This window comes from Natribaculum luteum, from assembly GCF_023008545.1.
In the GTDB taxonomy this organism is placed as follows: Archaea; Halobacteriota; Halobacteria; order Halobacteriales; family Natrialbaceae; genus Natribaculum; species Natribaculum luteum.
This window is the reverse complement of sequence record NZ_CP095398.1, coordinates 56158-113828: the sequence shown is the minus strand read 5'-3', so window position 1 is coordinate 113828 and position 57671 is coordinate 56158. Positions and strand designations below refer to the sequence as shown.

Genomic DNA, 57671 nt, shown 5'->3' with positions numbered 1-57671 from the left:
CCCCGAGGAAGGACTGATACAGACGATACGCTCCAGTATCGGCTACGGAGTTTGACTGGTGATCATAAAAAGCGCAACGAGCGTTTCCGTGTCTCGCTGTAGTTCGCCGTGAACCAGGCCAAGATGCAGGGCGGACGAGAATACTCGAGTGGAAAACTGTGCGGGTCATCGGCCATCACGAATCCTCGAGACGTACAATATTGTAAATACTTCACAAAACAATAGGTCGGTGAAACTGATTGTGGCCCCGAGACGTGTGGTTTTAGATTGGGACGAATGGCGAGTAGAGACGACGAACGCACGTCTCACACACGCGAAATTATCGGCCATACAGCGATCAGGATGCGATTCAAAAGAATCGGGCCACTGGAATACCGGCGATAATGTACACAACTGGCCTCGAAACGGTGAATCGACAGTCTTAAACACATATTGCGCATTTACTACAATACAGCCCAATACTATGGCAGTCACTTGGGCAGGATAACTCACTATGAATCGCAGAACGCTGCTCTCGAAACTCGGTACCGCCGCCGTCGCTGGTGGAGCCGCCGTCGCCGCCACGAACACCGCCAGCGCCGAGACCACGGACGACTCCTACGAACTCGAACTCGAACCGGGAACGACGTTCTCGTACGCCGAGACGTACTTGGGCGAATCGTTCATCTACGCACCGCTCCCGGACGGGAGTACCTTCTACCTGTTCCAGGAGCCGAACGGCTGCTGTCAGATCGACGAGGTCGTCATGGTGCTCGCCGAGACCGGCGAAGTGCTGTACCTCGAAAGCCTCGACGGTGTTCTCTACACCGAAGACCAGATCGGCGAGATGGCAGATCGCATCGGCGAGATGGCTGACCGGATCCTCTATACCGAGGAACTCATCGTCGAGACCGAGTACCTCATCGTCGACGTCATCAAGTACACGCAAGATAGCGTCCTCGAGTTCGTCGACATGCTGAACCCGCTCAATCTCCTGTAGGTAGTGTAGTTCACTCGTCGATCGACGTATTGAGAAGATTCAGCTCCGAACTGAACATCGATGCATCGGCGGAAGTCGATGCAGTATCACCGCTGTCTAAGGTCTGATTCTGCAAGAATAGGAAGGTAGTGATGCCCGCTGCATCCGATCCGCCATCCACGTCGTATCGGATGACGTGACCGTTCCACTCGTCGGGCTGGGAGATTTCGTCGACCATTTCTCCGTCGACCTCGAGCAAGTCGACAGTGAGACTCTTCCTGAGCCGACCGACGACGGTAAAGTCCGCTTCTGGAAGGTAGTTGTACGAGAATACCAGCGCACGCTCGTTTTGCTGTGCAGTCGCGGTACCTGTGGCCGTGACCCCGAGTGCGAGTGCACTCGCTGTGAGGCCCCCTTTCTGTATGAATTCGCGGCGTGAGTTGCTATCGTCGTATTTTCTCATCGTCTCTCAGTCCCCCTGGGGACGGCTAGTCCCTCGAGTGTGTCATCCGTAAAAGGGATATATTGTTACGTGTATTAATATCAATAGTATAAATTATATTAGAAGTAAATTGCAGGTTCTCAGAGGATACGAGTACGAAACGTCGATATCAACATGATTTTGACGGCGGTCTCTGTGGCCCAGACGTGGAAGTGCACTCGACGAAAGACGTGATTATCAGTCAGGACACGTCGTATTCCATTCGGTCGATAACGGTCGTCAGGAACCAACCGACGCCCAAGCGCGTTTTGGAGGGAGCCACCGGACGGAACAACTCTGGTCACGTCCTGCTCGCGCTGCTGGCGAGAGCCGTGGAGGGCATCGATGGACGACGCTAGGTGTCGACCGACGTCGGTATCGAGGAGTGCAACGGCTTCGAACGACGTGAGGACAGTTCGAACGAACGGTCGGGTGATCACCTTGCCGACGACTAGCATCGCCGCTACGACCTCGTCGAACTGCCGTTGTGGACTGAATCGACTGTCAGTGCGCATTCGTCGATTTCCGCGCCACTACAGGCGAATCACGTCGAAACTGTGCTCGCGCTCGAGTGGAAACGCGTCTGGATCTGCTCGCCCCTATCCCCCCATGCATACGTGATATATGACCCTGTTTCCCTATAACTGAATTGAGGTCGTGCATGACGGACACACGAACGTTTTGCAAACTACGTTGCGAAGGTCACTGACAAGCCCCGCGCCACCGTGCGCGGGGCAGTTGACTTGCCCTGATGGCAGGGACTGTGACGCTGAGTCGAGGATTGGTCTCGGACTCCGAGCAGGTGTCTGAAGTGAACCGCCTCGGGAGAACGTAGCTCGATAGAGCGAGTTCTCTCGTCAGTACCGTCCAGGACGCAGGATACGAGGTCACGACCTGACACGTCCTCGAGTACTGTGACTGTGACCGCAGTCACACGTGCTACGCCAGACACGCGGTACGTGACGAGTCGCGACCACCGTGCTCGAGTGACTACTCCCACGACTTCATAACGATAGCTGTGAGTCTGTACCGCCGCAACCGCGAACCGTCGTGCGGTTGCGTCGGTACCCAGTCACAGCCATCATTATCAGTCTGGATGGATGTCAACACAGGTCGGGTGATCCGTGGAACTCTACTCGACACTGTTAAACTAGTAATTAGTTTTCTAGTTAGGATAGTGAATAACTTTGCTTGTTGAGAAATCGTCTAACAATCCAGTTCGAATATATTTATAATAGGTTGGAATTGCTGCCGTTGACGAGCGTCGTTCGGCGACTCGTCGACGAGCAATACGCGTTCGCAAGATATGAACGATCTCCGAGAGCTACGTGTCGTTCGGGCAGCGTCGTTCCGTATCAATCCGAGTGGAGCATCCTGAGCTAGCTCGTCTCTAGCGGGTTCGTATGACGCAAATCGTCCAGTCGCAATCGATAGCGGCTTACACGAACTACAGGAGAACGCCCACGGCTTCAGTCGTGTGGAGGATGTCAAGCCTCCAGTCAACCGATTCACACACACACCTCACATCGAAGTGATCAGAATCGACGATGTATCGCCGATCGCGGCCGCTGTATCGCGAGGAAGTGTACAATGACGTTCAGTGGTTGCTATAACACTCAGTAAATTTAGTAGTGTCTAAAAGAGATAGATATTGGGAGTTGAATCGGATACAGAGATAATAAACTCACAGATGGTTATTATATTTTCACGATGGAGAACGTATACTGCTGGACAAAACGGTTCAGCCATCGATCGCACTCGAGACGCTGTCGTCAGCGACGACAGCCGTCGAGACGCGATCGAGTATTCACTGACTGTTGTCCAGTAGTATTACACGGGGTCAAGGAGAACGCCCACGACTTCAGTCGTGAGTGGATGTCAATCCGCGTGGCGGACGATGTGAACGTCGTATCGAGGATCTTCCGACACCGGCGCGCCGACGCTCGTGACCGGCGTCGAGACGCGGCCGGCGTTCTCGCTTCCGACGAACACGACGTCGGCATCGATGTCGCCAGCGACTTCACGGATCGCACGTACGACGTTTATCGTCGCGTCGGCGTAGGGCTCGTCTTCGGGATCGGTCGGCCGTTCTACCCGAAAGGTCGCCTCTGGAACGAGTTCGTGGGCACGACTTCGAAGTCGCTCGACGACTAGCTCCGGATCGGTTTCACCCCACCGATCTTCGAGATATCGTTCGTCTTCTGGAACGACCGCCAGGACGACGACGTTCCGATCGAGACACTCGCCGAACTCGACTGCACGCTCGAGTGCCGCTTGCGATAGCGTCGATCCATCGAATGGTACCAGTAACGGCATACCGAAACAAACGAAACGACGGTATATCAGTTTTCGGCCGGTAGGGGAGTAGTTGGATAGCGTGACCAGGATTCACCGGCCAGTGATGCCTCTCATCCTAATCTGAGTTCTTGCCCACCGAGGATGGACTGGAGCTGTTCAGGCGGATCAAGTCCTCGTCGTTTCCACGTGGCTAACATGGTCGTAATCGTCTCGTGAATCTGGACCCCTTCGGCTGAGCGGAGGGTCCGGAACATCTTCCGCAGCACAACTTGCTCGCGCAGAGCGCGCTCTGCGCGATTATTCGTCGAATCGACGTCTGGCTCTGTAACGAACGTCAGCCAGTGCCCTAACCCGTTCCTGATCTTCTCGATCAGCTTCTTGACCTCCTGTGCCTCGTAGTCTTCCCTGATCAGGCCTTCCAGATGTAACGACGCCTCCGCCCGCTTTTGCTCGCGGGCGGAGGCGGACGGATCCTCCTCGTCGAACGCCGTTAAATCGTCATGGAGAGCGTGTAACTCCTCAGACAACCTCTCTGCTTCCTCGTACCGTTCAGCAACGTACTCCGCCTCCCGCAACAGATGTGCCCAGCACCGCTGGAGCTTCGTGTGATAGCTCGGATACGCTGACCAACCGTCACAGCTGAGCGTTGAGTCCTCGGCGAAGTCCTCGCCGAGGACGTCCTCTAACACCTGACTTCCACGACTCTCATCAACCCAGAACAGCACTTCTTCGTCAGTAACGAACGTCCACGCCCAGTGTTGCTCTCCGTCAACAGGAAATCCCGTTTCATCGCAGTAGACGACGTCACTTTCCTGAATACGGGCTTTGACATCGTCATACGCGGGTCGCAGCCGGTCTGCGACCCGCTTGGTCAGGTTGTAGATCGTCCGATGAGAGATGGGTGTATCGAGTTCCCAGTCAAACAGCTCCGCCTGTTTACGGTTTGGAAGTCGCTGATGGAACCTACCGAGGGCGGTTTGGGCCATGATATTTGGCCCAAACCGCCCGGTTTCCGGGCAGTCTGGATGTTCAGCAACGACTTCGTTTCCACAGGAACAGCGGTGTTTGCCGAGTTCGTACTCGACGACAGTGGTTGGAATAGGGAGAGGTATGTCGATAATCGTCCGTGAGATGTAGCTGTCCGGGTTAGAGAGGATTTGCTCACAGTCTGGGCAATATCCCTGATCGACTCGAATAGTCTCCTCTGGTTCCGGAGGCGGTCGAGTTGTTCCTTCGTGACCTTCGTCACGTCCTGGAGAGGAGCCGCTGGCGGCGTCAGCGTCGCCGCCAGCGTCGTCCCCTTGGTCTTCGTTCTCTTCCTCGTCGCTGTCATCGTTGCCAGGTGATCCAGCCACGCCACCCTGCTTACTGGGAGGTGTGTTTGGGTTTTCGTACCGCTTGAGGCGAGCCTCAAGTTGTTCGATCTGCTGTTGTTTTGCAGTGATCTGACGACGAAGAAGTCGGTTCTCAAGCTCTTTGACGACGAGTTGCTGGCGGAGATGCGTACTGTTCTCGGTGCGGATCGTGGAATCTATCGATTCCAGCGATCCGCTAACCCCCAGCGACACACTTGATTCACCATTGAGAGACCATTCATGAGACTGCTACGAAATCGGTCTGACGGCAAATCGCTATCCAACTACGTAGGGGACAGTACGGAAACGGGGGCGGCGTTTGCCAAACGAGTTCTCGAGCGGACTCCATCGACGCGAAATGCTGAACACAAGTATTTAATAGTTCAACGACGGGTATGGTACCATATGACATGAAAGGACGCCTCGAGTTTACCCACGACGATCGAAGACGAATCTACGACTGTGTCAAACGGCGGGGAGAGACGAACAGAGAAGAGGTCCGAACGCAACTGGGGATCGATCCGCGCGGATTTCGCCACCACGTCGCGATCCTTCGAGGCGATGGCCACATCGAAACCGACGGCGAGAAGTTACGCGTGTCGATCGACGACGGCGTCCGAGATGAGTTTGGCAGCGATCGGCTCGAGTTCGACATCCGACTGGCCGGACGAGAAGACCGGTCCGGTATCCTCGGTGCGATTCGGCGCGTGACCGATGAGGCCGATTGCGTCGTTGCGGAGAGCGTCACAGCCGAGATTGTCTTTCGCGACGCCTTGCTCTGGACCAACGAACTCGAGTTGCGAGTGTTCTTCGTCGCGACGGTTCAGGGCGAGGTGGTGGGTTGGGCCCACATCGACGCATCCAACGTGGACAAACGGGATCACGTCGCCGAACTCACCGTCGGCGTCCTCGAGGAGTATCGCGACCACGGAATCGGCTCGCGGCTTCTCTCGTGTAGCCTCGAGTGGGCAGCCGACAACGGCTACGAGAAAGTCTACAGCAGCGTTCCATCGAGCAACGAGGACGCGAGATCGTTCCTCGAACAGCGCGGCTGGAGAGTCGAAGCCGTCCGCGAAGATCACTACAAACTGGCCGACGAGTACCTCGACGAGGTGATGATGGCATACGAGCTTTGACGGCCGTGGACGGTTCCGTCGGATCGCGACGTACAAATCGACGTCGGATTTGTCGCTCTCGTGCGTGATCGATTCGACCGCTCCGTGAAGCTCCCGCAACGGTTCGCCGGCGTTTCTGGCGGCTTCGTTTGCAACTTTGAGGGCTCGGTCGTGGAGGTCACCGTGTTTGCCCGCCACAGTGTGGGACAAGCACAGGTTGGCCGGACCACCGTCGGCGTCGCGGATTCCCCAGCCGAGCTTGTCGGCAATCGCAGGGAAGTACTCGTCGTCGTAGCTCGTGCGCACGACGGGGGCGGGCTGGTCCGCACCGGTGACACGGATCTCCTCGTCGTCGGAGAGGATCGTGTGTGCGCCCGCCGTCGACCTGGTGACTCGACGACCCCCTGGTAACGATTCGAAGGGTCGACGATGGCGGGCGAGGACGTCATTCCGCTCCGGTGTACTCCGGGTCTCGGTTCTCGACGAACGCAGATGCGCCTTCGTGTGCGTCCGGACCCGCATAGAGGTAGCCGAACCCGCTTCGCATGGCGTCGTCTTCACCGGGGAACCGCAGACTCGCGTTCAGCCACGATTTCGTGACGTCGATCGCGCCGGGAGATCCGTCGTGGACGCCGTCGAGCAACTCGTCGACCGTGTCGCTCACCTCGTCTTCGGGAACCGCACGGGCGAACACTCCCCAGTCGGCGGCCATCGTTCCGGAGATCTCCCGGCCGGCGATAGACAGCTCCATCGCGCGTTGCTTTCCGATGAGACGTGCGAGACGCTTGGTCGCGTAGAACGGATACGCACCGATCTGCACCTCCGGGAGCGCGAACGTAGCGTCCTCCGGAACGACCGTCATGTCACAGGAGAGCAGGAGCTCGAATCCGCCACCGTACGCCGATCCGTTCGCCATGCCGATCACCGGGATCGGTGCCCGTTCGATCGTTCGGAAGCATTCGAAGGCCGTCTCGGTCAACTCGCGGACGTCCCACTCGGATTCGATCTCGTCGAGCGTACCGATGTCGTCGCCAGCACAGAAGGCTCGTCCCGTTCCGGTGAGGACGACCGCACGTGCACCGTCTCGGCGCGCCCGCCGAATGTACGCGGGAATCGCGTCCCACATCTCGAGTGAGAGTGAATTCAGTTTGTCGGGTCGGTTCAGTTGAACGGTACTCACATCGCCCTCCTGTTCGTAGATGACGTGCTCCGTCATGAGCGGGTAAGAGTCGGACGTCTGTCAGTATAAACCCCCCCGTCAGTTTGACTGCCGTCGCCGTCGATACATCGGCCGCGGCAGAATTATAACGTGGCGGCCCATATCGTATTCCGTGGTGAATGAGATGTCCGACTCCGGTGACGGTAGTGATCAATCTGGCGACAAAAGTGAGCACGATACCTCAAGAACGGACGGGACGGTCGAGTCGTACACGACGGACAAACGTGTCGTGATCTACGACTCGGAAAATCCGCTCGCGTGGATCGAAACGACACAGTCGGTGCAGCTCGCCGAATTCGCTTGATCATCTGTCGTCGTTTCGGTCGGGGGTGTGGACGGTCTCCCTTTCGGTCGCCAGCGTTGCGCGTTCCGAAAAACTAACGTGGGATCCGATCGAGAGATTTAACAGGAACAATCAGAAAGGTTTCGGTGGAAACCGCGAACCGAGCACGAGTCAACCGAGACGAGTGCGACGAGAAACACGATACTACCCCATACCAATGGCTTCCAAAGAACTCTCCACACCCGGTGACGACAAGCTACCAGCACCCGAACTCGACGATGACACCCTTTCTGCGGACGTGACACTCGACGTGCCCGACACCGCGACGGACGAGGAGGTCGCTGCCATCGTCGCAGCCATCGGGGCTCACCTGCACGACTGCGAGCGGGCGGCTGCCGCCACGGCGACGGACGAAGAGACCTGGAACGACAAGCGGTGGCCGTTCGCCGGGCGCGTGCGCGGGGACCGTGCCTGGACCGGCCGGATACCGGCGAATGCGCCACCCGATCCGTGGGCTGCAGCGAGTCGAGCCAGTCACTTTTAATCGATTTCGAATTTTCGGCGTATCGGGCATCTCGAGGTCGAGGTCCAGATCATCGCCGACAGGCATGGCAACGTCCGCCACCTCGGCGAGCGCGACTGCTCGCTCCAGCGCCGCCATCAGAAGATCATCGAGGACGGGGCCTCGTCCGCCCCGAACGACGATCCCCAAGAGAAGATCGGTGTGGCCACATGGTTGGGTGTCGCCGCTGCTGACTATGCGAACGCTGACATCGTCGAGTCTGGCGTTGGAGCGGACCCGCGTCGTTCCGTCGGAACGCTAATCCGACCCGTGTGGCGGTGCGTACCCGCACTCCGGGCACACGTACGGTTCGTCCGCTTTCGCGATGGTCGTCGCACACTGGGGGCAATCGAATCTGAACATCTACACCACTAGTGGCTTTTCTGTCACTTAAAAGTATGCACAGATACTCTAGCTTGGATGGCGAGGAAACAGCCGGCAAGTGGCCGCGGCAGTATCGAACACCCACGCCAACAATTATGTGTGATCTTCACATGGTTCTGGACGAGCCATGTCGACAGACACTGCTGGCGATTACGAGACGGGATTCGAGGACTTCGAGTGGGACGTGCCGACGGACTACTCGTTGACCGATACGATCGAATCACATGCGAGGTCGTTCGGCGGTAGAGCCGCAGTTCGGTTCCGCGACGAGGACGGTTCACGGGCTGAACGAACGTACGACGACCTCCGGACAGACATGAACCGGTTCGCGAACGCACTCGCCGAGTTAGGCGTCGGGAAGGGGGATCGCGTGATGCACCTGTTGCCACGTCATCCGGACGCCTTTGCCGTTCAGCTCGGTACACTGAAACGAGGCGGGCTGGTCGTCCCGTGCTCGTCGATGCTCGCGCCCAAGGACATCCGCTTCCGGGCGAACGACTGCGATGCGACGACGATCGTCGCTCACGAATCGTTGACCGACATGGTCGAGCCGGTCCTCGAGGAGACGCCGCTCGAGCGGACGATCGTCCTCGACGGCGCTCGGGACGGCTGGAAGTCGTTCGCCGACCTCCTCGAGGGACAGGACTCGAGTCACGACGGGCCGGAGCTGGGTGCTGCGGACCCGATGTCGATCAACTACACCAGCGGGACGACGGGACGGCCAAAGCCCGTGATGCACCGACACCGGTGGATGCGATGTTTCGAATCGATCAACGCCCCCTACTGGTGGGGTATACGGCGTGACGGCGACCTCGAGGACGAACTGCTGTGGGCGACGACCGGCACCGGATGGGCCAAGTGGTTCTGGAGTCCGGTCGGTGTCGGCCTGACGACGGGGGCGACGCAGTTCATCTACGACGGCGAGTTCGAACCAGTTCGGTTCCTCGAGTTGATGGAACAGGAGGGAGTGACCAAACTCTGTGCAGTCCCGACGCAGTACCGGATGTGGGCCCAGGAAGACCTCTCCGAGTACGATCTCGCGCTTACAGACGCGCTGTCGGCGGGCGAGCCGCTCAATCGTGAACCGATAGAGACGTTCGAGGAGGCCCTCGGCGTGACACCGCGCGGAGCGTACGGACAGACGGAGACCACCGCGATCGTCGGAAACTATCCCGGTATCGACGTCAAGCCCGGCAGTATGGGAAAACCGCTTCCCGGTTGTGAGACGACGATCATCGACACCGAGACGGAGGAGGAGGTCGACGTCGGTGAGATCGGCGAGATCGCCGCGCCCGTCGACTGCCCGGCGATCTTCGACGGCTACTACGAGAAACCCCACCTGGACGAGCGGACGTTCAGTGGCGAGTACTACCGCACTGGCGACCTCGCCCGGCGGGACGAGGACGGCTACTTCTTCTTCGAAGGGCGGGCCGACGACGTCATCATCTCGTCGGGCTACCGCATCGGTCCGTTCGAAGTCGAAGACGCCCTCGTGTCTCACTCGGCTGTCTCCGAAGCAGCAGCCGTCGGCAGCCCCCACGAGGAACGCGGCAACGTCGTCAAGGCCTACCTCGTGCTCGCCGAGGGATACGAGAAAAGCGACAACCTCGTCGAAGCAATTCAGGAGCACGTGAAGTCGGAGACGGCACCGTACAAGTATCCTCGTCGGGTCGAGTTCGTCGACGACCTCCCGAAAACCTCGAGCGGGAAGATTCGTCGAGTCGAACTCAGGGAGCGAGAGCAGGCGACGTACGGAGAGCAGTGACCGTCACGGGTCAGTTCGATCGCCGATCGAGACGTACCTGGAGTCGCTGACCATCGCGAGATTCGCAGCGATCTCGGCGTTTCGGAGCGAATACTCGGCGATCTGCCGCAATCGAACGAGTACATCTCGAGCGTAAGCGACCGCCTCTGCGTTCGTTCCCTCGAGGTCCTCGAGGATCGCGTTTTTGTGGTCCATGATCGTTTCGAAGCGTTCGCGCGGCGTCATCGCGAGGTCGTAATCACGCTCGATGGCCGCTGTAACGCTTTCCGTTGCGATCTCGTCGATTCGGTCGACCAGGCGATGGATCTCTCGCATCGTAGCCTGGTCGATGTCGACCCCACGCTGGTCTATCTCGACGGCGATTTCGGCGAGACCCTGGGAACTGTCCGCAGTGAGCTCGAGGTTTTTGGCGAGCGAGCGATAGGCGATCAGTGAAAGGTCGTCCTCGAGGCAGATTTTCTGAGCAACGAGCGGGTTCTGGTATCCGGTGTAGATAAGTCGCAACAGGAGCACGAAGATGCGGTTCGCCTGGCGCTCCCGGCTGGCTACGTTCTGGACCAGGTCCGCGTTGCTGTACGCGAGCGCCTTCATCGCGTCGTCGCGCATCGCCCGCCCGATGGATTCGAGATGCTCGAGTAACTCACCGAGGGTGAAGTCGGCAGGGTCGACCGAGCAGCGGACGACGATGTTGTCGGTCGCCTCTTCGACGATCCCGAGCCCCATGAGCTGTGATTCGGCATTGTAGACGCCGTTGATGTGGCCGTCCGTGAGCGTACCGTCTGTGTGGGTGATCTGGATCGTCCGCTGGCCGAGGACGTACTGTGCGATGATCGCACGCTCGACGGCGTCCTCGCCGAGGTCCTTCGCGTGAATCGTTGCCGTCGTCTGATCCTGTAGTCCTGACTTGGCGACCACGCGCAGGCTACCGCGGTTGACCGGGATGTACACCTCGTCGCCTTTTTCGACGCCGTTCTCCTCGACCCACTCCCGCGGCAGACTTACTGCCAGCGTCGATCCTCCGAGTTGCTGCACTTTACGCCGCTCCATAGCATGACGTCACCCTGCTCGTCCTTAGTCTCTCCGCCGCCTATCGGACGACGCGATCGTCTTTACACGCTCGTTCAGTGTTACCCTCGAGACGAAAGCCGTAGGCTTTCGCCGTGGGACGATGTCAGGACGGCGTCTCGTCACGTCGTGTGACGTCGACGCTGCCTTCCGTTCGTGTGTTGCCTCGATGGTCACGAAAGCGGCCGTACAGGATCAACGAATCGGTGGCGACGGTTTCGGGGCCGACTCGCGCGTCGAAGTCGTACACCCGGCCGTTCCATCGGACCGTGTCGCCGACGGCCTCCAACCGCCGACGAAGCCGTTCTTCCATACCCCAGTGATCGTAAATCGTCTTGACCTCGAGCAGGAGTTCGCCGTTCTCGAGGTACTGGTGGCCGGACTCGTCTTCGACGACGATACCGATTCGTTCGGCGCCGGCGGTCCGGAGTCCGTCGATGATAGCGGCCAGCGCTCGTGGCTGGTCGTCTCCGGCAATCTCCGAGGAGTCGATCACGTCCGCGTGTTCGCTGTGTGGAATCGCTGGTATGCTTCGGGACTCGTGCCCGAAGTCTACCTCTGAGTTTCGTTTCATACGTGTCGTGTGGTGGTTTCGTCGTGCTGTTTTCGCGCGTCCGTGCCGTTACTCGCGTTCGATTACGATCTCGGTCTCGGTCACGTCCGTTACCGTCCCGTCTATCGACGCGTGCTGTGCGATGCTGATACCGTTGGCGGTCGGATCCGCGATCCGCTCGCCGACCGAGACGGACTCGCCTTCCCGAACGATCGGCGTGCTCGGCCGGACGAGCCCCTCGTACGCCGGATTGGTGATCAGCGGGATTCGGACGCGATCGGGGCGGACCGTCGACGGTTCTGTCTCGTGTCGCCGCTCGTCCCAGTCGTCGACGCCGAGGAGGTCGACGCGATCCTCGCCGCGTTTGTTCGCTTCGACGGTCTCGGGGTTTGCCAGCAACAGGCCGTTCGTCGCTTTGGTCACGGAGAATTCGTCGAGATCGTCATCGTTCTCGAAACACCACCCCGGTCCACCCTCGAGCGCTACCTTGTCGGCGCTGGCCTCCTCGAGCGACGTCCCCGCCGCCTCGAGTAACGTCGACGCTGGAGTCCCGATGGGGGCCAGAAGGAACCGGTGTTGGGGCACGTCGATCCCGACGTGAACGAGTTTGTGAGTGACCGGATCGTCGTCCACGAGGGCTCGAGACACGTTGTACAGAGACTCGGTATTGTGGACGATCCAGCCGTGGTCGGTTGGCACGTTATCGCCGCCGACCGTCGTCCCCGTCGTCGTGGGAAGCAGTACCTGCTCCATCCCGTACTGGAATTTGTCGTCCGTGTACGCGATTACGATGCCGGATTCCTGCTCGACGTCGATCGGAAGTTCGTCCGGGCCGTACGTCGTCGCGTTCGTCGTCGCCTCGAACTCGGTCATCCACGCGTCTCGATCCTTCGCTTTCGCCCCGACGACGACGGCATCGACGAATTGCTCCTGGAGTGCCTCGAGGAACGTTGCCAGCTTCTCGGCTCGGTTCTGAAGCAACCACTTGTCTCCGTAGAAGTTGGGCTCGCTCTCCTGATGGTTCACCATCAGGTACTGGACGTCGTCCAGCGCTTCCCACTTCACGTACGATGGGAACCCGGCTCCGCCAGCGCCGCTGATACCTGCGTTCCGGACCGACTCCGCGATCTCGTCCGATTCGGGCGAGTCGGCTGATTCGGTCAGTGTTGTCTGTTCGACGTTCTGCATACCTGTTCTCCACAATTGCCGACAGCCAGCGTTAAAAAGCTAATTGGGGTATCGTCGGTAATCCTTAATGATGATTGTATCATCAATACAGGCAAGTACAGTTAATGGAGATGCAACCACGAGGTATAACACGGAGGTTGTCCAGAGTCCGACTATGAGCGAGGTACGAGTAGCTGGTGTTGGACTCACGCCGTTCGGCGAGTATGCCGAGCGAACGACCCGAGAGCTCTTTGCAGAGGCGAGCGCTAGCGCGATCGACGACGCCGACGTTGCCCGGACGGACGTCGAAGAAGTGCTTTACGGCAACTTCCTGGGAGAGTTGTCGGAACGACAGGGACATCAAGGACCGCTGATGGCGGAGGCTGCGGGCGTACAGGCACCGGCAGCGAGATACGAGGCGGCGTGCGCCTCGGGAAGCGCTCCCGTTCGAGAGGCTGTCAAACGGATCCGAAGCGGTGAATCCGACGTGTTGCTGGTCGGCGGTGCCGAACGAATGACGAACCTGACGACGGGCGACGCGACGGAGGCACTCGCAACGGCGGCGGACGATCTCTGGGAAGTGCGCGCTGGCGTAACGTTCCCCGGTGCGTACGCCCTGATGGCTCGAGCGTACTTCGATACCTACGGCGGCAGTCGGGAAGCACTCGCCCACGTCGCGGTGAAAAATCACGAACACGCGCTCTCGAACGAGCGCGCTCACCACCAGCAGGCGATCGCCGTTTCGGACGTCCTCGAGGCGCCACAGATCTCCTCGCCGCTGGGTCTGTACGACTCCTGTCCGATCTCGGACGGTGCGGCCGCGCTCGTACTCACGAGCGAGTCCTACGCCGAGGAACACGACCTCGATGCGTCGGTCGCGATCACCGGCACCGGACAGGGCGGCGATCGACTCGCGTTACACGATCGGGAGTTTCTCGCGCGCTCTCCTGCCACACGACGGGCGGGCGAACGGGCCTACGACGATGCCGGCATCTCGGCGGACGAGGTCGACGTCGCGGAAGTCCACGACTGCTTTACGATCGCAGAGGTCCTCGCGATCGAAGCGCTCGACCTCGAGCCGATCGGTGAGGGGATCTCGGCTGCACGCGACGGCCGGACGACGATAGACGGTGACCGGCCGGTCAACCTCTCGGGTGGGCTCAAAGCGAAGGGTCATCCCGTGGGTGCGACGGGAACGGCACAGATCGCAGAAATCGCTGCCCTCCTGCGGGGAGACCACCCAAACAGCGAGTACGTCGAGGACGCCACGACGGCGCTGACGCACAACGCGGGTGGAACCGTCGCTACCGCGATCGTTCACGTGCTGGAGGTGGTCGCATGAGCGAGCGTTGCGAGCGAATGCGGGTACGCCGGAGCCCTGCTCCGGAGGTGGTCGCATGAGCGAACAGCGCGATCACGTCAGAGACGACGGGTTCGACGACTGGCTCGACGCTATCGAGAACGGCGAACCGTACTATCTCACGTGTTCCGAAGAACACGGCTTCCTGCCGCCACGGCACGTTTGTCCAGCGTGTGGGTCGGCAGACGTAGAACCGGCTCCGCTGCCGGCGACTGGCACCCTCGAGACGTTTACCGTTACTAGCGTGTCGACACCGACGTTCGAAGACGATGCACCGTACGTGGTAGCGATCGCGGACTTCGGTCCGGTCCGGTTCACCGGGCTTGTCGTCGAACGCGACGCCGACGACGTCGAGATCGGGATGACGGTCGAACCCGACGTGGTCTCCTCGGAGACGACCGGCGAGCGCGTGCTCGCATTCCGGTGGTGTAGTACGAGCTGGTGTTGCTGACGCACGGGCCGGTCCGAGCGCGACGCCACCGTTCAGGTGAATTCTACCATTAACATTCATTATGGATGGGGTGCCACTAACGGACGTGATCGAACCGAAACTCGTCGGCCGTTCACTCCGAAGTGCGTGCCGAATCAGCCGAACCGACCACTAACGACTACTGCGCCTGCCGAGACCTCAGATAGCAATCCATGACCGACGATACGACCGAAACGGCCGTTACTGTGGAACCGACAGCCTCGCTACGCCCTCCGCGGCGTGGCGGCGATCGAACGAGCGACGACGGCGATCGCCGTCGACGGGGACCTCGAGGTGAGCGACGATGACCGAGGACGATCCGATCGAGGAACTGCGGGAGCGCCGCGAGGAGGCCCACAGGGGCGGCGGCGAGGACCGCATCGACGCCCAACACGAGAAGGGGAAGATGACTGCTCGCGAGCGGATCGAGCACTTCCTCGACGACGACACGTTCAACGAGCTAGATACGTTCGTCGAACACCGCTCGACGAACTTCGGCATCGACGAGAAGCGCTTCCCCGGAGACGCGGTCGTCGCCGGATACGGCGAGGTCGACGGACGGAAACTGTTCGTCTTCGCCCACGATTTCACCGTGCTCGGCGGCTCCGTTAGCGAGGTCGTCGCCGACAAGATCACGAAAGCGATGGATCAGGCCGTAAACGCTGGCGTTCCGATCGTGGGGTTGAACGACTCGGGCGGTGCCCGCATCCAGGAGGGCGTCACCTCGCTCGTCGGTTTCGCACGCATCTTCAAACGAAACACCGACGCCTCCGGGCTGGTACCCCAGATCTCGGCGATCATGGGACCGTGTGCCGGCGGTGCAACCTACTCGCCGGCGCTCACCGACTTTACGTTCATGGTGACGGACACGTCACACGCGTTCATCACCGGCCCGGACGTGATCGAGACGGTCACCGGCGAACAGGTGACGATGAACGAACTCGGCGGGGCACGGACGCACGCTGACACGTCCGGCGTCGCACACGTGGCTTGCGACACCGAAGAGGAGACGCTCGACTCCATCCGGGCACTGCTTTCGTATCTTCCACAGAACAATCTGGAAGATCCACCGCGGGTCGAGCCGTGGGACGACCCGACTCGAGACTCACACGTCGGCGACATCGTTCCCCGGGAGCCCAAAAAGCCGTACGACGTCACCAACGTCGTCGACGAACTGGTCGACGAGGGCTCGTTCTACGAGGTCCACGAGGGCTACGCGCGCAACGTCGTCGTTGGCTTTGCCCGCATGGACGGCCGCTCGGTCGGTATCGTCGCCAACCAGCCACGCGTCAACGCCGGAACGCTCGACATCGACGCCTCACAGAAGGCCGCACGGTTCGTCCGGACGTGTGATTCGTTCAACGTTCCGATCGTGACGCTCGTCGACGTGCCCGGATTCATGCCCGGCACCGATCAGGAGCACAACGGTATCATTCGACACGGCGCGAAACTCATCTACGCCTACGCCGAAGCGACGGTACCGCTTTTGACGGTGATCACGCGGAAAGCCTACGGCGGCGCCTACATCGTCATGGCCTCGAAGGAACTCGAGGCCGACGTCAACTACGCCTGGCCGAACGCCGAGATGGCGGTGATGGGTCCCCGAGGTGCCGTGAACATCCTCTATCGCAAGGAACTCACAGAGGCTGACGATACCGAGGCACGTCGGGAGCAGTTGATCGACGAGTATCGAGAGGAGTTTACGAACCCCTACAAGCCGGCGAAACGCGGCTACATCGACGACGTCATCGAACCCAGGGACACGAGACGACGGCTGATCGACGACCTCGAGTTACTCGAGCGAAAGCGCGTCGAGGGGCCGCCGAAAGATCACGGAAACGTCCCGCTGTAGGATGGACACGCGACGAATCGGCCAGCGAAACACTCGAGGAAACACGCACTCGTCCGCTCCGTATCGGCCACACGACTGCCGACGAAGCCGCGTTCGCTTCTGATCCAGTGTACCTCGACTAGCTGCAGGACCGGATCGTCGGAGACAGGAGACGAGCCGCCCGCCCACCGTGTTGGCACCGAGAACCCGCCATTCCGAAACGACGTACTGAGCGCAGCAAAAACGTTATACTCCGGGCGGTATAGTTGAGAAAGCGTATGTACGACGAGGACGACCTCGAGCAGATTCACCAGCAGCGAACGCAGTGGGAGAGCGAACGGCTCGAGCCCGCGCTGGACCGCCACGGCGAACGGAAAGACGAGTTCGTTACTGTCTCGAACCACGAGGTAGACCGGCTCTACACGCCCGAAGACGTCGCGGACATCGATTACCTCGAGGACCTCGGCTTCCCCGGCGAGGAGCCGTACACTCGCGGACCGTATCCGACGATGCACCGCGGTCGAACCTGGACGATGCGCCAGTTCGCCGGATTCGGGACGGCAGAGGAGACGAACGACCGCTTTCACTACCTGATCGAGAACGGACAGACGGGGCTGTCGACGGCGTTCGACATGCCGTCGCTGATGGGGATCGATTCGGACCACCGGATGAGCGAGGGCGAGGTCGGCAAGGAGGGCGTCGCCGTCGACACCCTGCGGGACATGGAGATCCTCTTCGAGGGTATCGACGTCGGCGAGGTCTCGACCTCGTTTACGATCAACCCCTCCGCACCGGTCATCTACGCGATGTACGTCGCGCTCGCCGACCAGCAGGGCGTCCCGCGCGAGGAGATCCGGGCGACGTTCCAAAACGACATGCTCAAGGAGTTCATCGCACAGAAGGAGTGGGTCGTTCCGCCCGAACCATCTCTGGACGCCGTCACCGATACGATCGAGTTCGCCGTCGAAGAGACGCCGAACGTGTACCCGGTCTCGATCTCGGGCTATCACATCCGTGAGGCGGGATCGACGGCGATCCAGGAACTTGCCTTCACGCTCGCGGACGGCTTCGCGTACGTCGACGATGCGCTCGAGCGCGGACTGGACGTCGACGCGTTTGCCCCGCGACTCTCCTTTTTCTTCAACGCCCACAACTCGATCTTCGAGGAGGTCGCCAAGTTCCGTGCCGGACGGCGGATCTACGCCCGCGTGATGGACGAGTGGTACGGCGCGGACGAGTCCGAGTCCAGGCGGCTGAAGTTCCACACGCAGACGGCTGGCCAGTCGCTGACCGCCCAGCAGCCGCTCAACAACGTCGCCCGGGTGACGATCCAGGCGCTCGCGGGCATCCTCGGCGGGACCCAGAGCCTGCATACCAACAGCTTCGACGAGGCACTCGCCCTGCCGAGCGAGAAGGCAGTACGGGTCGCCCTGCGCACCCAGCAGATTATCGCCGAGGAGTCCGGCGTGGCCGACATCGTCGACCCGCTGGGCGGCTCGTTCGCAGTGGAAGCGCTCACAGACGAGGTCGAGCGCGAGACGATGGACTACCTCGAGGAGATTCGCGAGATGGGCGGCGGTTCGATGCGCGACGGCGTTCTCACGGGTCTCGGCGAGGGGTACTTCCACCGGGAGATCCAGGAAGCCTCCTACGAGTACCAGAACCGGGTCGACGCCGGCGAGGAAGTCGTCGTCGGCGTCAACGAGTACACGATCGAGGAGGACACGAACCCGGAGATTCTCGAGGTCGACGACAGCGTCCGAGACCAGCAACTCGAGCGCCTGGCGCGGGTCAAAGACGATCGCGACGACGAGGCGGTCGAGGCGTCCCTCGAGGGAATCTCGGAGGCCATCGCGAACGACGAGAACGTCATGCCCCCGATCATCGACGCGGTGAAGGCGTACGCGACGATGGGCGAGATTATGGACGTGTTCAAGAAACACCACGGGGCCTACGACGAACGGATCGGGCTGGCCTGATAATGATGGCTGTGACTGGGCACCGACGCAACAGCAAGACGGTTCGCGGTTGCGGCGGTAACGACTCACAGCTATCGTGATGACGCGATCGAACTCGATTGCGTACGGAATGGGCTCGAACTCGAGAGGCTCCCGCTTCCGACCGAACGAGCGCTGGAACGAGACACCCTGACCAGCGCGGGCTTTCTCACGGCCCGACGAACCAGTTCAGGATCAAAGATTTCGGACGCCACAGCGTCGGCAATCACCGACTCGACGACGGTGGGGACGCGAGGTGTCGCGCGGGAGAAACTGGTGGGAAAGACTACGCCATTCGTAACCAATTTAACTCGTGGAATTGAACCGGTTCGAACATCGGTACCATGTCAGACTCAGACGTACTAGCAGACAGACCGAGCATAGAAACGGACGTCCGATCGAATCCGATACGCACTGCCGAGGATTGGAAGGCGATGCGCGAGCGGGCACGCGAGGATCCGGGTGCGTTCCACGGGTCGATCGCGAAACGGGAACTGCACTGGTATCACGAATCGGACGACGAGTGGTTGTCCTGGAGCGACGACTCGGAGTCCTGGACCGGCTTCCAGTTCGACGACGGGAGCCCGATCGAACGAGACTACGCGGCGTCTCACGAACCCTGGGACGTGGCGTTCGACGATTCGGAGGCACCCCTGTACGAGTGGTTCTCCGGAGGGCAGACGAACGCCTGTTTCAACGAGATCGATCGAAACGTCCTCGCGGGCCACGGCGCGGAGACGGCGTTTCACTTCGAGGGCGACCGGTGGGACCAGTCGAAAAACGGCGGGCGCGGCGGTCCGGTCGTCTCGGAGGACATCTCGCGACGCGAACTGCTCGTCCGCGTCGTGTCCGCGGCGCAGGTGCTACAAAACCTCGGCCTCGAGAAAGGCGACCGGATCGCACTGAACATGCCGAACGTCATGGAACAGATCTACTACACCGAGGCGGCAAAGCGTCTCGGGATCGTGTACACCCCGGTGTTCGGCGGATTCAGCGACAAGACGCTCTCCGACCGCATCGCACGGCTCGGTGCCGACGTGCTCGTCACGAGTGACGGCGGCTACCGCAACGCGGAGGTCGTCCCGTACAAAGAGCAGTACGGCGATCCGGCACTCGACGACTACCTGCCCGTCGACATCGTGACCGAGATCGTCGACGGCACGCTCGCCGACCTCGAGGTCGACGATCACCACACAGACGCGATGATGTCGGCAGTCGAACGGGCGATCGAAGGCGAGATAACCGTCGAACGGGCCCAGGCCATGCGCGGCGTGGGGAACGCGCTCGCCGAGTTCGACGACCTCTCGGGCGAAGAGAAATCCGAGATCAGGACGGAGATCGCCCAGGCGCTGGTCGACTCCGACGAACGAGTCGAGCAGGTGATCGTCGTCGAGCATACGGGCCAGGAGATCCAGATGCACGATCGGGACGCCTGGTCCGCGGACCTGCTCGCCGAGGCCCGCGAGGACGTCCTCGAGAACGCCAGGGCGGCCGGATTCGACCTCGAGAGCTTCGAGGACCTGTACGACCTCTCCGACCGGGACCTGGTCCGGGCGCTGTGGGCGAGTTCGCAGCCCGAACCGGTCGACGCGGAGTATCCGCTCTTCGTCATCTTCACGAGCGGTTCGACGGGCAAACCCAAAGGCGTCGTCCACGTCCACGGCGGCTACACTGCGGGCATCGCACACACGATGAAGACGTCGTTCGACGTCGTCCCCGGGGAGGACACGATGTTCGTCATCGCCGATCCCGGCTGGATTACGGGACAGTCGTATCTCATCAGCGCGTCGCTGTCGACCCGGACGACGAGCATCCTGCTCGAGGGCGCGCCCGTCTACCCCGACGCCGGCCGGTTCAGTTCGGTCATCGAGCGCTACGGTGCGACGGTGTTCAAGGCGGGCGTGACCTTCCTCAAGGGGATCATGGAGGACGACGAGAGCGTAAGCGACATGCGCGAGTGGAGCACCGACTCGCTTCGCGTCGCGACGTTCTGTGCCGAGCCCGTAAGTCCCGCGGTTCAGCAGTTCGGCATGGAGGAAGTCTGCGAGTGGTATATCAACTCCTACTGGGCGACCGAACACGGCGGGATCGTCTGGACGCACTTCTTCGGGAACGAGGACTTCGAGTTGCGCCCGGACGCCCACACCTACCCGCTCCCGTGGGTGTTCGGCGACGTCTGGGTCAAAGCGGAAGAACGCGAGGACGGGTCGGTCGCGTGGCGCGAGGCCGACGACGAGGAACGAGGTGAGATCATCATCCGCGAGCCCTACCCGTACCTGATGCGGTACGTCTGGGGGGACCTCGAGAACTGGGGGCCCGAACGGTGGAAAGACGGCTGGAAGGGCAACGCCGAGCGCTTCGAGGACGTCTACTGGGTCGAGAAGGACGGCGAGTACGCGTACCTGCAGGGTGACTTCGCCAAGAAGTACGAGGACCGCTCTTTTAGCCTCCACGGGCGTTCCGACGAGGTCATCAACGTCTCCGGCCACCGGATGGGAACCGAGGAGATCGAGGGTGCGATCCTCCAGGACAAACAGATCAACCCCGACTCGCCGGTGGCAAACGCGGTCGTCGTCGGTGCCGACCACCACGAGAAGGGTCTGACGCCGGTCGCGTTCGTCCAGACGAAGCCCAACGAGCGACTGACGACCGAGGTCGAAGATCGGCTGTCCCGACTGGTCCGAGAGGAGAAAGGCGTCACCGCGATCCCGGAGGAGTTCGTCGAGGTCGACGAATTCCCCGAGACGCGCTCCGGGAAGTACATGCGTCGCATGCTCACTGCGATGTTAAACGGCGAGGAGATCGGCGATACGACGACGCTGAAAAATCCCGAGACGATCGACGACATCCGCCCGAAGTGCGAACGGTGGCGACGGCGACAGCAACTCGCCGCCGAACAGGAGATCCTCGAGGAGTATCGAAACGTCACGGTCCAGTACAATGCAGTCCGCGGGGCCGACACGGACGAGCAAGTCGCGACGGTGACGATCGACAGCCCGCCAGTGAACGCGCTCAACGAACGCGCGCTCGACGAACTGAACACCGTCCTCGAGCACCTCGGCCGCCGCGAGGACGTCGGCGCGGTCGTGATCACCGGCGGCGGTCCGAGCAACTTCGTCGCCGGTGCCGACATCGAGCAGTTTCTCGAGGAGGTCCACGAGTTCGAGGAGGCGATCTCGTTCCCGAACAAGGCTCACGAGGCGTTCCGCCGGATCGAGGAGCTATCCGTGCCGGTCGTCGCCGCAGTCAACGGCGCGGCCCTCGGCGGCGGCAACGAGTTACAGCTCGCGGCCCACTACTCGGTCGCCGACCGGGGAGCCGAGTTCGGCCAGCCCGAACTCAACCTGAACCTCATCCCGGGGTACGGCGGCACCCAGCGGCTCCCGCGGCTTCTCGCCGAGAAACGCGGTCTCGAGGGGATCCGGGACGCCGTGAAGATCGTCACGAACGGCCGAAACGTCGACGCCGACGAGGCTCTCGAGATGGGGCTGATCGACGAACTCGAGACCGACCGGACGGCTCGAGCGCGGGCGTCAGAACTCGCCCGCGAACACATCGCAGGCGGTTCGGACGTGCTGGCCGAGGCTCGCGAGCAACGCCTCGAGAACCGCGAGACGTGGAGCGAGCCCGGCGAGTTCCCCGAGGACGTCCTCGAAGACCCGATCGTCGAGCGCAACAGAAACCAGTGTGAATACACGAGCGAGGGCCGGACGAAGGCCTTCGACCGCGCGATCGACGCGATCCGGACCGGCTTCGAGGACGGTATCGACGTCGGTCTCGAAGCTGAGGCGACGCACTTCGCGGAGGCGGTCGTCGACCCAGTCGGCGGGAAAGCGGGAATCGAGAAGTTCCTCGATCGTGCGAGCGAGCCCCTCCCGACGCGAGAGCGGTTCGATCCCTCGCCCGAACAGGAGCAGGAACTCATCGACGAGGGTCGGCTCCTCGAGCCCGGCACGCCGTTCTACCCGGGCGTCGACGAGGTGCCGGAGTACCAGTACGCCCAGGCGGTCGTCAAAGACGACGACACTGGCGAGGCTGCCCACGGCGATCCGGAAGAGGCGGAGGTCGAGGAGATCGTCCCGGTCGAGGATCCCGGGCCGAACGAGGTGTTGCTGTACGTCCTCGCGAGCGAGGTCAACTTCAACGACATCTGGGCGATCACCGGGATCCCGGTGAGCCAGTTCGACTCCCACGATCAGGACTACCACACCACTGGCAGCGGCGGAGTCGCGGTCGTCGTCGACGCAGGCGAGGCCGTCACGCGCGAAGGCCGCGTCGCGGTCGGGGACCTGGTGACGATCTACTCCGGACAGAGCGACTTGCTCTCGCCGACGATGGGACTGGATCCGATGTACGCCGACTTCTCGATCCAGGGGTACGAGGGACCGAACGGGAGCCACCAGCAGTTCATGCTCGCCCAGGGGCCCCAGGTCCTGCCGATCCCCCAGGAAGCGACGCTCGAGCAGGCGGGCGCGTACGTCCTCGCGACCGGCACCGTCTGGCGGGCGCTGTTCACGACGCTCGACGTCGATCCCCGGACGACGATGTTCGTCGAGGGGGCCTCGACGGGGACCGGCTGGGAGACGACCAAGCTAGCGACCCGCAACGACGTCGAGGTCACGGGACTGTGTTCCAGCGAGGAACGAGCCGAACGCATCGAGACGCTCGGTGCCGACGCGATCGACCGAACCGACGATCCCTACGACGACATCTGGGGACGCATCCCGCGAGAGCCCGAGAAGTGGGACGAGTGGAAAGAGGCGGGCCGCGAGTTCGTCGAAGCCTTCGAGGACCACCACGACGGCCGCCGCGCCGACTACGCCGTGAGCCACGCCGGCGAACTCTCGTTCCCGCGGACGTTCCAGATGCTCGAGGAGGGCGGCAAACTCACGTTCTACGGTGCCTCGACCGGCTACTACCTGACCTTCCTCGGCAAGCCCGGCACGTCGACGCCGGCGGTGATGTACGAGCGAGCCGACGTCCGCGCCGGTGACGGCGTGCTCGTCTACTACGGAACCGACACCGGCCCCGACGGCGTCGTCGACGAGGTCGGCCTGCGCGCTATCGAGGACGCCCGCGAGGCCGGCGGGCGGATCGCGGTCGTCACCTACACCGACGAACAGCAGGAGTTCGTCGAGTCGCTCGGCTACGGGGACGCCGTCGAGGGGACGGTCAGTCTCGAGGACCTGAAACGTCGCGAGGAGGAGTTCCGCTGGCCGGAGACGCTTCCAGATCTGCCGAACGCACAGGACGATCCCGAGAAGTTCCGCCGCGTGGTCCAGCAGTTCACCGACGAAGTGTTCAAGCCGCTCGGCAGGGCCGTCGGCGAACACCTCCGAACCCCGAAGAACCCGCGTGGTTACCCCGACGTCGTCTTCGACCGGGCCGACCACGACGCGCTCTTCGTGAGTACCATGCTCACCAAGCCACACACCGGCAACGTGGTCTACAGCGAGAACCTCGAGGACAACCGCTACTCGATGTACGCACCGCAGGTCTGGATGCGCCAGCGTGACGTCCTGATGCCGACTGCGGAGATCCTCGGGACGCATCTGAGCAACGCCTACGAGGTCGAACAGCTCAACGAGGCGATCGACGCCGGAGAGGTCGACCTCACCGACCCGGCGGTCGTCGACTGGGAGGACCTCCCGGACGCCCACCAGGCAATGTGGGACAACGAACACGAGGCGAGTAGCTACGTCGTCGAGCACGCGCTCCCGGACGAGGGGTTGACCTCGAAAGAGGAACTGTTCCTCGCGTGGGCCGATCAGGACGAGTAATCTGACGCCGCGCCAGTACCGGTCTTTTTCTTCCGATTTTGATTCGAACGGACTCGATGGCCACCGTGTTCGGGACGGACTCGATGGTTACCGTGCCCAGAGCGCACGACATGCGCCGTCGAAACGACGAACGAATCTGTGAGAACGAATCCCCGGCGAGAATCAGGCACGACGCGGACTGTCGGGTGCGAGGGCGTTGTCGTACACCGTGACGAACAGCTCCTCGAGTTCCTCGCGCGTTGGCTTTCGGGGGTTGTTGTCGGGCGACCCCGAGTCGATCGCGTCCTGAGCCATCTTTCCAACGACGTCGAGGTACTCCTCCCGGGACGGGATCTCGCCGTAGTCGTCCAGGTACGACGTGAGGCCGACGTCCGCACACAGCTGGTGGACGGCCTCGCTCGCCCTGTCCGCAGCCTCGCGATCGGTGTCGCCGGGTTCTGCGGCCTCGAGTAACCGGGCGATTTCGGCGTACTCCTCTGGCGCGGCCATCGCCGAGAACTCCATCACGTACGGGAGAAGGATGGCGTTCGCGAGCCCGTGGGGGAGGTGCAACTGTGCGCCGAGGGGTCGTGCCATCCCGTGGACGAGCGCGACCGAGGAGTTCGTGAACGCCTGGCCGGCCTGTAACTGGCCGATCATCATCTCCGTTCGCGCCTCGATATCGTCGCCGTTCGCCCACGCGACGGGTAACCAGCGGCCGATTCGGCGGATCGCACCCCGTGCGAAGTCCTGTGGAACGCCGTAGGACTTGACCGAGACGTAGGCTTCGATCGCGTGAGTGAGCGCGTCGATACCGGTGAACGCCGTGTGACTCTGTGGTAACGAACGCGTCAGCTCCGGGTCCTCGACTGCCACGTCCGGCACGACGTTCTTCGAGACGATGAGGAACTTCGTGTCGGTGCTCTCGTCGGAGACGACGACAGAACGGGTCGCTTCACTGCCAGTGCCAGCAGTGGTGTTGACTGCGATGAGCGGCGGCGTCGGATTCGGGACGCCCTCGTAGCCCGCCCTGTCGACGCCGAAGTCGCGGATGTGGCCGTCGTTTGTGGCGAGAATGCCGACGCCTTTTCCGGCGTCGATCGACGACCCGCCGCCGAGGGTGACGATCACGTCACACTCGTCTCGTTGCCAGACGTCGTAGGCGGCCTCGATGTTCTCGACCGTCGGATCGGGCCGAACGTCCGTGTACGAGACGGTCTCGATACCCGCTGCCGATAGCTGTTCTCGAACTCGATCACCGTGGATCTCGTCGATCTGTTCGGTCGCGACCAGCAGCGCCCGGTTTCCGTACAGATCGGCGTACTCGCCGACCTCCTCGATTGCGCCCGTTCCGAGCACGACCTGTCCAGGTGAAACGACGAGTCTGGTTCCATTCGCTGGCGTTGGGTGTGCCATGCACCTGCAAATCACCAACCATCACTAAAAATGTTGGTAGTAGCGCAAAAATAGCGAGAGGAGAGACGAGGCCTCACTTCGGAGTCGATCCGATCGTCGATTCGATGCATTGTCAGGTCATCAGGCTAAATTTTTTAACGGCTTCCGGTGAGTGTGGGTACGCATGAGTTCGAAACGGAGAATCGGCTTTATCGGACTTGGAATCATGGGTAAACCGGCCGCAAAAAATCTCGTCGACGCCGGGTACGACGTCGTCGTCAGCGACATCCAGTCGGATCCAGTCGTCGAACTCGAGGAGTACGGTGCCGAGTCGAGAGAGACGCCGGCCGACGTCGCCGAGGCGAGCGACGCCGTCATCACGTTCTTGCCGAGGGGAGAACACGTCCGAGAGGTCGCACTCGGACCGGACGGACTGGTCGAGGGCGCAGCGGAAGGACTGGTGCTGATCGACATGAGTACGATCGGCCCCGGTGCGATCCGTGACGTCGCTGCCGACCTCGCCGAGGAGGGGATTCGAACCATCGACGCGCCGGTCAGCGGGTCCGAACAGGGCGCGCGAGAGGCGTGGATGCGGATCATGATCGGTGGCGACGAACACCTCGTCGAGGAGTACCGGGAGTTGTTCGAGACGATCGGCGGGCAGGTAACACGGGTCGGAGAGACGGGAGCGGGACAGGTCGCGAAGATCTGTAACAACATGATCGCTGCAGCGGAAGTGACGAGTCTCTCGGAAGCACTCGTGTTCGCCGAGAAAGCCGGTATCTCACAGGAGAAACTCGTCGACGCGATCGAAGGCGGTGCAGCGCAGACGTGGGCGCTCGAGACCCGCGCCGAGGGGATGATCGACCGCGACATGGAGCCGGGCTTTTTCGGCTCGTACATGTACAAGGATCTTCGCATCGCGGTCGACGATGGCGAAGAGTATGGAGCACCGATCCCGCTTTCCTCGCTCAACCACGAACTGTTCAAATCGCTCGAGGAGAAAGACCGCGGCGACCTGGACTTCTCCGCCGTCGTTACCGTATACGAGGATATGGCTGGGATCGACGAGTAGTCGCCGACGATACGGGAGACGAGTTACGACTCGCACCTCGTGGTATAGTACCGACTGAAACGATTTATCCGCTCTCCGCATCGAAGCGGTCGAAATCGGCGATGTCCCGCCGATTCGGCCGTCGTGGGGAGGCGTACAACGACTCCCGGCGGCGACTATAGCAGGCTATCCGTCGTCCAGTACCAGGGATGGTGACCGATCGTCTCTACCGGTCGGCCTCGCTTTTTCCTGACGGGGATTCCAACCACATTATATTCATTATACTGACTCGAACTCCCTATCCATTACCATTATATGCTACGATACGGACGTGAGGAACACTATGGGAGTCGACGCGCAGTCATCCCCAGTCGAATCAGATGCCAGTGGTATCGTCGCCGATCTGATCGACCGTGGCCGTGACGCCATGGCGGAGATCAGTGATTACAGCCAAAAAGAGGTCGACGAGCTCGTTCGGGCCGTCGGCTGGGCGATCTACCAGGAAGACCACGCCGTCCACCTGTCGGAGGTCGCTGTCGAGGAGAGCGAGCTCGGCAAGGTCGAGGACAAGATCCAGAAGAAACGACGCAAAATTCTCGGCGTACTCGAGGACACCCTCGGCGAGCCGTCGGTCGGCGTCATCGACGTCGACGAGGAGCAAAAGCTCACGGAGATCGCCAAACCGGTCGGCGTCGTCGGCGCCGTCGTTCCCTCGACCCATCCAGGGACGACCCCGACCGCTCTCGCGATGATGGCGCTGAAAGGACGTAACGCGATCATCCTGTCTCCGTCGCCCCGCGGCGAGAAAGTCTGCGAGTTGGTCGTCGAGTACATTCACGACGAACTGGAGAAGGTCGGAGCGCCCACAGACCTCGTCCAGATGGTCCCCCGGCCGGCCACCAAGAGCAAAGCCTACGAGTTGATGGATCAGGTCGACCTCCTCCAGGTCACCGGCTCCTCTGCGAACGTGGCGAGAGGCGAGTCCTCTGGCACTCCGAACTACTGCGTCGGTGAAGGCAACGCAGTGGCGATCGTCGACAGCACCGCCGACGTCGAAACGGTCGCGAAACGGCTCCACAAGAGCAAGACAGTCGATCACGCGACCAGTTGCTCGTCCGACAACAACGCAGCGATCGTCGAGGAAGTCTACGACGATCTCGTCGACGCCCTGCAGAACGAGGGCGGATACGTGTGCAACGAGACCGAACGTCGGAAGATCCGGGACGCGCTGTTTCCCGAGGGACACGGCTCGCTCGACACCGACCTCGTCGCACAACCGGCGGACGTGATCGCCGAGGCCGCCGGACTCGAGAACCCCGAGGCGAAAGCGGCGGATTTCTTCATCACCGAAGGAACCGGTATCGGACCGGAGTACCCGCTGTCGGGCGAAAAACTCGCCGTCGTCCTGAACGTCTTCGAGGTCCCCGACCTCGAGGAGGCGATCGAGACGACCAAACGGATCCTCTCGTTCGAGGGTGCCGGCCACTCGTGTGGGATCCACACCGAAAACGACGATCACGTACGGAAAGTCGGCGACGAGGTGAACGTCGCCCGCGTCATCGTCAACCAGCCCCACGCGTTCGCGAACGGCGGCTGGCACAAAAACGGCCTCCCGAACACACTCTCTGAGGGAGGTGGCACGTGGGCTGGAAACCAGCTCGACGGAAACGTAAACTACGAACACTTCATCCAGACGACGACGATCTCCCGCGTCATCGAGGATGCAAAGCGGCCGGACGAACAGGAACTCTTCGGCTCTTACCTCGAAACGCACGCGTAACGGCATTCGACGTCGTGCCCGCTTACGGGCACGTCCAGCCACAGCTCTCGCCGATCCTCAGTGGACCGTCACGCCGAAGGCGGGGGTCCCGGGGCTAAGATTTACATATGTTGCCATCGCACACGATAGCGCATGGAGATCCGTGAAGCGAACGCCACCGATCAGGATGAGATCACGGAAGTAGCACGGCAATCGCTGCAGGCGTCGTATGCGCTCAGTCCGGCGATAATCGACGAAGCAGTTACACAGTGGCACGGCGACGAAGCGTCCACGGCCGCACTCGAGCGGTCGGACCGCCTCGTTCTGGTCGCCGTTCGAGACGACGACGTCGTCGGGTTCACCGAGAGCACAGTCGGCACCTACGGCGACATCCACTGGCTTCACGTCGCACCCGCTGACCGCGGTCGTGGGATCGGCTCGGAGTTGTTCGAACGAACGCTGACGGCGCTCCAAGAACGGGGCGCAAAACGTCTCCGAGGACGCGTCCTTAACGTCAACGCGGAAGGAAACGCGTTCTACGAACGCCACGGACTCCGGCGAGTCGACGCCAGACAGGTCAACGTCGGAGGGCGGTCGTTCGTCGAGAACATCTACGCCAAGATGGCGGATGCGAAGCGAGAGACGGTAACGACACAAGCGGGAGAGCAACTGTACGTCGCTCCCGATCACGATCTGGGATCGAACGGGGTGTTCCAGGCCGTGTACACTGATCCCGAACGGACCGAGCAGTACGGCTACTACTGCGCTCGCTGTGATGGGCTCGCGACTGCGATGGACGCGATGGGCCGACTCGAGTGTGCCGACTGTGGAAACGTCAGCAAACCGGCTCGGTGGGATGCCGCGTACCTCTGACCGACGCCCGATCGGAGCCAGCTAGCTGACATAGACAAATGTTATGGTGAAGCACACGACTAAGTACCATGGTATATACTCGATGTAGTAATGGACGACGACAGGACGCACAGCCCGGCGGTGAAAGCGGACGGAGAGTTCGAGAGTTCGTCACAGAGTACGGCAGTGAAGTCCAACCGGACGTTGTTTGCGATCATCGAGGCACTGCAATCGCGGAACGAGGCCGGTGTGACGGAACTGGCTAACGAGACCGGCTTCTCCAAAGGGACGGTACACAAGCACCTCCAATCGTTAGAACAGGAGGGGTTCGTCGTCAACGGCGACGGAAAGTACCGCCTCGGATTCAAGTTTCTGACCATGGGTGGCGCGCTCCGGGACGAAATCGACCTCTGTCACCAGGCCAACGTGAAAGCCAGCGAGCTCGGCAAGGAGACGGGCCAGATGGTCCTCGTCTCGGTCAAAGAGCGGGACTACGGCATCTTCACGTACATCGACCGGAGCCGGTACAACATCAAAAACTTCCTCCTCGGAGAACGGTTCCAGCTACACGCGACTGCGTCCGGAAAAGCGATGCTCGCAGCCCACTCGGACGAGGAGATCAAGGAAATCGTCGACACGCAAGGACTGTCCCAGCTGACGTCGAATACGGTCACCGACGTAGACGAGTTGCTCGAGAAGATCGACGTCATCCGGGAGCGCGGCTACGCGCTCAACATGGAGGAGCGCCAGCGGGGGATACGAGCCGTAAGCGCCTCCGTTATCCACCCGAACACCGGGATGGCCTGTGCGATGACCGTAGCCGGGCCGGCCCACCGACTCCCGAGAGAAGAACTCGAAGGTACCTACGCGAACGCAGTTCTCGGTGCGGTAAACGAACTGGAACTCGAAATCCGGTACTGACGAGCATCCCGTAGCCGCGATTCTTGGAATGCAGATGCCGCGAGCGGCTGTTCGATCGAGCATCGACTTCCGAGAGGGAATCGTTCGCAGACTGCCGATGGATGCGAAACGCCGTGTCGTTTCTTTACGCGAAACGCATCGTCTCCTCGTCGGCGGACGGATCACGATCGGCGAAAATCGACGGATTGCACGGTCCTCCGCACTCGAGACGAGCGAGACACTCCGTCTCGAGCAGGTCTCTCTCGATGAAGCGATCGAGAGTCGTCTGCCCCACCACTGCCAGCGTCGGTGCTGAGCGAAATCCACCTCCCGTCTACTGCGTTGGCTATCGCGCGAACGAATCCACTCTCGGGCCGACGACCCCGCTTTCCGAGAGACTCGTGTGACCCGTTTCGTGTCGACAAACGCGTTTCTCCGCGAGGAAATCCGGCGAATATTGAAAACGGGAAAATTTGCGCGGCAACGCTCTTCTGAGGCCGTTTTTCCCGATCCTATCACAGATACGAGGGTTTCGGGAACAGAAACAGTTGAGAAGACCGACCTCGAGCGATTTCGCCAGCATGGTGCCGAATAGACGTCGTTGCCGTTCTATCGACGGGCTTTCGCCTGGTCGGACCCGTCGCTTCCGTTTCTTCTCGGTGAACGGTGCCGGCGAGGCCTGATACCGATCGCTGTGAGTCTGTCCCGGCGCAACCGCGACCCGGCTTGCGGTTGCGTCGGCAACCAGTCACAGCAATCGTTATGAATTGTCGATCGAGCGTACCGACCTCCTATCCCTGACAGCCATAGGAGTGTTATCGTTTACCGCTCGCTGGCCTTACGAACATATGGGTGTAATGTTTCAGATCCGTTTTAGCAGTCACGGGTGCAGTTCTCTAGATCGACGGAGAACTGGGTGTCACAGTCGGTACAATACACAGTGACGAAGACGTCGAAATCGCCGAGGTCGACACGGTCTCGTTTCTCCAACTCATCGAGTTCGTTCGCGGAAACCGTCTGCGTTTGGCCTCGAAGTCTGCGGATGCGGTTACGGATACCTGACTGTTGTCTGGTAGTATCAGCGTCGGTCCGCTCGTTCGAGTCGTCGCCGGGTCTCGATACGCGTTCTACTGTTGCGTCCTCGATCAGTAGCTGGTACCTGTTGTCCAGTTCGCCCTCGAGCGTGTTCACATCCGCATCGTCCAGAGCCGACTCGAGTACTCGCTTGTTGAAGTGCTCGGCGAGCTCACGAAGACTCGATCGATTCTCGTCTCTCGTCTACCGATCGGCCAGTTCCCGGCCGATGTCGTCGAGTCCGTCCGAACCGAGGACACGACCGACCTTCGATCGACTCCGAGAACGATTCGTGGCGTCGGCCACATCCATCTCGTGGTGAACGGAAGTGAAAGCCGTTCTGCTCGAGTGGACCCAACGAAGGGAAGTGGTTACTGCGCTGGCCGCGATCGATACGCTCGAAATCGACGTTGCAAACCTTCGTGAAGCAGACTACGACGCCGCCTCGGACTCGAGTCGAAGACCCCTCGGTTGGAATTCGACGTTCAAAACGAAGATGCTCGAATCCATCGAAACTGAAAACACACTCGAAACAGACGATCTCGAGACCACGACGAGAGACAGTCGGGGATCCGTTCATCGAGATCGAGTTTCGTATCGGTTAGCCAGATATCATATTAACAACTTAGAAAAAGTTTCTACTTACCTGTTCTCAAAATGGTATGTGATATGTTATGTATGGCGAATAGAATGATGGCGTATGAACTGACTGCCAGCTCGGCTTCCGCGTGGTTCGAGATCGAGATCGTGACAGGAACTCGCACCGCTCAGCAGTGTCGAACCGTGACAGGAACTGCAGCGTTCGCGAGGCGAGAATCGACGGCAGCGTGCACGTTGCGCTTCTCGTCTCCAGAGGAACTGCACACTATCCGTGAAAGAGCATTGGCCGATTATCATGGTCTTTCACGAGGAGACGTCAGCGGTAGTGTATCGGCTGTCTCAGGAGCCATCTTGGCGGCCGAAATCGGCGGCAGCGTACTATCCATACACCTCTCGGCGAGCTACGTTATCGTTTCGTCGATCGTGACTGGGTTTGAATTGTGCACCAGTTCAGGTCAGGGCTCGGCCTCGCGGCCTAATTATCGATGATTGATCGCGTCTGTTCACACCGGACATATCGAGGCAGGATTTATATTTAAATTGAGAGTAAAGTGTAGTTGCCTCGATCACGGGTGGGTAAAAACTCTACCCCAGTTTTCTTTCCCGAATCATGTAGCCGGAGATGGTGAATCGAACGACGCTCTCCCTGCACTCGACAGTGGTCGACGTGGTATGCACTGCGGCGCGCTGTGGGGCCTCAGAGAGACCAACGTCGCTCCGTCGCGCTAGCGAGGCGAACTCCCGGTCACGATTTAGTGACCTCGAGCGTCCAGTCGCCGTCGGCCTCGACGTTGATCCAGACGACACCGCTTGCAGCGTACGACCTCGAGTTGTCGAACGCGCCGGTCTTGTTGACGATCTGTTCCCAGCTGCCGTCTGCGCCGTATCCGTCGACGACGAACTCCCCGGTGCCGTCGTGCGTCACCGAGAGGCGAAGTTCACTGTCGGTCCACAGCGGGCCAACGACCGCCGATCCCGTCCCGGACGTTTCGACCGGGACGTCGGTCAGGTCGTCGCTGTGGACCTCGGGCTGGTCGATCGTGAGCGACCACGACCCGTCCGCATCGACGGTGGCCTGGTACGTCCCGTCGCCGATCGTCACGATCGACTCGCCCGTGGTCGCGCCACTGGTGGTCGTCAGGAGGTCGTTGCCGAGGTCGCCGTCGACTTCCGTCAACTCGACGACGAACTCCGAGTCACCGTCGTGAGTAAACTGTCCCGTGAGGATGCCCTGGCTGAGGTCGAATTCGTCGGTTTCGGTCTGTCCCGATCCCTCGAGCGAGTGCGTTTTGCCCGCCTCGAGGATGACCCCGTTCGGCTGCTCTACGTTCTCGCTTTGGTTCCCGCCGTCTCCACCAATCGTTCCGTCGACCAGGTCGGAGGGCGTGATCACGTCGAGACCCCGATGCTCGATGTGGTGGAGCAGACTCTCGAAGGCCTCGAGCGACATGCTATTCGAGCCAGCGGCCCCGTCGACGATCCGAGGAATTCGGATCACGGTGAGTTGCTGGTACTGATCACAGAGGTTGACGTGGCGACGAACGCCGTTGTGGAGCGTGGGTCCCCAGATGACCGGTGTCATGTGGATGCCAGTCGGTGGTGCGCCGGTCGGACAGGACCCGAACATGAAGCCCGACTCGTGGAGATTGCGGACGATCCCGTGGGTCGTCGGATCCATCCATCTCCACTCGGGGGCGAAGAAGTGGCGCGAGCCGTCCGGAAAGCCGTTGTCTGCGAGGAAGTCCCGGCTACTCTCGATGACCGTCCGCCGTCGGTCCTCGGACTGTTCGGCGAAGTTGCCGTCCGTCCGCGGGTACGAGCAGACGTCCCAGCCACGGTCTCTGAGCTGGTGTAACTCGTCGAACCCCATTCGATCCCGATCGCCGATGCGCCTCGGATCGACCGGGACCGCACCAGCCCACCCCCGTTCCTCGAGCAGGTCCGCCGCGAGTTCGAAGTGTGACTGGTGCCCACCGTAAAACGCGAGGATCGCCTTACCGTTGTCGACCGCCTCGGTTCGCCGGAGGTCGTCGACCAGCATCCGGGCCGGGCCACCTTCGGGGCCGTCCGCGACGACGTTCAGCCGGGTGACGTTCGACAGATCTGGTTCGCCTGCAGGCTTGTGTTCGTACCCGCAGTCGATCCGGAACCAGTCGTCGTAGTCGTCGGGCACCGTTCGGACGCTGGTGAGACGTTCGTCGCGAGTCGGGGCGATGAATTCGACGATGACTCGGTTTACGGATTCTGGCTTGACCGCCATCGACGTGTCCCACCCCTCGAAATCGAGGCCGTCGGGGAAGAACATACTCATGCTGGCCGATCCCTCGTCGCTCTCGATGATCGCCGCCTGTGATCCAGTCTGTGCCTCGTCTGGGGCTGCGCTGACCTCGCTCGTCTCGTGGGGCTCCCACCGATCGAGGTCTTCGAAGTCCGAGAGCACCTCGCCGGCGTCGATCGCAGGCCAGTCCGGACTGGTTCCGGGCGTCCCGTCCCCACCAGTGTCGCCCCCGTCCCCGCCGGTCTTGCTTTCGGAGGGGGTGTCGGTCTCACCGCCGGGAAGGAACTCGAGACAGCCGGCGAACGCGGTCGAAGTCACACCGAGTGCAGCCAGCGCGCGTCGTCTGGAGAGGTTCTGATCCATGCTGTTCGTTCGTCCCGATTCGAGCCATTTGGTGATGGACTTCTTAAACGATATTCGCCCGTCGGAATCCTCGAGATCTCGATCTCGGCCGATCGAGAGAGCGTTTATCGGTGTGTTAAACACCGTTTCGAGGGGGAAACAGGGGTCCAGACCTGGCGAGTTCTCGACGCTCGACCGGTCGCAATCCGACACCTCGTTTGCACACTCGCCGAACGCGGTCGGGGTGTTTTACTCGATATTAAATATATCCCTCCGACACCACTCCCGACGTATCTGAATGAAACGTAGTAGCGAAAGCGAACCGACGACTGGTCGAAATCAGATGGACGTACTGCTCGTTGGCATCGACGCCGGTTGTCTCTCGGTGTTCGACCGGCTATCCGAGGAGAACGTGATTCCGAACCTCCGCGCCCTGCTCGAGACGGGCGTCACCGCACCGCTCGAGTCGCAGATTCCGCCGTGGACACCCAGCGCGTGGCCGTCGCTGTTTACCGGCGTCAATCCGGGGAAACACGGCGTCTACGGGTTTACCGGGTTCGACGGATACGACTTTCACGTCGTGAAAGGCGACGACGTCCACGCACACCGACTCTGGACGTTGCTCGACCACCACGGTCGCTCGAGCGTCGTCGTCAACGTTCCCGTCACGCACCCGCCGGACGAGATCGACGGGGCGATTATCCCGGGATTCATCGGTCCGGAAGATCCGCCGTGTCACCCCAAAGGCATCCTCGACGACGTCCGCGAGGCCATCGGTGCGTACCGCGTCTACCCCCGGTATGCGAGAGGTGACGACTCGCTCTCGGACGCCGAGAAGATAGACGAGTACTGCACGCTCGTCGAGATGCGCGGCGACGCGTTTCGCTATCTTGCCGACCGGTTCGAACCGGACTTCGGCTTCCTCCAGTTTCAGAAAACCGACACCGTCTTCCACGAGTTCGACGGCGAGTGGGAGAAGGTCAAGCGAGTCTACGCTGCCGCCGACGAGCAGATCGGCGCAGTCCTCGAGGCGTGTACGCCACGGCAGGTGTTCGTCGCGAGCGATCACGGGATGGGTCGCTACGAGAAACCCGAGTTCCGAGTCAACGCCTTCCTCGAGGACGCTGGCTATCTCGAGACCACCCTCGGCGGGAAGGGGATGCCGACGTGGAACGCGATGCGAGACGACCTCCGGGACGGCGAGCAGGCCGACGAGTGGGAGCCGAGCACCGTCGAACGGATCGCCGCGGCGCTGGCGAGCGTCGGAATTACGGCCCACCGGACAGGGCTCGTCCTGGAACGCCTCGGACTCGGGGAGTTCGCGAAAGCACACGTCCCGGACGGTGTCGTCCGCACCGGGAACGAACAGGTCGACTTCCCGAATTCGAAAGCGTACGTCCGCGCACGGACCGAACTCGGTGTTCGGATGAACGTCGAGGGACGAGACCCCGACGGGACGATACCACAGGACGAGTACGAGGCCGTCAGAGCGGATCTCGTTCGGGAACTCGAGTCGGTGACCGCACCCGACGGCGAGCCCGTCTTCCAGGAGGTCGCACCCCGCGAGGCGTTCTTCGAGGGCCCGTACACGGATCGAGCAGTCGATATCGTCACCGTCCCGACCGACTTCCAGCACTTCCTCTCGGCACAGCCGTGCGAGGAGTACTTCGTCGAGACGACGGAACCCTGGAACCACAAGCTCGATGGGATATTCGTCGCGAGCGGCGAGGGAATCGACCAGTCGCGATCCATCGATGACGCGCACCTGTTCGACGTCGCTCCGACGATCCTCGCCGCACTCGGGGTACCGTACAGCGACAGGATGGACGGGCGCGTCCTTCCGATCGTCGAGGAGACCGAGCCGATGTCCTATCCCGAGTATACGGATTCGAACCGAGCGACCGTCGATTCCGTGGTCGAGAACCGACTCGAGACCCTCGGCTACATCGAGTGATCGTTTCGCTCGGATCGAATAATCGCCAGTCGATCGACCCACCTGTTCCACGAGAGCCACCCAGACGAAAAACCACCGAACTCATGAGCTACGTCCTGTCATTCAAACCCGCAATCGGCCTCTACGGCCAGCACGATCCGAGCGCAGCGATCTTCGACGACGGTGAACTTCGATTCGCGATCGAGGAAGAGCGCCTGACTCGAGAGAAACACGCGGTCGACACCTTCCCGGAGCGGGCGATTCGCGCCTGCCTCGAGTACGAAGGGATCGACCTCGGCGAGCTCGAGAAGATCGTCCTCCCGTACGAACCGACCCTCCGGACGAAGATCCTCGATCACTACCTGAAAAATACCGTCCGGCTCGACGGAACGCTCGAGAAGTTATCACACCTCCGGAACGTCGGCAGAGATCAGTTTAAATCGCGGTACGTGCCGACGCGTCTCGTCGAGTCCCGTCTCGAGGAGATCGGAACGCCCCTCCCGCCGATCGAGCGCCGCTCGCACCACGCGTGTCACGCGGTGAGCGCGTTCCACCCGTCGACGTTCGACGAGGCGCTGGTTCTGACGATCGACGCGAAAGGCGAGTACGACTCGACCGTCGTCTGGCACGCCACCGCCGACGGGCTCACGCGTCTCCGGACGTACGAACACCCGAACAGCTGGGGATTGTTCTACGCCGCGGTCACGAACTACCTCGGCTACCGGATGTTCAACGGCGAGGGGAAAGTGATGGGACTCGCACCGTTCCTATTTTCAGCAGTGTTCAGCAGTAACCCGTTGGAATTGGGTGTACTGACGGGTGGCTGGGCCACACCCATCACCGCCATCCGCATTCGACTCTGACAGGGCGACAGCGGGCGTTATGACAGCCGACCCACCACCAGCGGTCGCCCCTGTCTGTTCGGGCTCGTAGGCAACAACGCCACGCCCGAACGCGAGCCGCGTGCCAACGGAACGGCGAGCTGGCACGGTTTCCGAATCCCCCGTATAGGAGGACATGAAACCGTGATCCAGTCCATCCATCTCGCTGAAGAACACGCGAGCCACGTTCACCGCCGCGATGTAATCTCGATCACCTTCAAACCCGCACCGAGCGTTGTCGCAGCGGAAGTGCCCACCCCACCACACCTCCTCCGTGTGGTCGGGAGACTTGCACGTATGGCCAGTCGAACCACAACGCGGACACGACCGACTCGTCCCCTGCGGGTACACCCGATCCACGTCCACGCCAACGTACTCGCAGCGGTACTCGATCTTCTCGACGATCTCGCGCCGCGCCCAACTCGACAGCTCCCACGACAACCCACCTTCACCAGACGGTGGGGACAGCGACCGCAAATCCTCGTGAACCACGGCGTCCACGTCGTACACCAAGGCGAGCGCGACGACCTGATTCGCCACATCATGTGTCAACTGCTCGCGCTTGTGCTGGATTTTGGTGTTCACTCGTTCGTACTCTGCCTGCACCGTTTTGAACGCTGCCGTGTGATCCCGCCCACTCCGGCGAAGTTCCGCCAACTGATCGTTTAACCGCTGTCGCTCCCGGTGCCGTCGGCGCATCCCGTCACGATCAGTAACTCGAACGAAATGCGGCCGCGACACCTGTTTGCCAGTCTCCTCAACGACGACCGCGGTCACGTCCTTCCGTATCCCGGCGTCGAGCGCCAACACGCGTTCCGCATCACCGTCTGTGTCGGCATTATCGACTTCGACGGGAAACGAGAGTTCGTGGATGTGGTCGCCGTTCTTGCGCCACGTGGATTGGAACTCTGGGGCTGACAGAGAGCCGTGCTGGGTGAGCGTGTAGAAGGCGTCGTACCCGGCGAGGTCGTGTTCGTGCCACGACCAGTCCCCACGACTTTCGGGAGTCACAGTGTCAGGGGTTTTCACCTTCACCTTCACCGTCACCGACTGCTCGTTTTCGTCGTAGTGGTAGTTGACGGCTTGGCCGCTCGTGGGGCCGTCGTCCGCCGAGTACGGCAACGCGCCGTTGCTGTACTCCGGCGGGTCTTGCAACTCGAAATACGTGTCCGGATACCTTCCGTGGCGGTCGTAGTACGTGTTGAGTTGGTCGATGAGAACATCAACGTAGCCCCCGGAGAGGTACTCGCCGTCCTCCCACAGTTCTTCTTTGATGCGGCGACGGTGTATTCGGCGGATTTTGTGCGTGGGGAGGACGCGCTGGATGGCGTAGAAGGCGTCGCGGCGATCGGCGTGGCTCCGCAGGGTTTCTCCGACTTTCTGTAGGATGCATCGCCGGATACGTGACGGTACGTACAGTTCGAAATCCGCCGGCGGATCTTCACCGTGGTGGATGGAGTGGTAGAGGGCGTGGTCGTCGAGTTCTTCGAATGGTTGGTGTTCGTCGAAGTACGTCCACGCCTGATAGTCGGCGTCGTGGATGTCGTCGAGGTATTCCGGCGTCCAGCGGAGGTGGAGGATGCGGGTGGCGACGTGTTGGACGAACTCGTCTAACCGTTCGTGTGCGTCGTGGTGTGTCTCCGGCAGTCGGAGGGGCAGCGAGAGGTGGTCAGTCATCGGGGTTCACCTCGGATTCGACGGCGTTGACGACCTGTTGTTTTTTGCTGGATCGCATTCCGTAGAGCTTGCTGGAGAAGCTGGCGACGAGCTTGATGAGGTCGTCGACGAGTTCTTCCTGTGCGGTTTTGTCCGTCTCGTCTTCGATGACGGTGATGGTGACGCCGTGGTGGTCGAGAAGGCGTTCGAGGTAGGAGAAGCCAAAGCGGGTGAGTCTGTCCTCGTAGGTGACGAGGACGCGGCCGTAGTCGCTGTCTTGTACGTCGTCGAGGAGTTGGTCGAGACCGCTGCCGACGTCTGTGTAGGTGGTTTCGACCGTCCATCCGTTGTCGTGAGCGTGGTCTCGAAGACGGTCGAGTTGCCGATCAAGGTCGCCGTTGTCTTTCTGTCCGTGACTGGAGACGCGGGCGTAGAGCGCGACGTGGTCGCGGGGGCGAGCATCACCAGCGAGGCGGAGGAGTTCACGGTGTGGGATGCGTCGGTCGCCGCCGGGCGTGCGTGTGTAGTCAAGGTCGCCGTTTCGACACCACCGTTTGACAGTTTCGGGGTGGACGCCAAGTTCCTCCGCGAACTCGCCGATGGCGTACGACCGTGGCATCGTGTTGTTGCTAATCACCATTTATTACTGCTTAAAGATTCGGAATTCAGAAACAGTTACGAACCCTACGGCGAGGACAACCCCGGGATCGAGCGTCGGCTCCGACGCAGTATCGACACCGGCGTCGACTACGACGTGACGCCGATCACCGGCCGCTGGGGAACCGAACACGGCGTGAAGGCACTCGAGGACCTGTTCGATCGACCGCGTTCGACGACGACCGAGGAGTTCGACCAGTTCGAGAAGGACCTCGCGCACACGGCACAGAAACTCCTCGAGGAGTCCGTCACGGCCATCGTCGACGAGTACGTCGATCGAATCGGGACCGGCAACGTCGGTCTCGCGGGCGGGGTCGCGCTCAACTGCAAATTGAACAAGTGTGTCCGGGAATCGCCGGCCGTCGACGACGTGTTCGTCCAGCCCGTCGCCCACGACGCCGGACTCGCACTCGGCGGGGGGTGGATCGACTACCGTCCGGACGAGGTCGACCCGCTGACGAACGTCTACTGGGGGCCCGAGTACGAGACCGACGACGTCCGGGAACTGCTCGAGACGAACAAGGTCGACTACGCCGAACCTGCCAACCTCGAGCGACGGGTCGCCGAACTGCTCGCGGACGGCGCGCTCGTCGGCTGGTTCCAGGGCCGACTCGAGCTGGGGCCGCGAGCGCTCGGCAACCGGAGCATCCTCGCCGATCCGCGAACCGAGACGTCCCGCGACCGGGTGAATCGCTTCGTCAAACACCGCGAGGAGTGGCGACCGTTCGCGCCGTCGATGGTCGAATCGGCGGCCGACGAGTACCTCGAGAACGCGATAGCGAGCCCATATATGATCGACACGTTCGACGTGGCGCCCGAGAAACGCGACGAGCTAGGTGCGGTTCTCCACCCCGCAGACGACACCACCCGACCCCAGACCGTTCGCGAGGAACAGAATCCCAGATACTACCGGTTACTCCGCGAGTTCGAGACCGTGACCGGCGTTCCCGTCCTCCTCAACACGTCGTTCAACGACCACGCCGAACCGATCGTCACCACGCCGACCGGGGCGCTCAAGGACTTCTTCGGGATGGGTCTCGACGTGCTCGTCCTCGAGGACGTCGTCGTGACGAAACGCGACTCGAAGTTCGAGCTTCCGTGAGGAGCTCTCGAGTGTGAGACGGATCGCCGACCGACTTCGTTCGATCGCCGTGAAAATGGACGTTCACGTTCCGTCCGCACTGCTTTTCGGACGAATGCAGGCGTGAAGACGCGGATACCGCTGCGGAAGCGCTATCTCTCGTCGAGTCGAAGACGTGGCATGGACAGGGTACGGGGACTTTCCGACGACGGCATTCTCGAGGTGTTCGAACGACGCACGGACCAGTACGAACCGCTCACGGCGACCGAGGTCGCAGACGCGGCGGGATGTGCCCGCCGAACTGCGTACAACAGGCTCGAGGCGCTCGCCACCGAGGGCGAACTACGTACGAAGAAAGTCGGCGCGTGTGCTCGAGTGTGGTGGCGTCCCCCGGCCGCTCGCACTGCTGTCGGCCGCGCCTCGATCACCGACGGAGAGACAGACGAGACGGACGCACGCAACGGGGATACCCGGAACAGCGACCTCCTCGATCGAATCCTCGAAACGAGTCCCGTCGGAATCGTCGTGGTCGAACCGTCGGGCACAATTGCGCTTGCGAACGGACGGGCAGAAAACATGCTCGGGCTCACGCGCGACGAGATCACGAGCCGGACGTACACTCAGCCCGAGTGGCACATCACGTACGACGACGGCACACCGATTCTTCCCGACGAACACCCCGTCACACAGGTTCTGGCGACGGGGAAACCAGTTTACGGGTTCGAACACTGGCTCGAACTCCCGGACGGAACGGAGCGGTGGCTGTCGAGCAATTCGGCACCGGTGCTCGACGCCGAGGGCGAGGTCGATTGCGTCGTCGTCGGTCTCGAAGACGCGACGGCCCTGAAACGCCGCGAGGAGAAGCTGACGAGCGAGCACGTCCGATCGCTCATCCTCACTTCCAGACGAGTCGTCCCGTCGGGGTTCGACGCCGCCGACCGAGATATTCGCATCACCGTGGACTCGGTCGTCGGCCGTCCCGACGGGAGTGCTCTGCAGTACGTGACGATCGTCGGTCTCCCTGCGAAGTCGGCCGTCGACGTCCTCGAACAGCACGACCGGGTTCGTAGCGTCCGACTGCTCAGTTCCGTCGACGACCGCTGTCGAGTCGAGATGCACACCGATTCCGACACCGTCCCCATCGCATTCGACGTGCTCGGAGGGCGGGTTAGAGCGATCGTCCTGGACGGCGACGCCGTTCGATTCCTCGGTGAACTCCCGGGGGACGTCGACCCCCGAGATGCGGTCGCGGCCGCTCGTCGCATCTATCCGGACGTCGAACTGCTTTCCGAGGAGTTCGTCTACTCGCCGCGTCTCCTGTACGATATCGTCGAGGACGCGCTCACGGACCGACAGTTCGCGGCGCTGCAGGCGGCGTACTACGGCGGTTACTTCGACATTCCGAGAGCAAGTACGGGCGACGTGCTGGCAGACCGGATCGGGGTGACGCGACAGACGTTCAACCAGCACCTTCGCAAGGCCGAGCGGATCGTGTTCTCTCGTCTCTTCGAAAAATCTGGCAACGAGGCACGCTGACCAGTCACTGTGTGTTCTTAGGCCGTTCGAACACCACCCTCATCTATGTGTCCGACGACGACTCGAGAGACGCCACCGTCCACGGACTTCGACGCTACAGCTCGCGTAAAGTACGATCCACAGACGAACACCTATCACGCTCGCCACGAGTGGGAGACCGGCGATCCGCTCCACGTCACGGTCGTCGAGAGCGTCGCAGTAGTGACCGAAACCGAACTGACCGAACTACAAGCGTTGTACTCGACCATCGATCCGGAGGCGCTGGACGCAGTGGTGGACCCGAATCGCAGAGCGGACGTACAGATCGAGTTCCAGTTCGAAGGGTGTCTGGTGAGGATCGAAAGCAGCGGTGAAATCACGATCGAAATCGACGGTGACCGGTGAGGGCGCGAACCGAACCGCCGTTTTCTGATCTCCTCCTCGCGAAGCGAACCGTCACGGCGTGACCCGGGGGCCGATCGATACACACCGCTGGAAAACCGCTCGGTGGACGAACGATCGACGAAACGCCTCGATCGATGGTACGTAGCCGGGAATATTCGGGCGACGATTCGGAGCGACGACGGCCGCTACGGTCGACATGTTGACACTCACTCTTACAGTCTTCGCGCCCTACACGTCGGTATGGAAGGAACCGCGATCCAGCTGTACACGCTGCGCGATCTCGAGGAGTCAGTGCCGGCGCTGCTCAGCCGCGTCGCCGAGACGACGTTCGACGGCGTCGAATTCGCAGGACTCGGCGAGACCGATCCGGAGACCGCCGCCGACGTGCTCGACGACGCCGGTCTCGAAGCGGCCGGCGTTCACGTCGGGATCGAGAGCCTCGAGGACGATCCGGACGGCGTACGCGAAACCTGTACAGCCCTCGACTGCGAGCACGTCGTCGTCCCGTACCTGGACGTCCGTCACTTCGCGACCGCGGAGGCCGTCCGGGAGACGGCGGCGCGACTCGAGGGTCTCGCCGACCGGCTCGAGGAGGACGGACTCACGCTCGGGTATCACAACCACGATCACGAGTTCGTCGACGTCCCCGGCGACGACCGGACCGCATTCGAGGTTCTGGTCGACGAAACGGGCGACGACGTGACGATCGAACTCGACGTGGGGTGGGTGACCGCCGCGGGCCACGACCCCGTCGCGTTGCTCGAACGACTCGAGGGACGAGTCCCACTCGTCCACCTGAAAGACGTCGCCGACGGAGTACCGGTCGAACTCGGCGACGGCGAGGTGGACGTCGTGGCGTGCGCGCAGGCCGCTCGCAGTTCCGGCACCGAGTGGCTCATCTACGAACACGACGATCCCGCGGATCCCGCGTCGTCGCTCGCCCGCGGGGCGGCGACGCTTACCGAACTCCGCGACTAGCCCCTCCGTTCTCCGGTGCGAAGTACGGTCGAGCGCCTTCGATTGTCGCCCTGCGGATTCGCGCCTGGCTACGTCTGTCACGGGCAGACGACGCGAGTTCCCACCGCGTACCCCGACGGGTGGCCGTCGGGCTGTGTAAATCAGCCGGCTGTGGCCTATCCCACCGCTCGAAGCCACCACGCTGGTGGTAGGGTGGGCGTGTCGGAGGAATCCACGGGAAGCCACGGGACACCGCGCCCGTGGCGGTTCACGCCGTGTCAGGATCTGTCCATCAGCGTCGACGCCGGCCGTCACTCGGAAAGGAACGCGCTCGCGAGAGCAGGAAAAACCTCGTGTGCGAAATGGACCGCGAAGACGACGACGATCGGACCGAGAAACAGACCATACCAGCCGAACGCAAGCGTACCGAGGAAGTACCCGAGGAGGACGAGTCCCATGTGGACACCGCTCCGTGAGGAAAGGAACGATCGGGCGAAGAAATCGGGAACGGTGTCGACCACGGTAAACGAGAGGGCGAAGAACGCGATCGCTTGCCACAGCGGCGTCGACGTCGCGACCGCGAGGACGAGGAGGTACAGCCCGTACGGAACGTAGACGATCTTCATCCCGACGGCCGGGATCAGCGTCCCGATGCCGATCAGGAAGGCAAGCAACACTGGCGTCCCGACGACGGGGCCGCCCGAGGCAAGCAGGTTCAAACCCACGTACGTGCCGGCAGCGATGACTGTCGCGACCCCGACGACGGCGAGGTTACCGACGAAGACCGTCTCGAGATCGTCGTCGACCGCCTCGAGGAACGAGACGATCTCCTCGTCGTGGTCGACGCTCCGGGTGAACCATCGTCGAAGTTTCCAGTCGTCGCGAAGCAGATAGAAGAGCAGCGTAACCATGAGGAAGAATCGCGCGAGGACTGCGAAGACGAACCCCGCGACCGACGACAGCCGCTCGATGACGCTCGGAAGTCCCTGGCGGAGCACCGAGGTGATCGATCGGCCCGTGTCGGACGTGAGTGCTGCTCGGAATCGGTCCACGTTTCCTTCGCGAGCCATCGTGAGGTACGGATCGAGTGCCGACCGATAGGACTCGAGACCGCTCGAGGCGAGAACCTGGTCGAGTTCGCGAAGCGCCACGATCCCCGTGTAGCCGACGACAACCACCATCGGGAGGACGACGAGCAGGATCGTGACCACCGCCGTCACGTTCGGGTGATCGACGTGACGATCGAGCAGGCCATAGAGCGACCGGGTGGCGTAGTAGAGGAAAATCGCAAAGAGCAGGGTCCCGACGTAGGTGAAGAGGGCGAGGCCGATCGCGGCCGCGATGACGACGCCGAGTCCGATCCAGACAGTTCGGCGGCCGTCCCACTCGTGGAACGCGCACATATCTTAACCACGAGAGTCGTCGCCAAAAGTGACCGGCGTGACAATGCCAGAGCCACCAGTACGCGAGCCATGGTACCAGTCTGGCGGTGTGCCGCCGGCCCACGACCTGGACCGCGAGCGACTGGAGGGTATGTCTCGGGCGGCCATGAAGCTCACTCTCCGGACTGGCGGGCACCCGTTGCCTGGGCGACGTGACTGAACGTGACCAGTCCGAGTCCTCCCACGAGGTTTCCGGCTGTCGAAACGACGGTCGTCACGATCAGCACACCGACGCCGACGTCCGCCCCGAATCGCATGCCGAAGAGCACGTGCAGTACGGTGACGATGACGTGATCGAACGGCCCGAGGGCCAACAGGAATCCAACGATGTAAGCGACGGCGATACGGCTCCCGACGCTATTGACGGACAGAAGGAGGTGAGAAAGCAGCGACACGAGAACGCCCCCTGCAATGGCGTCGGCGAACATTCCCATGTTCTCTCGGTGGGCGATCTCCTCGGCGGTCTTGCTCAGTGCCTCCCCCGATCCGGGAGGCAGCGCACCGTCCACAGACAGGACGAACACGAAGAGGGTGCCGCCGACGAGGTTGAACGCGAAAGTGAGCGTCCACAGGCGAAGCAGTCGCGAAATCAACCACGAGTCGGATCGTTCGACCGCCGTTGCGACCGGATCGAAGAAGTTCTCGTTGAACAACTCTGCGCGACCGACGATCAGCAACACGACGCCGACGCCGAAGGCGAGCGCGCCTGCGAGCTTGGCCACGCCGCCGAACTGCGGTTCGACCACCGAGTGAACGATGCCGAGGGCCGCGATTCCGAAGACGATCGTGAACCCGGCGATGAAGCTGGTCGAGGCCAGCTCGAGCAGCGGCTGGTCGAGGCGACGCTTTCCCTCTTGGGCTGCACGATGGAAGATCTCGGAGGGGTCCGGGGCGACGGACATACATAAAGACCTGTTCGGTCCACGGCGGGAAAATCCCGTGCTTGCCTGTACGACGTCGAGTCGAGGACGATCTGCCACTCCGGACGATCTCTCGCCACGACGGTGTGAGGCGGGGGTTCACGACGCCGGTCGGGGAGAGATCAGCGCGCGGAAATCTCGAGGAGACTCCCTTCTCCCTCCTCTTCCCTTCTCTTCTCGTCCGGAATCGCCTCGGGGTCGAGCCCGGGCATTCGCCTCGACCGCCTGTAAACTGCTGCACGTCGACGGCTAGCAGCAGATGCTCTACTTAACCAACGAATCGGCGAGGTCGACTATTGTGTTGGTTAAACGCGCGACAAGGACAGTTCGCAGCAGTTTGGAGCCCAGAGGGAGCCGATTCGTGGCAGTTTGGAGCCCGAAGGGAGTCGAAAGGGCGGATCAGAACGCCCTGCGATTCGCCTCATCAGGCGATATTTTCGAAATTGAAGGTCGAAATTGAAGGAAAAATACTAGCAGTGGCGAGACGATACGCGCGGAACAATGACGTCTGAAGAAGAAATACACCAGTCAGCAGTTCCGAAGAGGGGACTTTCGAACGCAGGTGGCCCGTCTCAAGATGACACCGGATTTCCGGTGAACGGCGATCGCTGTGGCTGGTTGGCTACTGCTTCGAGCAAAGGGAGATTCTGCAGACAAAACGGGGGCAGAACCACACCGGATTTCCAGTGAAATGGTAAGGACGGTAGGAGAGAGAACGCCTAGTACTGTTCTCAGCTCGAAATCTCGCTTCTGGTGAACTGCCTCGGGGCAAATCCCCGTGGCATTCGCCCCTAACAGCCTGTAAAACGGCAAAGAGCCCGAGGAGTCACACACCAGATTTCCGGTGAAACGACCTCCAGTGAAACGACCGGCCGCCTGGCGAACGAGTGAGAGTACGAAAGAGTGAACGGAACGTACGGGATCCGCGAGGACCCCCCGTGATCGTCGGCGTTCGAGCGATCGATCGAACTCGAGAAACGGACCTGAACGGAAACGAACCTGAACGACGAGTCGGCGAGCGGAAATTCGCTGGGTCTCGAGAAAGCCGCTGGACATACACACCGGGTTTCCGATGAAACGCGACGAAGCACTGGAGAGTCATACAGGGGAACCGCGCCGGCGAGAATCATCCTCGAAGTGCTGGAACTGTCGAAGGGATGCAACTGAGAAAGATGCAATTGAGGAAGATGCGACTGGTAAGTCGCTATCGGTACTTGTCTAGCATAGTTTTATTATGTTGTGGAGAGTATAGCCCACTGATTGAATCACGACGTATAATAAGAAGCGACGCTCGTCGCTTCATCGAATCGTAATTTCCAGTAGAACAGACGTTCTCTCCTCGAAATTCTATCTCTTGGAATAGCTCCCCGATCCCCTCAAATCGATGTCGTACCGGGTTAGTGCGACTAGATACCTTCTTTCCGATGAGTACAATCCCCCATTTCTTCTGGGGCCTAGACCCCTTCGAGCCATATTTCACCGGAAACACGGTGTGTGTGTCTCGGCGAAAACCTCAATACCTTTCACCGGAAATACGGTGTCCAGGTACATGTCCGACGATTTGTTCATTCGGGAGGATCCAATTTTCGTCAACAAAGAACTTCTCGAGATCAGTCACGTGCCGGACGAGGGACGAATCGTCGGTCGCGACGAGGAGATCGGCCAGCTCGCCAACGCGGTCAACCCCGCTATCTTCGGTCAGAGTCCGAGCAACGTCTTGATCTACGGGAAAACCGGCACTGGAAAGTCGCTTTGTGCGAAGTACGTCTCGAGTCGGCTCGTCGATACCGCCGACGAGGAAGGAATCACGGCGGCGTACGTCTACGTCGACTGCGCCCAGGACACCACCGAAACGCAGGCAGTGCAGACGATCGCCAGTACGGTCAACACCGAGGAAAGCGACGTGTACATCCCCGACAAAGGGATCAGCACGGCCACCTACTACAAACGACTCTGGCGCGTCCTCGATCGGACGTACGACGTCGTCCTGATTATCCTCGACGAGATCGACAAACTCGAGGACGACGCGATCCTCATGCAACTCTCTCGTGCCGGGGAGGCTGGGAAGCTCACCAACTGCAAGATCGGCGTCATCGGGATCAGCAACAAGATCAAGTACAAAGATCGGATGGACGAACGGGTCAAGTCGAGTCTCTGCGAACGCGAGTTCGTCTTCCCGCCGTACAACGCGAGCCAGCTCAACAGCATCATGGAGGCGCGCAGCGACGCGTTCCGCGAGGGCGTCCTCGAGGAAGCGGTCATCCCACGCGCAGCAGCACTCGCGGCTCGCGAACACGGCGACGCGCGGAAGGCCATCGACATTCTGCGGTACGCGGGCGAAATCGCGCAGTCGACGGACGCCGACACGGTTCGCGAGGAGTTCGTCGTCCAGGCCAGAGAGCGAGCGGAAGTCGACCGCTTTCGGGAACTCATCCGCGGGTCGACGCCTCACTCCCGGTACGTCTTGCAGGCGCTTACCGTTCTCTCTCTCGAGCACGGCGCTGGCGAGTCGGCCACCCCCGAGGAGGGATTCCGGACGACCCGGATCTACGACGTGTACGAACAGATTTGCCGCCAGGAGGGGATGGATACGCTCTCGCTCCGTCGCGTTCGTGACCTCCTGAAAGAACACGCGTTTCTCGACGTGATCGAACAGTCCCGCCACAGCGGCGGCAGCGCCGAAGGGAGCTACACCGAACACACGCTCCTCGAGGACCCATCGGTCGTCAAGAACGTGCTCGTGGAGACGCTCGAGTGAGATCAATGGAGCCGTCGGGTGAGCTCTTCGGAGTCGTCTGGTGAGATCTCCGGAGTCGTCTGGTGAGATCTCCGGAGTCGTCGAGTTTGATTTGCGGGGTTGACGGGTGAGATTTCCAGAATCCTCGAGTGAATTCACCGGAAACGCGGTGTCTCTCGAGGCGAATACCACCATTTGTAACACACCGGGTTTCCGGTGAAATAGAGCGTGACAGCGATCGGTTTCCTCATTCGGTATGAGAGATGGACACTGGTTCATCGGAAATGCGGTGTCAATCGGGATCAGATCGTGCAGTGTCCATCAGAATCTGATCGGAACGACGGTCGTCAGCGGACCCGAATCGATGGGTACGACGTCAGCGACGTCGTTTGCACTCCCGGCCGCTCGAGAACGGTCGAGTCAACAGAATTATTGCCGTCGACTACGGGTCATCTCGTATGTCCCCGGATAAAACGTGTCCCGACTGTGACGTCGCAATGGAGCGGATGAAACTCCAGGGAACAGACTTCGGAAATATTAGCATCGTCTCGGAGGGGCCGAAAGAGGGGTTTCTCAGTAGTATCCGTGCAGACGAGATACTGACGCCGGTTCCGTACGTCTGTCCCGACTGTCACCGAACCCTGTTTTACGCGGAGGGCTGATGGGGAGTCGTCCGCCGCGGTAAGATACTGGTACCGAGTGTCAAGTACCGAGTACCGCGGGCTACCGCGACCGTGCAGCCCGCTTTACAGGAGTACTTTTGTAATCTCTGGTCCTGCAGTAACGAATTTTTGCGGAGGTACACGAAAACGTAACCACATCATAATCGCAATCGCAGGGGTCGTCTGAGGTTCGGAACCACCGTAGACCACTGCTACGGTCGTCAACTGCTTGGGGTCGAGCCCCGAAGCATCCGCCTCGCACCGCCTGTGAACGACGCCAAGTCAGCACCGGTATCGGTCGTACTGACACAATTTCTATCGTGAGAGATGCGTGAAAGTGTTCTTCGATTACGGAGACGATTTTGACCCGTCGTTCACAATACTTTACTCTTCTATAGAGATTAACATATGTAATTTTTAATAGTGTATCTGTGGACTCTCACCCCGGGCCTGCTGGCCCGGAGATACCAATGCCGGAAGTTCATTTCGAGGTGGACGTGGAACGTCCACCCGACGACCAGCCGGGTGACAATCCGTTCAATCGGTGGCATCCGGAGATCGAGCCGGTGATAAGCGTCGAACCTGGCGAGACGGCGCGCCTCGAGTGTCTCGACTGGACGGGCGGTCAGATACGGGACAACGACGACGCAAACGAGGTTCGCGACGTGGATCTCAACCAGGTCCACTACCTGAGCGGACCGGTCGAAGTCGAAGGCGCACAGCCGGGCGACCTGCTGAAAGTAACGCTGCTCGACATCGGGCCGCTGAACGACCGCTGGGAGTACGGATTCACGGGAATCTTCTCACAGCAAAACGGCGGCGGGTTCCTGACCGATCACTTCCCCGACGCGGCGAAAGCGATCTGGGATCTCGACGGCACGTACGTCTCTTCGAGACACATTCCCGACGTGTACTACGAGGGGAAGATCCATCCGGGATTGATCGGGACGGCACCGTCCCAGGAACTGCTCGAGGAGTGGAACGAACGGGAACAGGAACTGATCGACAAACACGAGGAGGATCCGGAGTCGATTCACAACCATCCGACAGGTGAGTCGGAACCGCCGGTCGCGTCACCGCCGACGGAAGACGGCGCGCTACCTGGCGAAGCGACAGGCGACAGCGCCGACCGGATCGCGACGGAGGGAGCCAGGACCGTTCCACCGCGGGAACACGGCGGCAACTGTGACATCAAGGACCTCTCGCTCGGGTCGAAGATCTACTTCCCCGTCTTCGTCGAGGGGGCGAAGTTCGGTATCGGCGACCTGCACGCCTCCCAGGGCGACGGCGAGATCACCTTCTGTGGGGCCATCGAGATGGCCGGCTACGTCGACGTGAAGTTCGAACTCGTCGAAGGCGGAATGAACAAGTTCGGCGTCGACCACCCCATCTTCGAACCCGGCCACCGCGGTCCAAACTTCTCGGATTACGTCGTCTTCGAGGGCTACTCCGTCACCGAGGACGGCGAACAACACTACATGGACCCGCACGTGGCGTACCGTCGGGCGGCACTCGACGCGATCGACTACCTGACGAAGTTCGGGTACACGCGCGAGCAGGCGTACATGATCCTCGGGACAGTCCCCATCGAAGGAAGACAGAGCGGCATCGTCGACATCCCGAACGCGTGTTCGACGCTCGCCCTTCCGAAAGCGGTCTTCGAGTTCGACGTCAGCCCGGACGCCCTCGACGAACACGGTGGTCAAGGTCAAGTTCCCATCACTGACGACCCGCTGAGTTGAGTCGTCACCATCCATTTTCTTTCCAGTCACTTCGGTCGACGCATCGTCACCTCGAGCGGCGACGAGCGCGGTCGTACTCTCCCGCACCCTCCGCGACACTGATCACTCTCGATCCGTCGCCACCGACTCGAACAGTGCCTCGTCTTCGTCCTCGAGGACCTGCCGCACCACGGACGTGAGCGGGAGCAGGTATTCTTCGTCGATCGTCTCCAGTTCCGGGACGTCTCCGGTCGCCACGGCGTGGTATCTGGCAGCAGCGAGCAGTGCGACGCTCATGACGTCGTTCGTCGTGACCACGCGCTCGCCAATCGCCTGGTCGAGTTCCTCTTTGACGGCTCGGAGCCGCTCTCGCGTCTCCATCGACATCGTCAGCGAAACCTGGAACTGGTGTGGGACATCCTCGTGGAACTGGGCCGCTGCGGACGCGATTTCCTCGTCCGTCATGGGATAGTGAGTGGTGAGACAGCGACGTAAGTGTTCGGTGCGTTCGCAGGTCTCGAGTGTCTCCGTCCCGTTCGTCGCCCGCCACGAAAACCGCCAGTACCTTTTTGGTAACACGTAGCAAGAGAGATACCCGAACGAGCTATGGTGCACAATGGTGGGTACCAGTCAGTGCTGTCGGGCGGCGACGACGTCCAGCGCCTCGAGGGGCGAGATGCACAGAGTGCAAATTTCGCGGCGGGGAAGGCGCTCTCGGAGACGATCAAGACGACGCTCGGGCCGAACGGGCTCGACAAACTCCTGGTGACGTCGGACGGGCACGTCGTCGTGACCAACGACGGGGCGAGCATCGTCGATCGGATGGAAATCACTCATCCGGCCGCACAGTCGATCGTCGACGTCGCGGAGAGACAGCAGTCGCGGGTCGGCGACGGAACGACCTCCGCGATCGTGCTGGCCGGCGAACTGCTCGCGAACGCAGAAGGGCTCCTCGAGGACGGCGTCCACCAGACGACCATCACGCGGGGGTACGCCCGCGCGGCCGAACGGGCGCTGGACGCGCTCGACGAACAGACGACGACGGTCGACCCGACCGACGAAGACCAGCTGCGAGACGTCGCGAAGACGGTGATCACGGGCAAGTGGGACGAGCGGGCGAGCACGTTCCTCGCCGCGAAGGCGGTCGACGTCGTCCTCGCGATCGAGCAGGACGGAGCGATCGACGCCGCGAAGATCACGCGCAAGGCGATTCCGGGCAGTTCGTACTACGACTCGGAGGTCGTCGACGGACTCGTCATCGACATGGACACCTCGTCGACGACGTCGGTCTCGCCGGAACCGGGGCCACCCGACGCGATAGCAGACGCTACCGTCGCGCTGATCGACGGTCAACTCACGATCGAGACGGCCACCGGGCAGGGTGCGGTCAGCGTCGAGTCGCCCGAGGACCTGCACGCGTTCAGGGAGTACGAAGAGGACGTCTACGAGACTCACGTCCGGCGAATCGTCGACGCCGGCGCGGACGTCGTGTTCTGTCAGAAGTCGATCGACGACCGCGTCCGGTACCTGCTGGCCAGAGAGGGGATCCTCGCCGTCGAACGGACGCGACAGGACGAACTCGAGAAACTCGGCCGCGCGACGGGGGCGCGGCCGGTCGGAACGATCGACGACCTGACGCCCGAGGCGACCGGGCGAGCGCGACGCGTCGAACGACGTGACGTCGGTGCGACGGAACTGGCCGTCGTCGAGGGACGGGACGACGTCGAACAGGTGTCGTTGGTCCTGCGAGGCGGGACACAGCACGTCGCCGACGAGACGAAACGAGTAATCGACGACTGCCTGCGGGTGCTCACTCGTGCGATCGAAGACGGCGTCGTCGTCCCCGGTGGCGGCGCAGCCGAGATACACGTCGCACGGGATCTCCGGGAGTTCGCCTCGAGCGTGTCCGACCGGGAGCAACTCGCCGTCGAGGCGTTCGCGGACGCGATCGAGGTGATTCCCCGTATTCTGGCCGAATCTTCCGGACTGAATCCGATCGACGCCGTCGTCGAGTTACGCGCCCGCCACTACGACGGCGATCGGACGGCGGGACTGGCACTCGAGTCGGGGACGATCGCCGACGCGGTCGCTCGCGGCGTCGTCGAACCGCTCGCGGTGAAAAAACAGGCGATAGCCAGCGCGACCGAGGCGGCGAACACCCTCGTCCGCGTCGACGAGGTCGTCTCGGTCACGCGTGACGGGGCTGCCCACGCCGACGACGAGCACGACCACGATCACGGTCCGGGTGGCATCGTCGAGAGTACCGAGGGCTATCCGTGGGCGGTCGGTCACTCGATGGGACACTAGTCCGCCTCGTCGTCTTCTCTCTACGGATCGCTGATCGCTCTCTACGGAACGCTGATCGTGTCGTCTTCCGTGTGGGAACGGACCAAAGCGGGGTGTGAATCGACGTTCAGGACGGTTTCGCGACGTCGCCTCTGTTGCTGACGGTAGCGCCCTCTTCGAACGTGTCCGGATCGATGTCGATGTCGAACGCCTCGTTGGGGACCGACACCGTCACACAGGTGTTCGGCAGGTCGACGATGCCGGCGATGCGGCTCTCGACCGGAATCGTACTCAGGAGGACGTACGCCTGTTCTTCGGTGTACCCGAAGTTCGTCAGATAGTCGATCGCGTCCAGACAGGCCCGCCGCATACCGACGTTGGCGTTCTTGTAGTGCTGGGTGCCGTCCTCGTCCACGGAGTAGCCCTCGAAAACGACGTAGTCCGAGAAGTCGGGATCCTGGTATCCCGGCTTGAACATCGCGTAGTCGGTTCCCAGCTGCTCCATCCCGTTTTTCATCACGTCCACCTTCATGTCGATCCACCCGGCCATCTCGATGGCCCCGCAGAAGGTGATCTCGCCGTCGCCCTGGGAGAAGTGGAGGTCGCCGGTGATGAAGTTCGCCCCCTCGACGAAGACCGGGAGGTAGACTCGAGATCCGCGACCGAGGTTCTTGATGTCGCAGTTGCCAGCGTTCTCGCGGGGCGGGATCGTTCTGGCGGCCTCCTCCGCTGCCTCCTCGACGTCCTCTTCGTCCATGTCGCCGAGGAACACCTCGTTGGGCTCCGGTGGCAACGCGAGCGGCGGCTCGTCCTCGCGCGTCTCGTGGTTGACCGCCGTTTCGGCCTCCGCTCCCCGATCGATGAGCGCCTGTTCGCGCTCGTTCCACTCCTCGAGCAGTTCGTGTGACGGTGCGGTGCCGACGATACCGGGGTGGGTACAGCCCGGGAACCTGACGTCCTCGATGTGCCGCGAGTGGGTCATCACGCCGTCGAGTTCCCAGATCGCTTTCCGGGCTTCGGGGAAGTGATCGGTCAGGAACCCGCCACCGTTGTCCAGTTCGAAGATGCCGGTAAAGCCCCACTCGTTTTCCGGAAACGGCCCGAGGTCCAGGATGTCGATGACGAGCATGTCGCCGGGTTCGGCACCCTCGACCTCGAACGGACCGCTCAGGTGGTGGTTCGGATCGAGTCGCATGTCCCGGATGTCGTTTGCGCTGTCGTCGTTTACGACCTGGTTGCCCGTCCAGTCGAGACACTCGATCCGGACCTTCTCACCGGGTTCGATCGTCGCCGCCGGTGGGACGTCCGGATGCCAGCGGTTCACGATCGGATCTGGCTGTTCCTCTATCGATGCGTCGACGTCGACCTCGAAGATCGTCTCTGGCATGTCGCGTGTTGCCTATCAACGTACCTCTATTTATGGCTAATTCAGCCAGAACACTAGTTCAAAACGGGCAATAGATCTCGAGCAGCCCGATCTCGGGGCTCACGGTGGGGGCGAGCGGTCGGAACGATCGACTCGTATCGACGCGTGCGACGTCGGGGCCAGTGGACCCGCCACTCCGACACGGATCCAATCGACGAAACTGGCCGGTAACGTTTTTTACCCGGTCGTCGGTACTCCAGATACTCCTATGGCGACGTCCAGTTCGCTCCCAGCAATCGATCGCTGTATCGATCTGTACCTCACCGCGTACGGGCGCTTCGGCGACGACCCGTTCTCGAGTGCCAGCATCGCCGACTACTGGACGTCGTCGTCGGAATCGTCAGACGCCAACCTCGAGCAACTGCTCTCCTTGCTCGTCGCCTACGGACTCGTCGAACGAACCGACGACGACCAGTACCGAGTTCGATGTTCACCTGACGACGACGTCTCGAGATGGAACGAACGAGCCAAATTACGCGCCGAAACGTTACGCCGCGCGGTGACAGCGGCGAGAGACGACGGCCGAGCAGCAACCGAGTCCGAGGCGGAGCCCCTCGAGTACGACGGGGCGTCGTTCGCGAGCGTCTTCGTCACAGAGGGGGACGACGTCGACGCCGTCGCCACGACGGTCGCGAACGTGTTCGACTCGAGCGAGCGCGTCGCCGGCGTCGTTCTCCGTTCGTCGGGCGACGCCGCGGGTCACGTCCAGCAGCTCGCCGATTCGCTGTGTGACCGAGCCGATCCGCCCGGACGGTCGGGGTCGCTCGAAAAGGAGTCCTCCGACCTCGTCGGCGAGCACAAAGACGACCTCGAGTTCCGACTCTTCTTGCGTACCACTCGAGCCTGATCGCCAGTCCGTCGCGCGGACAGTCCCCGCGTCGAGGCCGGGAGCGGAACTCGACCGCTCGAGAGCGATAGCTACTCCAGCGAGTCGCTCGACACCCACCAGATCTCCTCGTGAACGACCCACCCGCCCGTCTGGAGGTTCTGCGAGAGCGTGATGTGATTGCCGTCCGGATCGGCGACAGTGACCGAGTACGTGTCCGTGTCGACGACTTCGTACGCCGTCTCTCGATTGTTGACCACCAGTCTGTCTCCGACGTCGACGTCCTCGAGTCGGTCGGTGATCGTTTTCGGGGGGAGGCCCGACCGCTCTTTGGCAGTTCCCGTTTCGTCCCGTGACATACTGGGTCAGTTCGAGATCCGTCGACAAAAATCGTAGCTCCCGTCGGGAGACGAACGAGTCGACGGACTACGCTCGCACCGGTTTCCTGGGCGTGTACGTACTTCGAACGGTGACATTCCGAATCTACAGGGATCAGGGTTATTGTTTCCCATACCGAATCAGACATTTGCGTGTATCTATCACGCAATGGAGGCACGACCATCAATGACGCTGTACGCAATCCTCGGCATGGGGCTGGTCTTCGTTGGAGCGGTACTGATCGTAAACGGGATCTGGCTACTCGGCAAGGGATCGGACAGGGACGTCGCGATACTGAACTTCTTCGTCGGAGTTCTGACCTTCCTGATCGCGATGTGGTGGGCATTCGGAGAGCTGTGGGCGTTCGGGGAGTACCAGTTCGGCGACGCGTTCACGGCGTCGGGCACCCTGCTCTTCTCGTTTACCTATCTGTGGATCGGCGCGAACGCCATCCGGGGGATCGGCGACCAGCGGTCGTTCGGCTGGTACTGCATCTTCGTCACCGTCGTCGCGATCCCGACCGGCTATCTGGTGTTCACCGGCGGTGACGTGGGACTGGCCGCACTCTGGTGGATCTGGGCCGTCCTCTGGGCGACGTTCTGGATCCTCCTCGGACTGGAACGGACGGAGTACACGGAGTCGATCGCCTGGTTTACGACGGCCGTCGGCGTCGTAACCGGTGCAGCCGGGTATCTGATGGCGGCGGGATTCTGGCCGTGGGCATGAAATGACGCGACTGCTCGAGGCTCACGGATCGCCGGTCACGCGATCAGTACCCACGCGATCCCGATCGCGGTCGCCGAGAGAGCGATGTTACCGAGTGCGTAGCCGGTAGCGAGCATCGACTCCCCCTCTTCGGCGAGCTGGACGGTGTCGACGCAGAACGTCGAGAACGTGGTGAAACCACCACAGACGCCGACGCCGACGAACAGTCGAGTCGCCTCCGACGGGCCAGAGAACATGACGAGACCCAGGACGAAACTCCCCAGCACGTTCACCAGAAGCGTCGCGAGCGGAAACCGACTCGTCTCGACGATCCGTCCGACCGTGTATCGGAGCACGGCCCCGACCGCACCGCCCAGACCGACGTAGACGGGATCGATCACGGCCGTCATCGCGAGTCACCTCGCAGCCGTAACGCCAGCGCACGTCCAGCGACGACCCCTGCGAAGCCAAAGCCGTAACTCACGCCGACGTTCAGCAGACCCACCAGCGGTCCCGCCGACACCGACTCGAAGGCGAACGTACTGTAGGTCGTGTACGACGAGACGAAACCAGTCGAGAGGAGGAGTCGTCCTCGCTCCGTGAGGTAG

43 protein-coding genes and 5 pseudogenes (2 of these 48 only partly in view) are annotated in these 57671 nt (G+C 61.6%); 28 read left to right on the top strand and 20 right to left on the bottom strand.

The features are described from left to right. Both MU558_RS19365 and MU558_RS19360 read left to right on the top strand, forming a co-directional pair. Nucleotides 1-17, top strand: the end of a protein-coding gene (locus MU558_RS19365; protein ID WP_246976649.1) for an aldo/keto reductase. It extends 961 nt beyond the left edge of the window; the window shows 17 of its 978 coding nt (coding positions 962-978); the start codon falls outside the window, past its left edge; its stop codon occupies nucleotides 15-17. Between the two features lie 476 nt (nucleotides 18-493). Then, nucleotides 494-979: a hypothetical protein gene (locus MU558_RS19360; RefSeq protein WP_246975995.1), complete on the top strand. Its 486-nt coding sequence runs from the start codon at nucleotides 494-496 to the stop codon at nucleotides 977-979. 10 nt (nucleotides 980-989) lie between these two features. On the opposite strand, the gene MU558_RS19355 is transcribed toward MU558_RS19360, so the two are convergent. The 3 genes from MU558_RS19355 to tnpC form a co-directional block, all read right to left on the bottom strand. After that, entirely contained in the window at nucleotides 990-1421 is a 432-nt protein-coding gene (locus MU558_RS19355; RefSeq protein WP_246975992.1) for a calcium-binding protein, read from the bottom strand. Nucleotides 1422-3317: 1896 nt separating this feature from the next. Further along, nucleotides 3318-3755, bottom strand: coding sequence for a universal stress protein (locus MU558_RS19350; RefSeq protein WP_246975990.1), 438 nt, complete (start codon nucleotides 3753-3755; stop codon nucleotides 3318-3320). 92 nt (nucleotides 3756-3847) lie between these two features. Beyond that, nucleotides 3848-5305, bottom strand: coding sequence for an IS66 family transposase (gene tnpC, locus MU558_RS19345; RefSeq protein WP_246971934.1), 1458 nt, complete (start codon nucleotides 5303-5305; stop codon nucleotides 3848-3850). A gap of 197 nt (nucleotides 5306-5502) precedes the next feature. On the opposite strand from tnpC, the gene MU558_RS19340 reads away from it, so the two are divergent. Continuing rightward, nucleotides 5503-6228 (top strand): GNAT family N-acetyltransferase, encoded by a 726-nt coding sequence (locus MU558_RS19340; RefSeq protein WP_246975987.1) that lies wholly within the window; start codon nucleotides 5503-5505, stop codon nucleotides 6226-6228. Between the two features lie 39 nt (nucleotides 6229-6267). Here MU558_RS19340 and MU558_RS23430 read toward each other — a convergent pair. Continuing rightward, nucleotides 6268-6640, bottom strand: a pseudogene (locus MU558_RS23430) (inositol monophosphatase); the annotation flags it as partial. Nucleotides 6641-6652: 12 nt separating this feature from the next. Further along, nucleotides 6653-7423, bottom strand: a complete 771-nt coding sequence (locus MU558_RS19335; protein ID WP_246975984.1) for an enoyl-CoA hydratase/isomerase family protein — start codon at nucleotides 7421-7423, stop codon at nucleotides 6653-6655. A gap of 127 nt (nucleotides 7424-7550) precedes the next feature. On the opposite strand from MU558_RS19335, the gene MU558_RS23425 reads away from it, so the two are divergent. The 4 genes and pseudogenes from MU558_RS23425 to MU558_RS19320 all read left to right on the top strand — a co-directional run bounded on the left by MU558_RS23425 (nucleotide 7551) and on the right by MU558_RS19320 (nucleotide 10420). After that, nucleotides 7551-7730 (top strand): DUF7331 family protein, encoded by a 180-nt coding sequence (locus tag MU558_RS23425; RefSeq protein WP_425607633.1) that lies wholly within the window; start codon nucleotides 7551-7553, stop codon nucleotides 7728-7730. A 196-nt stretch (nucleotides 7731-7926) separates the two neighbouring features. Then, nucleotides 7927-8253: a DUF8022 family protein gene (locus tag MU558_RS19330; RefSeq protein WP_246975982.1), complete on the top strand. Its 327-nt coding sequence runs from the start codon at nucleotides 7927-7929 to the stop codon at nucleotides 8251-8253. A 36-nt stretch (nucleotides 8254-8289) separates the two neighbouring features. Then, nucleotides 8290-8517: pseudogene (locus tag MU558_RS19325) on the top strand (ATP-binding protein); the annotation flags it as partial. A 265-nt stretch (nucleotides 8518-8782) separates the two neighbouring features. Beyond that, nucleotides 8783-10420 carry an acetate--CoA ligase gene (locus MU558_RS19320; protein ID WP_246975979.1) on the top strand — a complete coding sequence of 546 codons (1638 nt, stop codon included), beginning with the start codon at nucleotides 8783-8785 and terminating at the stop codon, nucleotides 10418-10420. Between the two features lie 3 nt (nucleotides 10421-10423). On the opposite strand, the gene MU558_RS19315 is transcribed toward MU558_RS19320, so the two are convergent. The 3 genes from MU558_RS19315 to MU558_RS19305 all read right to left on the bottom strand — a co-directional run bounded on the left by MU558_RS19315 (nucleotide 10424) and on the right by MU558_RS19305 (nucleotide 13226). After that, nucleotides 10424-11467: a phosphate signaling complex PhoU family protein gene (locus tag MU558_RS19315; RefSeq protein WP_246975975.1), complete on the bottom strand. Its 1044-nt coding sequence runs from the start codon at nucleotides 11465-11467 to the stop codon at nucleotides 10424-10426. Nucleotides 11468-11591: 124 nt separating this feature from the next. Beyond that, complete coding sequence (locus MU558_RS19310) at nucleotides 11592-12059, bottom strand: hypothetical protein (protein WP_246975972.1); 468 nt, start codon at nucleotides 12057-12059, stop codon at nucleotides 11592-11594. A 48-nt stretch (nucleotides 12060-12107) separates the two neighbouring features. Then, on the bottom strand, nucleotides 12108-13226 hold the full coding sequence (locus MU558_RS19305) for an NADH dehydrogenase subunit (protein WP_246975970.1): 1119 nt from the start codon (nucleotides 13224-13226) through the stop codon (nucleotides 12108-12110). A gap of 154 nt (nucleotides 13227-13380) precedes the next feature. Between MU558_RS19305 and MU558_RS19300 the strand changes: the two genes are divergently transcribed. From MU558_RS19300 to MU558_RS19280, 5 genes are all read left to right on the top strand, one after another. Continuing rightward, complete coding sequence (locus MU558_RS19300) at nucleotides 13381-14547, top strand: thiolase domain-containing protein (RefSeq protein WP_246975967.1); 1167 nt, start codon at nucleotides 13381-13383, stop codon at nucleotides 14545-14547. A gap of 55 nt (nucleotides 14548-14602) precedes the next feature. Then, nucleotides 14603-15016: a Zn-ribbon domain-containing OB-fold protein gene (locus MU558_RS19295; protein WP_246975964.1), complete on the top strand. Its 414-nt coding sequence runs from the start codon at nucleotides 14603-14605 to the stop codon at nucleotides 15014-15016. 322 nt (nucleotides 15017-15338) lie between these two features. Then, nucleotides 15339-16886 (top strand): acyl-CoA carboxylase subunit beta, encoded by a 1548-nt coding sequence (locus tag MU558_RS19290; protein WP_246975961.1) that lies wholly within the window; start codon nucleotides 15339-15341, stop codon nucleotides 16884-16886. Between the two features lie 257 nt (nucleotides 16887-17143). Next, nucleotides 17144-18844 carry an acyl-CoA mutase large subunit family protein gene (locus MU558_RS19285; RefSeq protein WP_246975958.1) on the top strand — a complete coding sequence of 567 codons (1701 nt, stop codon included), beginning with the start codon at nucleotides 17144-17146 and terminating at the stop codon, nucleotides 18842-18844. A gap of 452 nt (nucleotides 18845-19296) precedes the next feature. Continuing rightward, the gene (locus tag MU558_RS19280; RefSeq protein ID WP_377071326.1) at nucleotides 19297-24642 is read left to right on the top strand and encodes an AMP-binding protein; all 5346 of its coding nucleotides are present in this window, start codon (nucleotides 19297-19299) and stop codon (nucleotides 24640-24642) included. Between the two features lie 162 nt (nucleotides 24643-24804). Here the strand turns inward: MU558_RS19280 and MU558_RS19275 are convergent, their stop codons facing one another. Continuing rightward, a complete protein-coding gene (locus tag MU558_RS19275) occupies nucleotides 24805-26037 on the bottom strand; it encodes an iron-containing alcohol dehydrogenase (protein WP_246975953.1) in 1233 nt (410 codons plus the stop codon). Between the two features lie 163 nt (nucleotides 26038-26200). On the opposite strand from MU558_RS19275, the gene MU558_RS19270 reads away from it, so the two are divergent. The 4 genes from MU558_RS19270 (at nucleotide 26201) to MU558_RS19255 (ending at nucleotide 30602) form a co-directional block, all read left to right on the top strand. Then, nucleotides 26201-27091 (top strand): NAD(P)-dependent oxidoreductase, encoded by an 891-nt coding sequence (locus MU558_RS19270; protein ID WP_246975950.1) that lies wholly within the window; start codon nucleotides 26201-26203, stop codon nucleotides 27089-27091. Nucleotides 27092-27413: 322 nt separating this feature from the next. Further along, nucleotides 27414-28850 (top strand): aldehyde dehydrogenase family protein, encoded by a 1437-nt coding sequence (locus tag MU558_RS19265; protein ID WP_246975947.1) that lies wholly within the window; start codon nucleotides 27414-27416, stop codon nucleotides 28848-28850. Nucleotides 28851-28982: 132 nt separating this feature from the next. After that, nucleotides 28983-29702, top strand: coding sequence for a GNAT family N-acetyltransferase (locus MU558_RS19260; RefSeq protein ID WP_246975944.1), 720 nt, complete (start codon nucleotides 28983-28985; stop codon nucleotides 29700-29702). Nucleotides 29703-29792: 90 nt separating this feature from the next. After that, nucleotides 29793-30602 carry an IclR family transcriptional regulator gene (locus MU558_RS19255; RefSeq protein WP_246975941.1) on the top strand — a complete coding sequence of 270 codons (810 nt, stop codon included), beginning with the start codon at nucleotides 29793-29795 and terminating at the stop codon, nucleotides 30600-30602. Between the two features lie 852 nt (nucleotides 30603-31454). Here the strand turns inward: MU558_RS19255 and rdfA are convergent. Together rdfA and MU558_RS19250 are read right to left on the bottom strand one after the other, a co-directional pair. Further along, nucleotides 31455-31841, bottom strand: a pseudogene (rdfA, locus tag MU558_RS23420) (rod-determining factor RdfA); the annotation flags it as partial. A 1159-nt stretch (nucleotides 31842-33000) separates the two neighbouring features. Then, the gene (locus MU558_RS19250) at nucleotides 33001-34896 is read right to left on the bottom strand and encodes a polysaccharide deacetylase family protein (RefSeq protein WP_246975938.1); all 1896 of its coding nucleotides are present in this window, start codon (nucleotides 34894-34896) and stop codon (nucleotides 33001-33003) included. 277 nt (nucleotides 34897-35173) lie between these two features. On the opposite strand from MU558_RS19250, the gene MU558_RS19245 reads away from it, so the two are divergent. Both MU558_RS19245 and MU558_RS19240 read left to right on the top strand, forming a co-directional pair. Next, the gene (locus MU558_RS19245) at nucleotides 35174-36829 is read left to right on the top strand and encodes an alkaline phosphatase family protein (RefSeq protein ID WP_246975935.1); all 1656 of its coding nucleotides are present in this window, start codon (nucleotides 35174-35176) and stop codon (nucleotides 36827-36829) included. Nucleotides 36830-36912: 83 nt separating this feature from the next. After that, nucleotides 36913-37575, top strand: a pseudogene (locus tag MU558_RS19240) (carbamoyltransferase N-terminal domain-containing protein); the annotation flags it as partial. A 6-nt stretch (nucleotides 37576-37581) separates the two neighbouring features. On the opposite strand, the gene MU558_RS19235 reads toward MU558_RS19240, so the two are convergent. Next, entirely contained in the window at nucleotides 37582-39366 is a 1785-nt protein-coding gene (locus tag MU558_RS19235) for a zinc ribbon domain-containing protein (protein WP_246975932.1), read from the bottom strand. Further along, the gene (locus MU558_RS19230; protein WP_246975930.1) at nucleotides 39359-39964 is read right to left on the bottom strand and encodes an IS607 family transposase; all 606 of its coding nucleotides are present in this window, start codon (nucleotides 39962-39964) and stop codon (nucleotides 39359-39361) included. The genes MU558_RS19235 and MU558_RS19230 overlap by 8 nt, the downstream gene beginning before the upstream one ends. Nucleotides 39965-40027: 63 nt before the next feature. On the opposite strand from MU558_RS19230, the pseudogene MU558_RS19225 reads away from it, so the two are divergent. From MU558_RS19225 to MU558_RS19210, 4 genes and pseudogenes are all read left to right on the top strand, one after another. After that, nucleotides 40028-41104 (top strand): annotated as a pseudogene (locus MU558_RS19225) (carbamoyltransferase C-terminal domain-containing protein); the annotation flags it as partial. 159 nt (nucleotides 41105-41263) lie between these two features. Beyond that, complete coding sequence (locus tag MU558_RS19220) at nucleotides 41264-42619, top strand: bacterio-opsin activator domain-containing protein (protein WP_246975927.1); 1356 nt, start codon at nucleotides 41264-41266, stop codon at nucleotides 42617-42619. 45 nt (nucleotides 42620-42664) lie between these two features. Then, a complete protein-coding gene (locus MU558_RS19215) occupies nucleotides 42665-43003 on the top strand; it encodes a HalOD1 output domain-containing protein (protein WP_246975924.1) in 339 nt (112 codons plus the stop codon). Nucleotides 43004-43243: 240 nt separating this feature from the next. Continuing rightward, nucleotides 43244-43981 carry a sugar phosphate isomerase/epimerase family protein gene (locus MU558_RS19210; protein ID WP_246975922.1) on the top strand — a complete coding sequence of 246 codons (738 nt, stop codon included), beginning with the start codon at nucleotides 43244-43246 and terminating at the stop codon, nucleotides 43979-43981. 290 nt (nucleotides 43982-44271) lie between these two features. On the opposite strand, the gene MU558_RS19205 is transcribed toward MU558_RS19210, so the two are convergent. Together MU558_RS19205 and MU558_RS19200 are read right to left on the bottom strand one after the other, a co-directional pair. Continuing rightward, on the bottom strand, nucleotides 44272-45363 hold the full coding sequence (locus MU558_RS19205; protein WP_246975918.1) for an AI-2E family transporter: 1092 nt from the start codon (nucleotides 45361-45363) through the stop codon (nucleotides 44272-44274). Nucleotides 45364-45515: 152 nt separating this feature from the next. Beyond that, on the bottom strand, nucleotides 45516-46304 hold the full coding sequence (locus tag MU558_RS19200) for a formate/nitrite transporter family protein (protein ID WP_246975915.1): 789 nt from the start codon (nucleotides 46302-46304) through the stop codon (nucleotides 45516-45518). A 1567-nt stretch (nucleotides 46305-47871) separates the two neighbouring features. On the opposite strand from MU558_RS19200, the gene MU558_RS19195 reads away from it, so the two are divergent. The 3 genes from MU558_RS19195 (at nucleotide 47872) to fmdA (MU558_RS19185) (ending at nucleotide 51463) form a co-directional block, all read left to right on the top strand. After that, entirely contained in the window at nucleotides 47872-49080 is a 1209-nt protein-coding gene (locus tag MU558_RS19195) for a Cdc6/Cdc18 family protein (RefSeq protein WP_246975912.1), read from the top strand. A 437-nt stretch (nucleotides 49081-49517) separates the two neighbouring features. Next, the gene (locus MU558_RS19190; protein ID WP_246975909.1) at nucleotides 49518-49721 is read left to right on the top strand and encodes a hypothetical protein; all 204 of its coding nucleotides are present in this window, start codon (nucleotides 49518-49520) and stop codon (nucleotides 49719-49721) included. Between the two features lie 470 nt (nucleotides 49722-50191). After that, nucleotides 50192-51463 carry a formamidase gene (gene fmdA, locus MU558_RS19185; protein ID WP_246975906.1) on the top strand — a complete coding sequence of 424 codons (1272 nt, stop codon included), beginning with the start codon at nucleotides 50192-50194 and terminating at the stop codon, nucleotides 51461-51463. 102 nt (nucleotides 51464-51565) lie between these two features. On the opposite strand, the gene MU558_RS19180 is transcribed toward fmdA (MU558_RS19185), so the two are convergent. After that, nucleotides 51566-51907, bottom strand: coding sequence for a hypothetical protein (locus MU558_RS19180; RefSeq protein ID WP_246975903.1), 342 nt, complete (start codon nucleotides 51905-51907; stop codon nucleotides 51566-51568). Nucleotides 51908-52051: 144 nt separating this feature from the next. On the opposite strand from MU558_RS19180, the gene thsA reads away from it, so the two are divergent. After that, nucleotides 52052-53749 (top strand): thermosome subunit alpha, encoded by a 1698-nt coding sequence (gene thsA / locus MU558_RS19175; protein ID WP_246975900.1) that lies wholly within the window; start codon nucleotides 52052-52054, stop codon nucleotides 53747-53749. A gap of 106 nt (nucleotides 53750-53855) precedes the next feature. Here the strand turns inward: thsA and fmdA (MU558_RS19170) are convergent, their stop codons facing one another. Beyond that, nucleotides 53856-55115 carry a formamidase gene (gene fmdA, locus MU558_RS19170; RefSeq protein ID WP_246975897.1) on the bottom strand — a complete coding sequence of 420 codons (1260 nt, stop codon included), beginning with the start codon at nucleotides 55113-55115 and terminating at the stop codon, nucleotides 53856-53858. 247 nt (nucleotides 55116-55362) lie between these two features. Between fmdA (MU558_RS19170) and MU558_RS19165 the strand changes: the two genes are divergently transcribed. Further along, nucleotides 55363-56001 carry a hypothetical protein gene (locus tag MU558_RS19165; RefSeq protein ID WP_246975894.1) on the top strand — a complete coding sequence of 213 codons (639 nt, stop codon included), beginning with the start codon at nucleotides 55363-55365 and terminating at the stop codon, nucleotides 55999-56001. 71 nt (nucleotides 56002-56072) lie between these two features. On the opposite strand, the gene MU558_RS19160 is transcribed toward MU558_RS19165, so the two are convergent. Further along, nucleotides 56073-56339 (bottom strand): transcriptional regulator, encoded by a 267-nt coding sequence (locus tag MU558_RS19160; protein WP_246975891.1) that lies wholly within the window; start codon nucleotides 56337-56339, stop codon nucleotides 56073-56075. Nucleotides 56340-56544: 205 nt separating this feature from the next. On the opposite strand from MU558_RS19160, the gene MU558_RS19155 reads away from it, so the two are divergent. Then, nucleotides 56545-57084, top strand: coding sequence for an AmiS/UreI family transporter (locus tag MU558_RS19155; protein ID WP_246975888.1), 540 nt, complete (start codon nucleotides 56545-56547; stop codon nucleotides 57082-57084). Between the two features lie 35 nt (nucleotides 57085-57119). On the opposite strand, the gene crcB is transcribed toward MU558_RS19155, so the two are convergent. Together crcB and MU558_RS19145 are read right to left on the bottom strand one after the other, a co-directional pair. Next, nucleotides 57120-57473 (bottom strand): fluoride efflux transporter CrcB, encoded by a 354-nt coding sequence (crcB, locus tag MU558_RS19150; RefSeq protein ID WP_246975885.1) that lies wholly within the window; start codon nucleotides 57471-57473, stop codon nucleotides 57120-57122. Continuing rightward, nucleotides 57470-57671, bottom strand: the 3' portion of a protein-coding gene (locus MU558_RS19145) for a fluoride efflux transporter FluC (RefSeq protein ID WP_246975882.1). It continues 185 nt past the right edge of the window; the window shows 202 of its 387 coding nt (coding positions 186-387); its start codon lies beyond the right edge, outside the window; its stop codon occupies nucleotides 57470-57472. Before MU558_RS19145 ends, crcB begins: the two co-directional genes overlap by 4 nt.

Excerpts from the sequence above, each read along its gene's own strand:
- MU558_RS23425 (WP_425607633.1), top strand. The coding sequence starts at position 7,551 with ATGTCCGACTCCGGTGACGGTAGTGATCAATCTGGCGACAAAAGTGAG.
- MU558_RS19350 (WP_246975990.1), bottom strand. The coding sequence starts at position 3,755 with ATGCCGTTACTGGTACCATTCGATGGATCGACGCTATCGCAAGCGGCA.
- MU558_RS19250 (WP_246975938.1), bottom strand. The coding sequence starts at position 34,896 with ATGGATCAGAACCTCTCCAGACGACGCGCGCTGGCTGCACTCGGTGTG.
- MU558_RS19230 (WP_246975930.1), bottom strand. The coding sequence starts at position 39,964 with ATGCCACGGTCGTACGCCATCGGCGAGTTCGCGGAGGAACTTGGCGTC.
- MU558_RS19360 (WP_246975995.1), top strand. The coding sequence starts at position 494 with ATGAATCGCAGAACGCTGCTCTCGAAACTCGGTACCGCCGCCGTCGCT.
- MU558_RS19200 (WP_246975915.1), bottom strand. The coding sequence starts at position 46,304 with ATGTCCGTCGCCCCGGACCCCTCCGAGATCTTCCATCGTGCAGCCCAA.
- MU558_RS19210 (WP_246975922.1), top strand. The coding sequence starts at position 43,244 with ATGGAAGGAACCGCGATCCAGCTGTACACGCTGCGCGATCTCGAGGAG.
- fmdA (WP_246975897.1), bottom strand. The coding sequence starts at position 55,115 with ATGCCAGAGACGATCTTCGAGGTCGACGTCGACGCATCGATAGAGGAA.
- MU558_RS19315 (WP_246975975.1), bottom strand. The coding sequence starts at position 11,467 with ATGGAGCGGCGTAAAGTGCAGCAACTCGGAGGATCGACGCTGGCAGTA.
- MU558_RS19215 (WP_246975924.1), top strand. The coding sequence starts at position 42,665 with ATGTGTCCGACGACGACTCGAGAGACGCCACCGTCCACGGACTTCGAC.
- crcB (WP_246975885.1), bottom strand. The coding sequence starts at position 57,473 with ATGACGGCCGTGATCGATCCCGTCTACGTCGGTCTGGGCGGTGCGGTC.
- MU558_RS19330 (WP_246975982.1), top strand. The coding sequence starts at position 7,927 with ATGGCTTCCAAAGAACTCTCCACACCCGGTGACGACAAGCTACCAGCA.
- MU558_RS19290 (WP_246975961.1), top strand. The coding sequence starts at position 15,339 with ATGACCGAGGACGATCCGATCGAGGAACTGCGGGAGCGCCGCGAGGAG.
- MU558_RS19180 (WP_246975903.1), bottom strand. The coding sequence starts at position 51,907 with ATGACGGACGAGGAAATCGCGTCCGCAGCGGCCCAGTTCCACGAGGAT.
- MU558_RS19305 (WP_246975970.1), bottom strand. The coding sequence starts at position 13,226 with ATGCAGAACGTCGAACAGACAACACTGACCGAATCAGCCGACTCGCCC.
- MU558_RS19335 (WP_246975984.1), bottom strand. The coding sequence starts at position 7,423 with ATGACGGAGCACGTCATCTACGAACAGGAGGGCGATGTGAGTACCGTT.
- MU558_RS19245 (WP_246975935.1), top strand. The coding sequence starts at position 35,174 with ATGAAACGTAGTAGCGAAAGCGAACCGACGACTGGTCGAAATCAGATG.
- MU558_RS19340 (WP_246975987.1), top strand. The coding sequence starts at position 5,503 with ATGAAAGGACGCCTCGAGTTTACCCACGACGATCGAAGACGAATCTAC.
- MU558_RS19275 (WP_246975953.1), bottom strand. The coding sequence starts at position 26,037 with ATGGCACACCCAACGCCAGCGAATGGAACCAGACTCGTCGTTTCACCT.
- MU558_RS19235 (WP_246975932.1), bottom strand. The coding sequence starts at position 39,366 with ATGACTGACCACCTCTCGCTGCCCCTCCGACTGCCGGAGACACACCAC.
- MU558_RS19310 (WP_246975972.1), bottom strand. The coding sequence starts at position 12,059 with ATGAAACGAAACTCAGAGGTAGACTTCGGGCACGAGTCCCGAAGCATA.
- MU558_RS19280 (WP_377071326.1), top strand. The coding sequence starts at position 19,297 with ATGCGCGAGCGGGCACGCGAGGATCCGGGTGCGTTCCACGGGTCGATC.
- fmdA (WP_246975906.1), top strand. The coding sequence starts at position 50,192 with ATGCCGGAAGTTCATTTCGAGGTGGACGTGGAACGTCCACCCGACGAC.
- MU558_RS19295 (WP_246975964.1), top strand. The coding sequence starts at position 14,603 with ATGAGCGAACAGCGCGATCACGTCAGAGACGACGGGTTCGACGACTGG.
- MU558_RS19190 (WP_246975909.1), top strand. The coding sequence starts at position 49,518 with ATGTCCCCGGATAAAACGTGTCCCGACTGTGACGTCGCAATGGAGCGG.
- MU558_RS19160 (WP_246975891.1), bottom strand. The coding sequence starts at position 56,339 with ATGTCACGGGACGAAACGGGAACTGCCAAAGAGCGGTCGGGCCTCCCC.
- MU558_RS19320 (WP_246975979.1), top strand. The coding sequence starts at position 8,783 with ATGTCGACAGACACTGCTGGCGATTACGAGACGGGATTCGAGGACTTC.
- MU558_RS19265 (WP_246975947.1), top strand. The coding sequence starts at position 27,414 with ATGGGAGTCGACGCGCAGTCATCCCCAGTCGAATCAGATGCCAGTGGT.
- MU558_RS19155 (WP_246975888.1), top strand. The coding sequence starts at position 56,545 with ATGACGCTGTACGCAATCCTCGGCATGGGGCTGGTCTTCGTTGGAGCG.
- MU558_RS19205 (WP_246975918.1), bottom strand. The coding sequence starts at position 45,363 with ATGTGCGCGTTCCACGAGTGGGACGGCCGCCGAACTGTCTGGATCGGA.
- MU558_RS19300 (WP_246975967.1), top strand. The coding sequence starts at position 13,381 with ATGAGCGAGGTACGAGTAGCTGGTGTTGGACTCACGCCGTTCGGCGAG.
- MU558_RS19195 (WP_246975912.1), top strand. The coding sequence starts at position 47,872 with ATGTCCGACGATTTGTTCATTCGGGAGGATCCAATTTTCGTCAACAAA.
- MU558_RS19165 (WP_246975894.1), top strand. The coding sequence starts at position 55,363 with ATGGCGACGTCCAGTTCGCTCCCAGCAATCGATCGCTGTATCGATCTG.
- MU558_RS19270 (WP_246975950.1), top strand. The coding sequence starts at position 26,201 with ATGAGTTCGAAACGGAGAATCGGCTTTATCGGACTTGGAATCATGGGT.
- MU558_RS19260 (WP_246975944.1), top strand. The coding sequence starts at position 28,983 with ATGGAGATCCGTGAAGCGAACGCCACCGATCAGGATGAGATCACGGAA.
- MU558_RS19285 (WP_246975958.1), top strand. The coding sequence starts at position 17,144 with ATGTACGACGAGGACGACCTCGAGCAGATTCACCAGCAGCGAACGCAG.
- MU558_RS19255 (WP_246975941.1), top strand. The coding sequence starts at position 29,793 with ATGGACGACGACAGGACGCACAGCCCGGCGGTGAAAGCGGACGGAGAG.
- MU558_RS19355 (WP_246975992.1), bottom strand. The coding sequence starts at position 1,421 with ATGAGAAAATACGACGATAGCAACTCACGCCGCGAATTCATACAGAAA.
- MU558_RS19220 (WP_246975927.1), top strand. The coding sequence starts at position 41,264 with ATGGACAGGGTACGGGGACTTTCCGACGACGGCATTCTCGAGGTGTTC.